The following is a 56,764-nucleotide window of genomic DNA, read 5'->3' as shown; positions in this document are numbered from 1 at the left end:
GGGGTCTCCGGGTCGGCCGCCGCGCTCGCGATGGACCCGTCGGTGTGCGGGGCTGGGCGCGGGGTCTCTGTGTCCGCCATCGCGCCCGCGACGCGCCTGACGGTGTGCGGGGCTGGGCGCAGGGGTCCCCTCCGTGTCCGCCGCCGCGCTCGTGACGGACGGCCGGGCGCGGCGGCCTCCGTGTCCGCCGCCGCGCCCCGGAAGGCCCCGGCCCCACCACCACGCCCCGGACGGACCCGCCCCGGCAGTGCGAAGCGGCGGTACCCGGTCGATCGGGTACCGCCGCTCATGGAAAGGGGTGCGGGCTACGCCGCCGTCTGCTCGCCGCCCGCCCGGGTCTCCTGCTCCGCCTCGATCCGGGCGTTCCAGTCCGGCTTCGCCGCCTGCCAGCCGTCCTCGTCGTGGCCGAGCCGCCAGTAGCCGGAGATGGAGATGTCGTCGCGGGGCACCTGGAGCTCCATCCGCAGCATGCGGCGCAGTTCCTTCACCCAGCCCGCCTCGCCGTGCACGAAGGCGTGCATCCGGCCCTCCGGGAAGGTGAGCCCCCGGACCGCCGCGACCAGGGCCTCGCCGACCGGCCGGGTGCCGCGGTGCAGCCAGACCACCTCGGCGTCGGAGTCGATCTTCTGCTCCTCCTCGGGGCCGGAGATCTCGATGAACGCCCGCACCCGCGCCCCGCCGGGCAGCGCCTCCAGCGCGGCGGCGATGGCCGGGAGGGCGCTCTCGTCACCGACCAGCAGATGCCAGTCGGCGGCCGGGTCGGGGGCGTAGGCGCCGCCGGGGCCCATGAGGCGCACGGTCTCACCGGGCTGGACCCGCAGCGCCCAGGGACCGGCGAGGCCCTCGTCGCCGTGGATCACGAAGTCCAGGGTGAGTTCGCGCAGGACCGGGTCCCAGACGCGCACGGTGTAGGTGCGGGTGACCGGCCACTGCTGGCGCGGGAAGTCCTTCCGGATGCGCTCGATGTCGAAGGGCTCGGGATAGACCACGCCCGGCGCCGGGAACAGCAGCTTCACATAGTGGTCGGTGCAGCCGCCGGCGGCGAACTCGGCCAGGCCGTCGCCGCCGAGCACCACGCGCTGCATATGAGGGGTCAGCCGCTCGGTGCGGACGACCTGCGCGGAATGCGTCTTCGGCGGCTTGCGGGCCGGACGTGCTGCCATGACAGCCTCCCTGCTGTTCCATGCTTAGGTTTACCTAAGTTAGCACTCCGTCCCGGGAGACACCCGCTGTCGTGCACGCGAATGACCATGATTTTGGATAGCGATCGGCTCTTGCACCCGGGGGGAGCAGGGCATTTACCTATCGTCGGTTTGCGGGGGCGATTCTTTCGGGCGCCGCGCGGTCGCCGGGTCCCCCGGGTCCCCCGCGTGCTCCGGGTTTCCGGGTTCCCCGACTCCTCCCGCCCCGTCCCCCTGGTCCCCCTGGTCCCCAGGTCTCAGGCGACCGCGTCCAGCGTCAGCAGCACTCGGCGCAGTGAGCCGCCCAGGTTCCAGCGGTCCGCCAGCGCGTCCAGCGCCGCCCTGTCGCGCGGGGCGCGCGGCAGCGCGGTGTCCACCTCCGGCAGCGGGACGTCGGCCGCGACCCGCACCACCTTCGGGGCGACCTCGACATAGGGCCGCGCCTCGGTCAGCCGCTTGCGCTGGGACGGCGTCAGCTTCGCCTTCGGGTCGTCCAGCGCCGCCATGATCCCGGCCAGGTCGCCGAACTCGGCGAGCAGCTTCGCCGCCGTCTTCTCCCCGATGCCGGGGACGCCCGGCAGACCGTCGCTCGGGTCGCCGCGCAGCAGCGCCAGATCCACATACCCGGGGCCGTCCACGCCGTACTTCTCGCGCAGTACCGCCTCGTCGGTGAGCTGGAGCGTGCCGACGCCCTTGATCGGGTACAGCACCCGCACCCCGCGGCCGTCGTCCACCAACTGGTACAGGTCGCGGTCGCCGGTGACGATGTCGACCGGGCCGGTGGCCCGCGCGGTGAACGTGCCGATCACGTCGTCCGCCTCGTAGCCCGCGACGCCCACCCGGGCGATGCCCAGCGCGTCGAGCACCGCCTCGATGATCGGCACCTGTGGGGACAGGGTGTCGGGCACCTCCTCCTCGTCCGGACCGCTCGCGTGCTCCTCCGCCACCCGGTGCGCCTTGTAGGAGGGGATGAGGTCGACCCGCCACTGGGGGCGCCAGTCCGCGTCCATGCAGGCCACCAGGTGGGCCGGGCGGTGGTCCCGGACCAGGCGTTCGATGAACTCCAGCAGACCGCGCACGGCGTTCACGGGGGTGCCGTCCGGGGCCTTCACGGACTCCGGGACGCCGAAGTAGGCGCGGAAGTAGAGCGAGGCGGTGTCGAGGAGCATCAGCTGTCCGGTCACCCTCCGCATCATGCCGCACGGCACTGACAGCGGCACTGACAGCGGCACTGGTCAGCGGCACTGACAGCGGCACTGGTCAGCGGCGCCGACGGCGGCACTGGTCAGCGGCGCCGACGGCGGCACGGACAGCGGCACCGGCGGCGGCGCGGGGTCGGGGCGGGGTCGGGGCGTGGTTCAGGAGTGGCCAAGGGGCTCGGATCAAGAGCCCGTCGATGTGACCCGGGACACATTTCGTTTGGCTGGAAACGGTCGGGGCAGGCGCGCCGTCGGAGTGACGCCGGTCGCGGCCCCGGCCGCGCACCGCTCAGCGCCGGTCGCGGCTTCCACCGCCCGGCGCCCGGCGTCGCTCCGTGTCCTTGCCCCCGAGACAAGAGGTTCGCGTGTCATCCAGGCTTGAGGCCGAGCACCTGTTCAAGGTGTTCGGGAGACGACCGGTCAACGCCGTACGACGGCTCCGTGAGGGAGCCGACCGGGAGGAGTTGCGCGCCGACGGCACCACGGCCGCCGTGATCGACGCCTCCTTCACCGTGGAACCCGGCGAGATCTTCGTCGTCATGGGCCTGTCCGGATCAGGGAAGTCCACCCTGCTGCGGATGCTCAACGGGCTGCTGGAGCCGACCGCGGGCACCGTCCGCTTCGACGGGCAGGACCTGACCGGGCTGGGCCCGCGCGCCCTGCGCGAGGTCCGCTCCCGCAAGATCAGCATGGTGTTCCAGCACTTCGCGCTGTTCCCGCACCGCAGTGTGCTGGAGAACGCCGCCTATGGACTGGCCGTCCAGGGCGTGGCACGGGCGGAGCGTGAGCGGCGCGCCGCCGAGGCCCTCGCCCTCACCGGCCTCGAAGGCTGGGAGAAGTCCTGGCCGGACGAGCTGTCCGGCGGGATGCAGCAGCGGGTCGGGCTGGCCCGCGCGCTGGCCACCGACGCCGATCTGCTGCTGATGGACGAGTCCTTCAGCGCCCTGGACCCGCTGATCCGCCGGGACATGCAGGACCAGTTGCTGACCCTCCAGCGCACCCTGAGGAAGACCATCGTCTTCATCACCCACGACCTCAACGAGGCGATGCGGCTCGGCGACCGGATCGCTGTGATGCGCGACGGCCGGATCGTCCAGGACGGCACCGCCGAGGACATCCTGCTGCGGCCCGCCAACGACTACGTCGCCTCCTTCATCCAGGACGTCGACCGCTCCCGGGTGCTGACCGCCGACGCCGTCATGGACACCGAGGTGCGCGGCGACGAGGCCGACTGCGGCTGCCCGACCGCCACCCCGGACACCCCCTTCCACGAACTGTGCGCGCTCAGCGCCCGGATGAGCCACGCGGTGGCCGTCCTCAAGGGCCGGGAACTGGTCGGTGTCGTACCCCGGCAGCGGCTGGTCGCCCTCGTCGGCGACGAACAGGGGCCGCCGCGGCCCTGCGACAACCCCCGGGAACGGGACGGCGGGAAGGTGACCGCTCGTGCCTAGAGTCCCCTTCGGCGACTGGGTCAACAGCGCCGTCGACTGGCTGCTGGACAATGTGGCCTGGCTGTTCGACTTCCTCAAATCCGTCTTCCTGGGCGTGTACGACGGCATCGACGCCGTCCTCCAGGCTCCCCAGCCGCTGCTGCTCGCCGGGATCTTCGCGGTGATCGCGTTCTGGCTGCGCGGCACGCTCGCCGGGGTGCTCTCCTTCGCAGGGTTCGCGTTCATCGACTCCCTGGGGCTGTGGGAGAACGCGATGATGACCCTCTCGCTGGTCCTTGTCGCCACCCTGATCGCGCTGCTGATATCCGTGCCGGTCGGCGTCTGGGCCGCCCGCTCGGACCGGGTGAGCGGGCTGGTCCGGCCGGTGCTGGACTTCATGCAGACGCTGCCCGCGATGATCTACCTCATCCCGGCGATCCTGTTCTTCGGCAGCGGCGCCCCCGCGGGCATCGTCGCCACCCTGATCTTCGCCCTCGCCCCCGGCGTCCGGATGACCGAGCTGGGCATCCGCCAGGTCGACAAGGACCTGGTCGAGGCCGCCGAGGCGTTCGGCACCAGCCGCCGGGACATCCTGCTGCGGGTCCAGTTGCCGCTGGCCCTGCCGACCGTCATGGCCGGTGTCAACCAGGTCATCATGCTGGGCCTGTCGATGGCCGCCATCGCCGGGATGGTCGGCGCCGACGGACTCGGCGCCGACGTCAACGAAGCCCTCGGCCAGCTGAACGTGGGCCTGGGCTCCGAGGCGGGCGTCGCCATCGTCATCCTCGCGATCTACCTCGACCGGATGACCGGCGCCCTCGGCACCCAGGTCTCCCCGATGGCCCGCCGGGCCGCCGCCCGCGCCCGCGCCGCGCGGACCACGCACGCCCTGAAGGTCTGGTCGTACCGCCCCCGTCCGGCCGTCGCCATGGCAGGGGTCCTGGTGCTCGCGCTCGTCGCGGGCGGCCTCGGCATCTTCGGTGGCGCCCGGGACACCACCGACACCACCGACACCGCCGACGCGCAGAACGTCGGCAAGGGCGAGAAGCTCACCGTCGGCTACATCCCCTGGGACGAGGGGGTCGCCTCCACCTTCCTGTGGAAGGAGATCCTGGAGCAGCGCGGCTACGAGGTCGAGGCCAAGCAACTGGACGCCGGACCGATGTACACCTCCCTGGCCGCCGGTGACCTCGACTTCGAGACCAACTCCTGGCTGCCGACCACCCACGAGCAGTACTGGAAGAAGTACGGCGACCGGCTGGAGGACCTCGGCCCCTGGTACGAGGAAACCTCCCTGGAGCTGACCGTCCCCAGCTATATGGAGGACATCGACTCGCTGGCCGACCTCAAGGGCCGGGCCGGTGAGTTCGGCGGGAAGATCACCGGCATCGAGGCCAGCGCCGGAGAGATGGCCCTGCTGAAGAGCAAGGTGCTCAAGGAGTACGGCCTCGAGGGCGAGTACCAGGTCGTCGACAGCTCCACCCCGGCGATGCTCGCCCAGCTCAAGCGGGCCTACGCCAAGAAGGAACCCATCGTCGTCACCCTCTGGTCGCCGCACTGGGCGTACAACGACTACGACCTGAAGAAGCTGAAGGACCCGAAGGGCGCCTGGGGCTCGGGCGACGGGGTGCACATGCTGTCCCGGCAGGGCTTCACCGAGGACCATCCGCAGGTCGCCCGGTGGCTGCGCGACTTCTCCATGACCGAGGACCAGCTCACCAGCCTGGAAGCGGAGATCAACCAGGCGGGCAAGGGCAGGCAGCAGGACGCGGTGCGGGCCTGGCTGGAGCGGAACCCCGGGGTCGTCGACCAGTGGGCGCCGGTCGCGCAGACCGGCGGGGACACCCCGGCCGAGGCCCGGCGGGCGGTGAACGTGGCCTGGTTCCCCTGGGACGAGGACATCGCCATCACCTACCTCTGGAAGAACGTCCTGGAGCGCCGCGGCTACACCCTGAACCTGAAGCAGATGGACGTCGGCCCGGTCTACACCGGACTCGCCGCCGGGGACCTCGATCTGAACTTCGACGCCTGGCTGCCGTACGCCCAGAAGAACTACTGGGACAAGCACAAGGACAGCCTCCACGACCTCGGGACCTGGTACGAGCCGACCTCGCTGGAGATCGCCGTCCCGTCCTATGTGAAGGGCGTCGACTCGCTGGCGGACCTCAAGGGCAAGGCGGATCTGTTCGACGGCCGGATCGTCGGCATCGAACCCGGCACCGGCGAGATGGACCTGCTGAAGAAGAAGGTCATGCCCGGCTACGGCCTCGAGGGCGAGTACCAGGTCGTCGACGGCTCCACCCCGGCGATGCTGGCCGAGCTGAAGCGGGCGTACGCCAAGAAGGAGCCGATCGCCGTCACCCTGTGGTCACCGCACTGGGCGTACAGCGAGTACGAGCTGACCAAGCTGAAGGACCCGCGGAAGGCGTTCGGCGAGGGCAACACCATCCGGACCATCTCCAGCGAGCGGTTCCCCGAGCGGTATCCGCGGCTCACCGAGTGGATCAAGGGCTTCCGGATGACCGAGGACGAGCTGGGCACCCTGGAGGCCGAGATCAAGAACCGGGGCCAGGGCAAGGAGGAGGAAGCCGTGGCCGCCTGGCTGGAGGAGCACCCGGACATCGTGGGCCGGATGACCCCGGGGTGACGCCCGCGCGAGCGCCGGTCACTGGTCGCTGGTGACCGATCGGCTCTCCGTGGTCCCGGCTGTCACGGCAGGAATTCAGCCAACCACGGAGAGTCGCCAAAGGGCGTCCACCGGCGTACGAATGTCCAGGAATCCGGCGCGAAGCCCGGCCCCGCGCGCCGAACCGCCCCCTCAGCGCCGTGCGCCACCCGCCGAAATGGCGTGAACCGGCGGGACGGACCTCGGACAATGTGTCGGCGACATGACGGCCGCCGGAAACGGTTTGCCGAACATGCGTAGGGTGCAGAGAACTCATCAGAGGGGAACTCGCCGGAGGACTCGTCGCAGGATGGGATGGGACCCGAGCACCCGGACCGACGCGCGAAGGAGGGAGCCGGAGCGATGGGCGATCACAAGGAACAGTCCCTGCGGGTGGGCGCGGCCGTACGGCGCCGCCGCCGGGCCCTGGATCTGACCCTCGCCGTGGTGGCCGAGCGCAGCGGTCTGTCGGTGCCCTTCCTCAGCCAGGTGGAGAACGACCGGGCGCGGCCCAGCCGCGGCTCCCTGGAGAAGGTCGCCGACGCCTTGCGCACCACTGCTGTCGAACTGCTCGCCGCCGCCGACCCCGCGTGCACGGTCGACGTGGTCCGGGCCGGGGCGGGATCGCCGACGCCGGTCCCCCGGGCGCGGTCCCTGGTCCGCGGCCACCACCAGATGCAGGCGTCCGAGTACACCGGCGACCACGAGGCGGGCCGCGAGTTCCAGCACCGTAACGACCAGTTGCTGTACGTGGCCGACGGGGCCGTCGAGATCGAGGCCGAGGGGCGGGCCTACCGGCTGGGCCGGGGCGACTCGCTGTATCTCACCGGCGGTGTCCGGCACCGGTGGCGGGCCACCGTCCCGGAGACCCGGGTCCTGGTGGTCGCCGTCGCCGAGCACATCGAGGCCGTCGAGGACCGGCCGTAGGGGCTCCCGTCGTGCGGGTCGTGTCCCTGGTGCCCTCGCTCACCGAGGCCGTCGCCGTGACCCTGCCCGGGGTCCTGGTCGGCGCCACCGACTGGTGCGCGCGTCCGGCGGACCTGACCGTGACGCGGGTCCGGGGCACCAAGAACCCCGATGTCGCACGGATCGCCGCGCTCGCCCCCGACCTGGTCGTCGCCAACGAGGAGGAGAACCGCGCCCCCGACCTCGACGCCCTGCGCGGAGCCGGGATCGAGGTCCTGGTCACGCGGGTGCGGACGGTCCCGCAGGCGTTCACCGAACTCGACCGGGTGCTCACCGCCTGCGGCGCCCGCTCCCGGCCGCGCTGGCTGGACGAGGCCGAGACCGTCTGGGCCGCGCTGCCCGCGCCGGAGCGCCGGAGCACCGCCGTGGTCCCGGTCTGGCGGCGGCCCTGGATGGTGCTGGGCCGGGACACCTTCGCCGGGGACGTCCTCGCCCGGCTCGGCGTGGACAACCTGTACGCCGACCACCCCGAGCGCTATCCGAGGATCCCGCTGCCCGCACTCCTCGCCGCCCGGCCCGACCTGGTCGCGCTGCCCGACGAGCCGTACCGCTTCACCGGCGAGGACGGCCCCGAGGCGTTCCCCGGCGTGCCCTGCGCCCTGCTCGACGGACGCCAGCTGACCTGGTACGGCCCCTCCCTCAGCGAGGCACCGCGACGGCTGGGCGCGGCGCTCGCAGCAGCGCTCCGCTGAACAGCCCCCGCGCGGTCCGTACGGTGGCGGTCAGCCAGGCCGCCACCAGCACCGCGTACAGCCCGACCGCCAGCACCTCGAAGGCGACCAGGCCGGTGTGCCGGGCCAGCGCCGCCGCGCCGGTCACACAGGTGCCCACCGGGAAGGTGAACGCCCACCATGTCAGCGTGAACCCCATCCCCAGCCGTCCCGCCCGCACCACATGGGCCGCCGCCAGGGAGAACCACAGCAGCGCGAACCCGGTCACCGGCACCCCGTACAGCACCGCGAACACCCCGAACCCGGCCGCGTACGGCTCCGGCAGGACCCCCGGGGCCGCGTCCGCGAAGTTCCCGGCGGCGGTGGTGGACTGCCCCAGCGGGCCCAGCACCAGGAACAGCGCCGGGGTCAGCGCCGGCGGCAGCGCGGCGCCGGTCAGCAGCCGGGCGAAGACCAGCGGCAGCATCAGCAGTGTCGCCAGCAGGCTCGCCCCGAACATCGCCACGCACGCCAGCAGCAGTGTCGCGCGCGGCTGGCCCGGCGGCAGATGGGGGACCAGCAGCGGGCCCAGCGCCGCCGACACCATCGGCGCCACCAGCGGCAGCAGCCACACCGGGCTGGCCTCCCGGGCCCCGGTCCGCTCCCGCACGGCCAGCAGATACGGCACGGTCACCGCCGCCGCCAGCCCGATCGCCGTACCGGCCGTGAACAGCACGGCGTCCAGCGCGACCGCCGCCGTCGTGCCGATCCAGTCCGCGCCGACCGTCAGCGCACCGCCGCCCACCGCCAGCAGGGCCATCGCGAGACAGCCGTAGAACGGGGCCATGCCCGGGTCGCGCAGATGGGCGCGGGCCTGGTCGGCGTGGTGGCGCCAGTGCAGCGCGCGGGCGGTGAGCAGGGCCAGGAGCAGCAGCAGGGACAGCGCCCACACGGCCGCGCAGACCGTACGCAGCCCGGGGACGTGGACGGGCAGCGCGGCCCCGGCGGAGGCGACGATCGCGGTGCCCATGACGGCGGCGTACCAGTTCGGTCCGAGGTGCCGGACGGCCGGGGTCCGGGGGCGGCCCGGGGTGCGGGGCGCGACAGGGGAGGGGGAGAGGACGGCGGTGACCATGGGCCCACCGTCCCGCCGGGCGGCACCGGCCACCAGAGACCCGCACCCTATGGCGGCATAAGCTGGGGTTATGAGCGGTGTGGAGGAGCGGTCCGGGCAGACGCACCGGGCGGGCGGGCTGGCCCACCGGGTGCCGGACCTCGGGGCGCTGGAGCTGCTGCTCGCGGTGGCCCGGCTCGGCAGCCTCGGCGCGGCGGCCCGGGAACTGGGCGTCAGCCAGCCCGCCGCGAGCAGCCGGCTGCGGTCCATGGAGCGCCAGCTCGGGGTGGCTCTGGTCGACCGTTCGCCGCGCGGCTCGCGGCTCACCGACGCCGGGGCGCTGGTCACCGACTGGGCGCGCCGGGTGGTGGAGGCGGCCGAGGCGTTCGACGTGGGCGCCCAGGCGCTGCGCGACCGCCGGGACTCCCGGCTGCGGGTGGCGGCGTCCATGACCATCGCCGAGTATCTGCTGCCCGGCTGGCTGCTGGCGCTGCGCTCCCAGCGGCCGGACACGGCGGTCTCGCTCCAGGCGGGCAACTCCGCGGCCGTCGCCGCCCTGCTGCTCGCCGACGAGGCCGACCTCGGGTTCGTGGAGGGGCTCACCGTCCCGGCCGGTCTCGACTCCGTGGTCATCGCCCATGACCGGCTGATCGTCGTCACCGCCCCGGGACACCCGTGGGCCCGGCGCGGCCGTCCCCTGGAGGCCGCCGAACTCGCCGCGACCCCGCTGATCCTGCGCGAACGGGGGTCCGGGACCCGGCAGGTCCTGGACAGCGCGCTCGGCGGGCTCGCCCGGCCGCTGATCGAGCTGTCCTCCACCACCGCCGTCAAGGCGGCGGCCGTCGGCGGCGCCGGGCCCTCGGTGCTCAGCGAACTCGCCGTCCGGGACGAACTCGCCCTGCGCCGCCTGGTGAGCGTGCCCGTCGAGGGCGCCGCCCTGGCCCGCGACCTGCGGGCGGTCTGGCCGACGGGACACCGCCCGGTGGGCCCGGCGAGGGACCTGCTGGCCCTGACCCGCGGTTAGCTTAGGGTGACTTGCGTACAGCAGTTCGGGGGATCGGGGGGCCGATGCGGCAGCGTAGCGATGTGTTCCAGCCACTCCAGGCGGACGATCCAGCACAGGTCGCCGGATACCGGCTGGTCGCCCGGCTCGGCGCCGGGGGCATGGGCCGGGTCTATCTGTCGCACACCCCGGGCGGACGGCCCCTCGCCCTCAAGGTGGTCCGGCCGGAACTCGCCGACGACCCCGACTTCCGGCGCCGGTTCCGCCGCGAGATCACCGCCGCCCGCCGGGTCCGCGGCGCCTACACCGCGGAACTGGTCGACGCCGACGCGGACGGCGTCCCGCCCTGGCTGGCCACCCTCTACGTCCCCGGCCCCGCCCTGTCCGAGGCGGTCCGTGACCGGGGACCGCTGTCCGTGTCCGCCGTGCTGTGGCTGACGGCCGGGATCGCCGAGGCGCTCCAGGCCATCCATGGCGCCGGGATCGTGCACCGCGACCTCAAACCGTCCAACGTGCTGCTCGCCGCCGACGGCCCGCGCGTGATCGACTTCGGTATCTCGCACGCCGCCGACGTCACCTCCCACACCGCCGCCGGGGCCACCATCGGCACACCGCAGTACATGGCCCCCGAGCAGGCCGTCGGCGGCGGCACCACGACCGCCACCGACGTCTTCGCCCTCGGCCAGACCGCCGCGTACGCCGCCCTCGGCCGACCGCTGTACGGCGACGGCCCGGCCGCCACCGTGCTCTACCGGATCGTGCACTCCCGCCCCGACCTCACCGGACTCCCCGAGGAGCTGCGCCCGCTGATCGCCCGCTGTCTCGCCGCCGACCCGGCGGAGCGGGCCACGCTCGCGGAGATCCTCGCCTGGTGCAAGGAGCGGCTGGGCGCGGACGCCCGACCGGAGGGGTGGCGGGAGAGCGTCGGACCCGAGGTGACCGTGCCGGGGGCGCCCGCGCCGGAGCCGGTCACGGAGGCACGGGACGCGCCCGCGAGGACCCTGCCGCACAGCGCCCCCCACCTCCCGCCGGTCGCCGTGACCGCCCCCGCACCGGAGCGGACCCGGATCACGCGCCGGACCTGGCTGACGCTCACCGCGGTGCTCGCGGTCCTGGTGCTGGGACTGGCCTGGACGGTACGGGACGGCTTCGGCCGGGCGGACGGCGACGGACCGTCGGCGGCGTCCCCGGCGGCGTCCTCGGCGGCGTCCTCGGGCGCCTCCCCGGCGGCGGGCGGGACGGCGGACCCGGCGGAGGGGGAGCCGCCGCCGGGGAAGGACGCCGTCCAGGGGGCGCCCACGGCGAGCCCGACGCCCAGCCCGCTGGCGTATCCGCTGATGGAGGTCGACGAGGAGCGGTCGGTGAGCCTGTCCGGGCCCTATCAGCGCGAGGACCGCCAGGGCGACCTCCGCTTCCACTGCGCGGAGATCGGCTGCGCGCTGGAGAGCGACACCAGCAGGATCGTCCAGATGGTGGGCGCCAGCGGCTCCACCCTGGACGAGTGCCGCCTGATCACGGGCGGCTCCGGTGCCCGGACCGGGAGCCATGGGCTGGCCGCCGCCGCGGCGGGCAGCGAGTTCTGCGTCCGGCACCGCGACGGGGACATCGCCCTGCTCGTCGTCCAGACGAAGTCCACCGCCCTGTGGGACACCCCGGGGATGAGCTTCCTGACCTTCGACATGACCGTCTGGCGGGACGCGGCCGAGAGCTGACCACCGGTCACCGGTCCGGCCAAAACGGTGGCGTGACCGGGGGGACGCCGGGCAGCATGCTCGGCATGATTCCGTCCGCGACCGGTGTCCGACTGCCCTGGGACGACCTTCCGCCGCACGTGCGCGCCGCCGTCGCGGACGTGCTGGGCGCCCCCGTCGTACGGGCGGAGACACAGCCCGGCGGTTTCTCGCCCGGGGTCGCCGCCCGGGTCCGTACCGCGGACGGCCGCCGCGCCTTCGTCAAGGCGGTCAGCGCCGCCCACCGGCCCGCCGCCCGGTTCCACCGCGCCGAGGCCCGCCTCACCGCCGCGCTCCCGCCCGGCGCCCCGGCACCCCGGCTGCTCGGCACGTACGACGACGGGACCTGGGTCGCCCTGATCCTGGAGGAGATAGCGGGCCGTCAGCCCGCGATCCCCTGGCGGCCCGCCGAACTGACCCGCGTCCTCGACGCCCTCACCGGCCTCGCCCGCACCCTCACCCCCGCACCGGCCGGGGCCCCGCGCGCCGCCGACGTCCTCAGCGCGGCCTACACCGGCTGGCGTGATCTGCTCGACGGCGAGGAGCCCGGCCTCGAAGGACGGCTCGACCCCTGGGTCCTGGACCGGCTGCCCGAGCTGGCCGAACTCGCCGCCCCCATCGGCCGCGCCACCGCCGGGGACACCCTCGCGCACGGCGACGTACGCGCCGACAACCTGCTGCTCACCGACGACGGCGGGGTGGTCTTCGTGGACTGGCCGCACGCGCTGCGGGCCGCCGACTGGTTCGACCTGCTGGTGATGCTGCCGTGCGTACGGGCCCAGGGCGGACCCGACCCGGAGGAGGTGTTCACCGGCCATGTCCTCGGCCGGGCCGCCGACCCCGACGCCGTCACCTGCGCGCTCGCGGGCGTCACCGGCTTCTTCCTGCGCGGTGCGCTGCGCCCGGCCCCGCCGGGCCTGCCCACCCTGCGGCCCTTCCAACGGGCCCAGGGGGAGGCGGCCCTCGCGTGGCTGAGGGGGCGGCTGGGGTAGGCGTCCGGGCGCGGGGGACGCCGTCCGCGCGTGGCTGGGGTGGGCGTCCGGGCGTGGGGGACGCCGTCTGCGCGTGGCTGGGGTAGGCGTCCGGGCGCGGGGGACGCCGTCCGCGCGTGGCTGGGGTAGGCGTCCGGGCACGGGGGGACGCCGTCCGCGCCTGGCTCAAGCGGCGGCTCCGGTAGGCGTCCCGGCGTAGAGGGACGCCCCCCTCGCGTGGCTCAGGGAGTTGCTCCGGTAGGCGTCCGGCCGCAGGGAGAGGCCGCCCGCGCCTCGCTCAGGCAGCGGCTCCGACAGCCGTCGCCCGCTCCACCAGCGCCCGCATCACCCGCAGGTCCGAGCCCATCTCCGGATGCCACTGCACCCCCAGCACCCAGCCCTCGGCGCCGGGCAGCTCCACGGCCTCGACCGTGCCGTCCGGCGTGTGCGCGGACGGCACCAGACCCGCGCCCAGCACGTCCACCGCCTGGTGGTGATGGGTGGGCACCTCGGTCCGCTCCGGGACGATCGACGCGTACCGCGTGCCCGGCACCGGCTCGACCGGGTGCGTCCCGAAGGTGCCGGGCGGCGCCGAGTGGCCGTCGAGATGCTGGACGAGCGTGCCGCCGACGGCCACGTTCAGCAGCTGCATACCCCGGCAGATCGCCAGCAGCGGCACCCCGGCGGCCAGCGCCGCCTCGATCAGCGCCAGCTCCCAGGCGTCCCGTTCCGGCGCCTCCGGCCCCGTACGGGGATCGCGGTCGGCGCCGTAGCGGGCCGGGTCGACGTCGGGGCCGCCCGCGATCACCAGACCGTCCAGCCGGGCCACCGTCGCGGCGGCATACCCGGGGTCGTCCGGGGGCAGCATCGCGGCGAGACCGCCCGCCCGCTGGATCAGCCGCGGATACCCGGCGTGCAGCAGCGCCGCCGCCACCGCCCACTCCCCCCAGCGCACCTCCGACTCCAGATAGGTGCTGACGCCGATCAACGGCCTCCAGGTCATCCGTCCTCCCACCGCCTCCGGCGTCCGCAACGGTCCGCCCGCATACCTTTACGCCGACTACGCCCCATACCTATGCCGCGACCCGCTCCCAAGGCAAGGCCGCCGTCAGGCCAGGAACCCCCGCAGCAGCGCCGCCGTGCCCGCGCAGTGCTCCCGCATGATCTCCCGCGCCGCGTCCGCGTCCGCGTCGAGCACCGCCTCGACCACCGCCGCGTGCTGCCGCTGGGAGTGCTCCAGATTGCGCACCAGCAGCGGGATGCAGTCCAGCAGCTCGTTCACGCCCGCCCGGACCGCCGCGTACCGCACGGCCAGCGACGGCGACCCGGACAGCTCCGCGAGCGTCAGATGGAACCGGGTGTCCAGCCGCCGGTACTCGGCCAGCGGCGCGTCCCGGGTGTCCGCCAGCGCCGCGCGCAGCCGGTCGGCGCCCGTGTCCGGCAGGCCGTGCGCCGCGCACAGCCCGGCCGCGCCCACCTCCAGCACCTCCCGGAAGCGCAGCACGTCCTCGATGTCCACCGCGGCGATCCGCCGCCGCAGCTCGTCCTCGCCCCCGGCGTCCGCGCGGGCCCGCACGAACGTGCCGCCGTAGCGCCCGCGCCGGGACTCGATCAGCCCCTGGTCCTGGAGCACCTTCAGGACCTCCCGCAGCGTCACCCGGCTGATCCCCAGCCGCTCCGCCAGCTCCCGCTCGGCCGGCAGCCGCCCCCCGTCCGGCACCAGTCCGAGCCGTACGACCTGGAGGATCTGCTCCAGCGCCTCCTCGAAACCGTTGCCCGCCCGCACCGGCCGCAGCACCGGCGTCAACCGGTCCGCGGCCGGGTCCGCCCGATTCACCGGCATACGGCCGTGCCCCCTTCCCAAGCAATGGTCTGCGGCCATACCTTAAGGCTTCCGACGGCTCCCAAAGCCTCAAGGAGGCCCATCCGTGGCAGAGCGCACACCCCCCCTCGGCATCGAGGAACTGCACGCCCTCGTCGCGGCGGGTGATGTCGACACCGTGGTCCTCGCCTTCCCCGACATGCAGGGACGCCTCCAGGGCAAGCGGTTCGCGGCCCGCTTCTTCCTCGACCAGGTCCTCCACCACGGCACCGAGGGCTGCAACTACCTGCTCGCCGTCGACGCCGACATGAACACCGTCGACGGCTACGCGATGTCGTCCTGGGACCGCGGCTACGGCGACTTCGCCATGTATCCCGACCTGGAGACCCTGCGCCGGGTGCCGTGGAACGAGGGCACCGCCATGGTCACCGCCGACCTCGCCTGGGCCGACGGCACCCCGGTCGCCGCCGCCCCCCGGCAGATCCTGCGCCGCCAGCTCGACCGGCTCGCCGCCCGCGGACTGACCGCCCAGGTCGGCACCGAGCTGGAGTTCATCGTCTTCAAGGACACCTACGAGGCCGCCTGGGACGCCGACTACCGCGGACTCACCCCGGCCAACCAGTACAACATCGACTACTCCGTGCTCGGCACCGGCCGGATCGAACCCCTGCTGCGCCGCATCCGCAACGAGATGGCCGCCGCCGGACTCACCGTCGAGTCCGCCAAGGGCGAGTGCAACCCCGGCCAGCACGAGATCGCGTTCCGCTACGACGACGCCCTCGTCACCTGCGACCAGCACACGGTCTACAAGACCGGCGCCAAGGAGATCGCCGCCCAGGAGGGCGTCTCCCTCACCTTCATGGCCAAGTTCAACGAGCGTGAGGGCAACTCCTGCCACATCCATCTCTCCCTCACCGACCCCACCGGCGCCAATGTGATGCCCGGCGGCCCCGCCGACCCCGACGGCATGTCCGAGACCATGCGGTACTTCCTCGCCGGACAGCTCGCCGCCCTGCGCGAGTTCGCCCTGCTGTACGCGCCGAACATCAACTCGTACAAGCGCTTCCAGCCCGGCTCCTTCGCGCCCACCGCCGTCGCCTGGGGCCACGACAACCGGACCTGCGCGCTGCGGGTCGTCGGCCACGGCGGCTCCACCCGCTTCGAGAACCGGCTCCCCGGCGGGGACGTCAACCCCTATCTCGCCGTCGCCGGGATGGTCGCCGCCGGACTGCACGGCATCGAGCAGCGCCTCGAACTCCCCGACGGCTGCCCCGGCAACGCCTACACCGCCGACTACGCCCACGTCCCCACCACCCTGCGCGAGGCCGCCGCCCTGTGGGAGGACAGCGACCTCGCCCGGACCGCCTTCGGCGACGAGGTCGTCGCCCACTACCGCAACATGGCCCGCGTCGAACTCGACGCCTTCGACGCCGCCGTCACCGACTGGGAGCGCCGCCGCTCCTTCGAACGCATGTGAGGCCCCCGCAGTGACCCCCGCACCCCCGCCCAGCACCCCCCACACCCTCGACCCCGACACCCTCGGCCCCGACACCCTCCAGGTCCTCGACCCCGCCACCGAGCGCGTCCTCGCGACCGTCCCCGCCGCCACCGCCGCCGACGTCCACACCGCCGTCGTACGGGCCACCCGCGCCCAGGCCCGCTGGGCGGCGCTCGCCCCCGGCGACCGGGCCCGGCTGCTGCGCCGGTTCGCCGCCGCCGTCGACGCCCGGACCGAGGAACTCGCCCTGCTGGAGGTCCACGAGGCCGGACACGTCATCGGCAACGCCCGCTGGGAGGCGGGCAACGTCCGCGATCTGCTCGACTACGCGGCCGGCGGCGTGGAACGCCTGACCGGCCGCCAGATCCCGGTCGCCGGCGGCCTGGACATCACCCTCCTCGAACCCCTCGGCGTGGTCGGTGTCATCGCCCCCTGGAACTTCCCCCTGCCGATCGCCGCCTGGGGCACCGCCCCCGCCCTCGCCGCGGGCAACGCCGTCATCCTCAAACCCGCCGAGACCACCCCCCTCACCGCGCTGCGGCTCGCCGAGATCGCCCTGGAGGCGGGCCTGCCCGAACACCTCCTCCAGGTGCTGCCCGGCCGCGGCCCGGTCGCCGGGAACGCCCTGGTCGAACACCCCGGCGTCGCCAAGATCGTGTTCACCGGCTCCGCCGCCGTCGGCCGCCAGGTCCTCGCCAAGGGCGCCGCCCTGCTCAAACGCGTCACCCTCGAACTCGGCGGCAAGAGCCCCAACATCGTCTTCGCCGACGCCGACCTGGAGGCCGCCGCCGCGGCCACCCCCATGTCCTTCCTCGACAACTCCGGCCAGGACTGCTGCGCCCGCACCCGCATCCTCGTCCAGCGCCCGGTGTACGACCGCTTCCTCGACCTGCTCACCCCCGCGATCGAGTCCGTCGTCGTCGGCGACCCGGCCGACCCCGGCACCGACATGGGCCCGCTGATCTCCCGCGCCCAGCTCGACCGGGTCCGCTCCTACGTCGGCCCCAACCTGCCCGGCATCCGCGGCAAGGCCCCCGAGGGCCCCGGCTTCTGGTTCCCGCCCACCGTCCTGACCGGCGTCGACCCGACCGCCCGGGTCGCCGTCGAGGAGGTCTTCGGCCCCGTCGCCGTCGTCCTGCCCTTCGACGACGAGGCCGACGCGATCCGGCTCGCCAACGCCACCGAGTACGGCCTGTCCGGCTCGATCTGGACCCGGGACGTGGGCCGCGCCCTGCGCGTCTCCCAGGCCGTCCGCGCCGGGAACCTGTCCGTCAACTCGCACTCCAGCGTCCGCTACTGGACCCCCTTCGGCGGCTTCAAGCAGTCGGGGCTCGGCCGCGAACTCGGCCCGGACGCCCTCACCGCCTTCACCGAGACCAAGAACGTCTTCATCAGCGACAGCCGCACCAGCACGGAGGGCCCCGCACAGTGACCGAAGAGACCATCTGCCGCCGCCTCGTCGGCCGCACGGCCGTGATCACCGGAGCCGGCAGCGGCATCGGCCTCGCCACCGCCCGCCGCCTCGCCGCCGAAGGCGCCCATGTCGTCTGCGCCGACATCGACGAGACCAGCGGCAAGGCCGCCGCCGAAGCGGTCGGCGGCCTCTTCGTCCAGGTCGACGTCACCGACGCCGACCAGGTCGAGGCCCTGTTCCGGACCGCGTACGACACCTACGGCAGCGTCGACATCGCCTTCAACAACGCCGGGATCTCCCCGCCCGACGACGACTCCATCCTGGACACCGGCCTGGACGCCTGGAAGCGGGTCCAGGAGGTCAACCTCACCTCCGTCTACCTGTGCTGCAAGGCCGCCCTGCCCTACATGCGGCGCCAGGGCCGCGGCTCCATCATCAACACCGCCTCCTTCGTGGCCCGGATGGGCGCGGCGACCTCCCAGATCTCCTACACCGCCTCCAAGGGCGGCGTCCTCGCCATGTCCCGTGAACTCGGCGTCCAGTTCGCCCGCGAGGGCATCCGGGTCAACGCCCTGTGCCCCGGCCCGGTCAACACCCCCCTGCTCCAGGAGCTGTTCGCCAAGGACCCCGAGCGGGCCGCGCGCCGCCTGGTGCACATCCCGGTCGGCCGGTTCGCCGAGGCCGACGAGATCGCCGCCGCCGTCGCCTTCCTGGCCAGCGACGACTCCTCGTTCGTCAACGCCACCGACTTCCTGGTGGACGGCGGGATCTCCGGGGCGTACGTCACACCGCTGTAGCCGTCCTGCCGCGCGGCCGACGGCCGTCCTACAGTGCCGGGGTGAGCATCGAGCCGCCGCCCGGCTGGTACCGCGACCCGTCGGCCCCGCACCTCGAACGGTGGTGGGACGGCACGGCCTGGACCGACCACTGGCGCGCCGCGCCCCCCGAGGCGATACCCGGCCACACGCCCCCCGGCGGCCACGGCCCCGCCGACTCCGCACGGGCCAGGGCCATCGCGATGACCGTGGCGGGCGCGGTCCTGGTCACCGCCGTCGTCACCGGCGCGATCCTCCTGCTCGACGGCGCCCCCGACCCGACCGGCCCCCAGGCCCGCCCCGCGCCCACGGCGCCCCTCAGCGTCGAGCCGCCCTCCACCCCCACCGGGGACCCGGACGTCGTCGTCGACCACCTCAACGGGCTCACCTTCCCGGTCCTGGACGGCTGGGAGCCCGCCGACGACGCCCTGCCCGAGAACTCCGTGCTGCGCACCGGCTCCACCTACGACTGCCCCGGCCAGGGCGTCCTGTGCCGCCACGGCTGGGTGTTCTCCCAGACGGTCACCGAGAACGACGAGACCTCCCCGGAGGCGCTCGCCCGCGCCGACATCGGCGCGGCGGCCGACGCCGCCTACGACCGCGACGAACTCGACCGCCGCCCCTACGGCGGCATCGAGTCCCACACCGAGATCGCCGCCGGACCGGTCACGGTCGCCGGCCGCGCCGGGTACTACGTGCGCTGGCGGGTACGGACCGCCCTCGGCCCCGGCGGCTACGTCCAGTCCCTCGCCTTCCCGTCGAGCACCGGCACCCGCGCCCCGGTCCTCGTCCGGTACGTCGTCGACGCGGGCGCGGACGCGCCGCCGCTCGGCGACCTGGACCGGATCACCGAGGGCATCCGCCCGCTCGGCGCCCCGGCCCCGGACTGACCCCGGCCCCGGATCAGAGGAACGTGAGGCCCTCGCCCCGGTACGTCGGCACGGTCGCCGTCACCCGGTCGCCCGACAGCAGGTGCAGCGCGTCGAACCGCTCGCACACCTCACCCGCCTTGGCGTGCCGGAACCACACCCGGTCGCCGATCAGCAGATCGTCCGCCGGGGAGCCCAGCAGCGGGGTCTGCACCTCGCCGGGCCCCTCCTGGGCGTCGTAGCGCAGCCCCGGCGGCAGATACGGCACCGGGAGCCGGTCCCGCCCGGCCACGCCCGACGCCGGATAGCCGCCACCGAGGACGGTCACCACACCGACCCCGGGGCGGCGCACCACGGGCAGCGCGAACAGCGCGGCGGGACGCCCGCTGAACGAGGTGTAGTTGTCGAACAGATGCGGCACATACAGCCCCGACCCGGCCGCGATCTCCGTGACCGCGTCCTCCGCCGCCGTGTACTGGACGCTGCCGGTGCCACCGCCGTTGACGAACTCCAGGTCCGGCACCACCGCGCGGACCGCGCGCACCACCGCGGCCCGCCGCTCGGCCAGCTCCCGGCGGGCGGTCGCCTGCATCAGCCGTACCGCGCGCGAGCGCACCGGCCGCCCGGCGACGGCGTCGCCGACCCCGGCCACATGGCCCTCGTACCCCATGATGCCGACGACCTTGAAGCCCGGCCGCCGGGTCACCGCGCGGGCCAGGTCGGCGACTTGGGCGGGGGAGTGCAGCGGGGAGCGCAGGGCGCCGATCCGGACCCGGCCGCCGAGCAGCCTGAGCGAGGTGTCCAACTCCAGGCAGACCCGCACCACTTCCCGACCGCCGTCACGCGCCGCGTCGATCAGATCGAGCTGCGCGGTGTCGTCCACCATCACGGTGACGGCCGCCGCCAGCTTCGGGTCACCCGCCAGCTCGGCGTACCCCGCCCGGTCCGCCGACGGGTACGCCAGCAGCACGTCCTCGAACCCGGAACGGGCCAGCCACAGCGACTCGGCGAGGGTGAACGACATGATCCCCGCGAACCCGTCCCGGGCCAGCACCCGTTCGAGCAGCGCCCGGCAGCGCACGGACTTGCTGGCCACCCGGACCGGTTTCCCGCCCGCCCGGCGCAGGACGTCACCCGCGTTGGCGTCGAAGGCGTCCAGGTCCACCATCGCGAACGGGGCGTCCAGATGTGCGGTGGCCCGGTCGTAGCGGGCCCGGTCGGCGGCGCGTGCGGTCATGACCGAAGCCTGCCAGACGCGATTACCCGAGGGTAGGGGGACGTTCCGGGCAGATGCCCCGGGGTCGCGGACTGGTTCCCGTTCGAGCCGGATCAGCCCGTAGAGTGACGCGCACGCACGGGGTACGCGCCCGCCCGGGGATGCCGTCCCCGTCGTACGGGTATGCGTGCCCGCGGAGGACCGTACGGGCACGCGCGTACGACCCCGGCCCGGACGCACACCGTCCGCGCACGTGGGAGCGGGCCCAGGGACACCAGGAAACGGGGGGTGCATGAGCACGGAGGCGCAACGCCCGCCGCTCCCCCCACGCCCCTCCGTCCCCCCGCACCCCACCCGTCCGCCGACCGCCGCCGCGCCCCCCGACCCGGACCCCGCGGATTCGAACACCCCGACCCCCCGGACCCCTTCCCTCTGGGAACGCCCGTCCCGCCCCACCCCACCGACACTGGAACCGGCCACACCGGAAGCGGACGCCCAGGACACCCCGGACATCCAGGACGCCCCGGAAGCCGAGCCCGCCCCGATCGGTTCGGCCACCTCGGTCGCCACCTCCGCCACCTCCTCCGCTACGTCCGCCTCGGACGACGACTCGGAGCCCGGCACCGCCCCCTCCCCGGCACCGGCCCCGCCCCCACCCCCCGCCTCCGCCCGCTTCCCGGACACCGCCCCCACCGCCGGACGCCCCCCGCGCCGCCCCCACATCCCGCCCGAGACCCCCGGCGAACGCACCCGCCGCCTCCGCCCCGTCCCGGCACCCGACGGCCACCACCCCGCGTCCCACCCCCCGTTCCACCCCGCGCCCCACCGCCCGTACCCGCCGACCGTCCCCCCGCCGCGCCCCGCCCAGCCCCCCGGGCCCGACCCCGCCCGCTCCTGGAGCGCGCTGGGCGGGGACCGGCCGATGGTCAGCTTCGGCCGCCCCGAGGGCTACGACGCCGACGCCCGCCCCCGCCCGCTGGGCCGCAGGCTGCGGGGCCGCACCCTCGCCGCCGCGTCCTGCGTGGTGCTCGGCCTCGGACTGATCGGCGGCGCGCTCACCGGCAGTTGGCTGGCCGAGGACTCGGCGGCGGCCCGCGAACGGGACGCCTACGCGACCGCCGGGGACATGTGGCACAGCGTCCCCGTCGACCGGCTCTTCCCGCCCGCCGTCGACGGCAAGGGCGCCGGCCCCGGCGGCGCCGACCGCACCTGGACCCGGGTCGCCGTCGCCCCGGACGGCGGCTGCGCCGACGCCTTCGACCCGCTGCTGCGGGGCGCCCTCGCCCCCGTCGGCTGCGCACGTCTGCTGCGCGCCACCTACACCGACGCCACCCAGAGCTTCGTCACCACCGTCGGCCTCCTCTTCACCGGCGCCGACGCCACGGCGATGCGCGCACTGGCCCAGCGGTTCGAGGACGAGGGCCTGGCGCGCCGCGACGACCTCATGCCCCGCCCGTACGCCGCCAAGGACACCGTCGCCGCCGGGTTCGGCGACGCCCAGCGCGCCTCCTGGACCGTGCACGTCCTCACCGACGCCCCGGTGGTCGTCTACTCCGTCAGCGGCTGGACCGACGACCGCGCGGTCGACACCCCGCAGCCCGCCGCCGACGCGGTGCGCGCCGACGCCGCCACCGACCCCGCCCAGGCGGGCCTCGGCCATGAGGCCAAGGGTCTCGCCGACCGGATCGAACGCGCCCTGCGCAAGACCGCCACCTCCCCCACGGAGCAGCCGTCATGACCCGCCGTACGACCGGCCGGGCCGCCCTGACCGCCGTCCTCACCGCCGTCACGGTCACCCTGGTGCCGCCCACCGCCGCGCACGCCGACAGCATCCGCGCCCAGCAGTGGGCCCTGGAGGCCATGCACACCGAGGAGGCGTGGCGCACCACCAAGGGCGAGGGCATCACCGTCGCCGTCCTGGACACCGGCGTCGACGCCGACCACCCCGACCTGGCCGGCAACGTCCTGCCCGGCAAGGACATGGTCGGCTTCGGCGCCGAGCGGGGCGACCGCGCCTGGGCCCGGCACGGCACCGCGATGGCCGGGATCATCGCCGGACACGGCCATGGCTACGAGGGCGAGGACGGCGTCCTCGGGATCGCGCCCGCCGCCAAGATCCTCCCGGTCCGGGTCATCCTGGAGGACGGCGACACCTCCCGCGCCGAGGCCCGCAAGACCCGCGGCAACGCGCTCGCCGAGGGCATCCGCTGGGCCGCCGACCAGGGCGCCGACGTCATCAACCTGTCCCTCGGCGACGACTCGGCCTCCGCCCACCCCGAACCCGCCGAGGACGAGGCCGTGCAGTACGCCCTGACGAAGGGCTCGGTCGTCGTCGCCTCGGCCGGGAACGGCGGCGAGAAGGGCGACCACATCTCCTACCCGGCCGCCTACCCCGGCGTGATAGCGGCGACCGCCGTCGACAAGTACGGCACCCGCGCCTCCTTCTCCACGCGCCGCTGGTACGCCACGGTCAGCGCGCCCGGCGTCGACGTGGTCATCGCCGACCCCGACGGCAAGTACTACGAGGGCTGGGGCACCAGTGCCGCCGCCGCGTTCGTGTCCGGCGCGGTCGCCCTGGTCGAGGCCGCCCACCCGGGCCTCACCCCGGCCCAGATCAAGAAGCTGCTGGAGGACACCGCCCGCAACGCCCCCGTCGACGGCCGGGACGACTCGCGCGGCTTCGGCTTCGTCGACCCGGCGGCGGCGATCACCGAGGCCGCCGCGCTCACCCCGGGCGACCTCACGGCGGCGGCCTACGGCGCGGAGTACTTCGGCCCCGGGCCCGACCGCCCCGACGACTCCTCCACCACCGGCGGCTGGGCGACCCCGCTGGCCGTCGGCACGGGCACGGCCCTGCTGGCGGCGGCGGTCGTCATCTGGCGCCGCGGCCGGGAGTACGACACCTTCTGAGTCCTACCTGAGTCCTACCTGAGTCCTACGCGGGCGTGCCCGCGAACACCGACACCGCGGCCCGTGCCGCCTTCTCCACCACCGAGATCCCCGCCTGCTGCGACACGTTCCCGTCCGACAGCACGGCCACCAGGTACTCCCGCCCGTCCACGGTCACCCGCCCCACGCTGTTGATGTCCCACAGCCCGGTCGCGGACCGCGGCAGCCAGCCGTTCTTCAGCGCCCAGGCGTCCCCGTCGGCCACCGCCGACACCCCCCAGTGCTGCCCCGCCGCTATCCCCTCCATCAGCCCGCGCACATACGCCCGCGCGTCCGCGCCGAGCAGCGAGCCGCTCCCGAACACCTGCTCCAGCAGCACCAGCTGATCGGCCGCCGTCGTCTGGGTCAGCCCCCACGATTCACCGCCGCGCGTGTCCGTCAGCCCGAACCGCGCGTTGCCCGCGTCCAGCGCCGCCGCGCCCCCGATGGTGTCCCACAGCGCCGAGGCGGACGCGTTGTCGCTCCACTTGATCATCGCCGTCGCGTACGCCTTCTCCGCCGCCGTCAGCTCCCGCCCCGCGTCCTGCGCCTGGAGCAGCAGCACCGCCAGGATGTCCACCTTCACGATGCTCGCGGTGTCGAACCCGGTGCCGTCGCCGTAGACCGCGCGGTCGCCGCCCGCCATGTCCAGCACCGCCACCGAGACCCGGGCCTTCCCCCCGACCGGCACCCCGGCCATCGCGGTGGCCAGCAGCGCGTCATGGTCGACCGCGGGCTTCGACACCACCGCCTCCACCGTCCCCTTGCTCGCCGCCGGGATCGACGGGGTCGTGGCCGAGAATACGGGCCGGGCGGCGGGGGCGGGGTCGGCCAGCGCGTGCGCCATGCCCGCCGCCGTACCGGCCGCCACCACGGCCGTGGCGAGAGCGGCGCCGAGCACGGCAAGTCGGTCTCGTCGGGATTTCATGCCGCGATGCTGCGGGCGGCGACTGTGCGGCCTGTGAAGCCCGGGTGAAAGTATTCTCAGCGTTTCGTGAGATTTCCCTGAGACCGCACACCGGGCGGGCCGCCCCGACGCCCCCGCCCCGCGCCTCCCGCACCGCCGGGAATAGGGTCGGGGCGTGGCGAACAAGAACATTCCCGACCCCGGCTTCTCCGACGACGACGGCTCCGCCGACCCCCGGCTGAGCGCGGCGCTCGCGGCCTGGGCGGGGGACCGGACCGCCGTCGCCCCGGTGCTGTCCGCCCTCAAGGGCGCGCGGCTGCTGGTCCCTGTAGTCGCCGTGCTTGGGGAGGTCGAGGAGGACGAGAACGGGCTGCGCCGGGAGAAGACCAGCGACATGGCCGTGCCGACCCTCAAGGCCGGTGGCCGGACCGCGCTGCCCGCCTTCACCTCCACCGCGTCGCTGGCCCGCTGGGACCCGGCGGCCCGCCCCGTCGCCGTACCGCTGCACCAGGCGCTTCAGGCGGCGGCGCACGAGAAGGCGGACACGGTGGTGCTGGATCTGGCCGGGCCGGTGCCCTTCGAGCTGACCGGACGGGCGCTGCTGGCCCTCGCGGAGGGCCGGACCAGTGTCGACCCGCTCGCCGACCCGGCCGTCACGGACGCGGTCCGGGCCGCGGTCGCCGCCGAGCCGGACGTCGTCCGGGCCTACCTCGGTCCCGGCACGGCCGACGGGACGCTGGCCCTGGTGCTCGACCCCGCCGCCGACCCCGCCGAGACGGCACGGGCCGTCGCCGGACGGCTGGCGGCGGACGACACACTGAGGGCCCGCCTGGTGCGCGGTCTCGACCTGGCACTGCTGCCGGCCGGGACGCCGTCACCGGGCGAGCCCCTGTATGTACGGGAGGGCGTGGGTCAGCCGTAGACCGGGCCCGTGTACTTCTCGCCCGGACCCTGGCCCGGCGCGTCCTGCACCACGGACGCCTCGCGGAAGGCGAGCTGGAGCGACTTCAGCCCGTCGCGCAGCGGGGCCGCGTGGAAGGAGCTGATCTCGGTGGCGCTGCCGTCCATCAGACCCGCCAGGGCGTGGATCAGCTTGCGGGCCTCGTCCAGGTCCTTGTGCTTGTCGCCCTCCTCCGTGAGGCCGAGCTTCACGGCGGCGGCGCTCATCAGATTGACCGCGACGGTCACGATCACCTCGACCGCCGGGACCTCGGCGATGTCCCGGGTCATCTCTTCGAAGTCGGGCGTGTCTTCACTCATGGCGTTCACCTTAGGGGCACCGCGGGACACCGCCCCAGTGGGTCTCGGTTCGCCGTGGCTCCGGGGAACTGCTAACCTTGTGTGACGACCGGCCGGACACGTATGCCTAGCGGCTCACGAGCCCGGCCCACAAGTGGAGGCTTCGAACTCCCACCTGACCGCCCTCACGGGCGGCGGGTCACCGGTCAGACGGTCTCGCCCCTCCGGCGGCGGCCCGTCCGAAAGTACGCCCCGCGATCCCTCGCGACGGTGTTCCGGTAGTTCGAGGAGCCCCGCCTGTGATCGTCCGGGGCATTTTTTGTGCTTCGGCGCGGTTAGGTCTACGCAAAGAGACGTACGCGGCCGTCCGCCAGATGGCCGGGTGGTGCTATCCGAGGAGGACCAATCAGCGCCGAGCCCCGCATCAACGACCGGATTCGCGTTCCCGAGGTGCGACTTGTCGGTCCCAGTGGCGAGCAGGTGGGTATCGTCCCGCTGGCCAAGGCACTGGAGCTTGCCCAGGAGTACGACCTCGACCTCGTCGAGGTGGCGGCGAACGCCCGTCCGCCGGTCTGCAAGCTCATGGACTACGGGAAGTTCAAGTACGAGTCGGCCATGAAGGCCCGTGAGGCGCGCAAGAACCAGGCGCACACGGTCATCAAGGAGATGAAGCTCCGGCCGAAGATCGACCCGCACGACTATGACACCAAGAAGGGTCACGTCGTCCGGTTCCTCAAGCAGGGCGACAAGGTCAAGATCACGATCATGTTCCGTGGTCGCGAGCAGTCCCGCCCCGAGCTGGGCTACCGACTGCTCCAGCGGCTCGCGGAGGATGTCCAGGACCTCGGTTTCGTGGAGTCGAACCCGAAGCAGGACGGCCGAAACATGATCATGGTCCTCGGTCCGCACAAGAAGAAGACCGAGGCGATGGCCGAGGCCCGCCAGGCCCAGGAGGCCCGCAAGGCGTCCGCCAAGGCGAACCCCGGTCGCTCGCAGAACCCCGCCGACGCGGACGCTCCCGCCGATGTGGAAGCCCCCGCCGACGCGGAGGCCCTCGCGGAGGAGCACGCCGAGGCGTGAACCCCGGGACGGCCCGTCCCAGGACAGACCGAAAGACAGAACGACGTTCCACCGTGCCCGGTTTCCGTGACCGGGCACCGGAACGCCACGACGAGGAGATAACGGCGCTATGCCGAAGAACAAGACGCACAGCGGTGCCAGCAAGCGCTTCAAGATCACCGGCTCCGGCAAGGTGCTCCGTGAGCGCGCCGGCAAGCGCCACCTGCTGGAGCACAAGTCGTCCCGCGTGACGCGCCGCCTCACCGGCAACGCCGAGATGGCCCCGGGCGACGCCAAGAAGATCAAGAAGCTTCTCGGCAAGTGAGCGCCGGGCGCCGACGGTCCAGTCACCGTCGTCCGCGCCTGACCTCCGACCGGGACCCAATCGTTTCCGGGCCGTGTGAGTCCCACCGCGGCCCCGCTACAAGGAGTTAACAAGTGGCACGCGTCAAGCGGGCAGTCAACGCCCACAAGAAGCGCCGGGCGATCCTGGAGCAGGCTTCCGGCTACCGCGGACAGCGCTCGCGCCTGTACCGCAAGGCCAAGGAGCAGGTCACCCACTCGCTGGTCTACAACTACAACGACCGCAAGAAGCGCAAGGGTGACTTCCGCCAGCTGTGGATTCAGCGGATCAACGCCGCTGCCCGCGCCAACGGCATCACGTACAACCGCTTCATCCAGGGCCTGAAGGCCGCCAACGTCGAGGTCGACCGCAAGATCCTCGCCGAGCTGGCCGTCAACGACGCCAACGCGTTCGCCGCGCTGGTCGAGGTCGCGCAGAAGGCTCTGCCGGCGGATGTGAACGCGCCCAAGGCCGCGTGAGCGCTGCGCTGGCTTGAGCCGGCGTGACTTCTGGACCCGCAGGTTGTGATGCCTGCGGGTCCCTTTGTTTCCGTGGTGGTGGATCGTCGTCGGGTGCGGGTGGGGTGTGGCTGGTCGCGCAGTTCCTCCCCCAGAGGGGGTACCCCCAGCGCCCCTGGGGGGACTGGGGTGCCGTCCGCTCTCAGCGGGCGTGCCCTGTGGCCCTGAACAGCAGGGCGTCGCCGCCTGCCCGCATCACTAGACCGGCCCGACCCCGTCGCAGGACCGACCCCTGTCACACCACCGACCCGACGTGAAGGTGAATCACCGTATGGCTGCCGGCGCTCCCGAACTCATCTCCTCCCGGTCTCCTCGGGTCAGTGCTGCTCGGCGGTTGGGGAGGCGGAACTTTCGGGGGAAGGAGCGGCTGTTTCTCGCCGAGGGGCCGCAGGCCGTGCGGGAGGCGGGGGCGCAGCCCGACACGCTGGTCGAGCTGTTCGTGACCGTCGAGGCGGCCGAGCGGTACGCGGACATCGTGGGGGCGGCGCGGGACGGCGGGGCGCGGGTGCATCTGGCGTCCGAGGAGGTCGTCGCGGACATCTCCACCACCGTGACGCCTCAGGGGCTGGTGGGGGTGTGCCGGTTCATCGACACGCCGTTCGCAGAGATCCTGCGCGGACGGCCCCGGCTGGTCGCCGTCCTGGCGCATGTGCGCGACCCCGGGAACGCCGGGACCGTGCTGCGCTGCGCGGACGCGGCCGGGGCCGAGGCGGTGGTGCTGACCGACGCGTCGGTGGACCTTTACAACCCCAAGGCGGTCCGCGCCTCGGTCGGGTCGCTGTTCCATCTGCCGGTCGCCGTCGGCGTACCGGTCGAGGAGGCCGTCGTCGGGCTGCGCGGGGCCGGGGTGCGGGTGCTCGCCGCGGACGGCGCCGGGGACCGTGATCTGGACGACGAGCTGGACAAGGGCACCATGGGCGGGCCCACCGCCTGGGTGTTCGGGAACGAGGCGTGGGGGCTGCCCGAGGAGACCCGCGCGCTCGCCGACGCCGTCGTCCGCGTCCCCATCCACGGACGGGCCGAGAGCTTGAACCTGGCGACCGCCGCCGCCGTATGTCTCTACGCGTCCGCCCGTGCACAGCGCGCCGCCGCAGGCTGCCGCACCGTAACCGGGACCTAGTAGGGTGACCAGCTCGGGGGCCTCCTGCGCTGTCTGAGAGGTGGGGTACGGGGATGAGTGTCGCTGCGAGCAGCGTGCCGGGAGCGTCTCAGGTGCGGCGGCCCGCCGCGCCCCGGCCGTCCGCACGGCCCGCGGACCTCGGCATCGACCCGGACGAGCTGCCCGACGGCCTGGTCGTCGCCGACGAGCACGGCCGGGTCGTCTGCTTCAACCGCGCCGCCGAGCGCATCACCGCAGTCCCCGCCGGGGCCGCCCTCGGGCAGCCGCTGGAGAAGGCGCTGCCGCTGGAGGACCTGGAGGGCCGCCGCTGGTGGCAGCTCACCGACCCCTACGGCGGACTCGCCATCCGCAACCGCCAGCCGGAGCGCAACCTGCTGCTGCCGGGCGGTCGCGAGGTACTGGTCTCCGCCCGCTATGTACGCGACGAGCCCACCGGGCCCGTGCGGCGGCTGGTGGTGTCGCTGCGGGACACCGAGGCGCGCCGCCGCACCGAGCGCAGCCACGCCGAACTGATAGCGACCGTCGCGCACGAGCTGCGCTCCCCGCTGACCTCCGTGAAGGGGTTCACGGCGACCCTGCTGGCGAAGTGGGAACGGTTCACCGACGACCAGAAGCGGCTGATGCTGGAGACCGTCGACGCCGACGCCGACCGGGTCACCCGGCTGATCGCCGAGCTGCTGGACATCTCCCGGATCGACTCCGGGCGCCTGGAGCTGCGCCGCCAGCCCGTCGACATGGGCGCCGCCGTCTCCCGGCACATCCAGGCGTACGTGGCCGCCGGACAGTCCGCCGAGCGGTTCCTGCTGCGGGTCGGGCAGCCGCTGCCGTCGCTGTGGGCCGACCCCGACAAGGTCGACCAGGTGCTCAGCAACCTCATCGAAAATGCGGTGCGGCACGGCGAGGGAACCGTCACCATCGATGTCACGCCCGCCGCGTCCCCCCGGGAGGGGGAGGATACCGGCACATCGGTCACCGTGAGCGACGAGGGCACCGGCATCCCGGAGGAGTCCATGAACCGCGTCTTCACCCGCTTCTGGCGGGGCAGCAAGCGCGGCGGCACCGGGCTCGGGCTCTACATCGTCAAGGGCATCGTGGAGGCCCACGGCGGCACCATCACGGTCGGCCGCGCCCCCGGCGGCGGCGCGGAGTTCCGATTTACGTTGCCCGTGGCGGCTCCGGCGTATCTCGCCTGACGGCCACGGGCGCATCCGTCCCTCCCCACCCCGTTAGACTCGGCCTTTGGCACGTTTGTGTCCTCGCCCGGCCGTGCGACTCGCTCACGAGTCGGTGACGGGGCCCTCAGCCAGCGAATCGGAAGCACGGGAAGAGATGTCGGCACCCAATAAGTCGTACGACCCGGTCGAGGTCGAGGCGTTGAAACCGGAAGAGATCGAGCGTATGCGGGACGAGGCGCTCGCCGCCTTCGCCGCCGCCGGTTCGCTCGACGCGCTCCAGGAGGCCAAGGTCGCCCACACCGGCGGCACCTCCCCGCTGGCGCTCGCCAACCGGGAGATCGGCGCCCTGCCGCCGCACGCCAAGGCGGACGCCGGCAAGCGCGTCGGCCAGGCCCGCGGCGCCGTGAACAAGGCGCTGGCCGCCCGCCAGGCCGAACTGGAGGCGGAGCGGGACACCCGGGTGCTGGTCGAGGAGGCGGTGGACGTCACGCTGCCCCACGACCGGGTCGCGGCCGGTGCCCGGCATCCGCTGACCACGCTCTCCGAGCGCATCGAGGACGTCTTCGTGGCCATGGGCTACGAGGTCGCCGAGGGCCCCGAGGCCGAGGCCGAGTGGTTCAACTTCGACGCCCTGAACATCGGCCCCGACCATCCCGCGCGCGGCGAGGCCGACACCTTCTTCGTCCGCGGCGAGGACGGCGGCACCGAGTCCGGTGTCGTCCTGCGCACCCACACCTCCCCGGTGCAGATCCGTTCCCTCATGGACCGCGAGCCGCCGGTGTACGTGATCTGCCCCGGCCGTGTGTACCGCACCGACGAGCTGGACGCCACGCACACCCCGGTCTTCCACCAGGTCGAGCTGCTCGCCATCGACGAGGGCCTGACCATGGCCGACCTCAAGGGGACCCTGGACCACATGGTCCAGTCGCTGTTCGGCGCGGACATGAAGACCCGGCTGCGGCCGAACTTCTTCCCGTTCACCGAGCCGTCCGCCGAGATGGACATGGTGTGCTACGTCTGCCGTGGCGCGTCCGTCGGCAACCCCGACCGCCCCTGCCGCACCTGCTCCTCCGAGGGCTGGATCGAGCTGGGCGGCTGCGGGATGGTCAACCCCCGGGTGCTCACCGCCTGTGGGGTCGACCCGGAGAAGTACAGCGGATTCGCCTTCGGGTTCGGCATCGAGCGGATGCTGATGTTCCGCCACAACGTCGAAGACATGCGAGACATGGTCGAAGGTGACGTCCGGTTCACCCGGCCCTTCGGGATGGAGATCTGATGCGGGTCCCGCTTTCCTGGCTGCGGGAGTACGTCGACCTGCCGGCCACCGAGACCGGTCGTGACGTCCAGGCCAAGCTGATCTCGGCGGGCCTCGAGGTCGAGACGGTCGTGCAGCTCGGCGACGGGCTCAAGGGCCCGCTGGTCGTCGGACACGTCCTCACCATCGAGGAGCTGGAGGGCTTCAAGAAGCCGATCCGCTTCTGCACGGTCGATGTCGGTACCGCCAACGGCACGGGGGCGCCGCAGGAGATCGTCTGCGGTGCGCGGAACTTCGCCGTCGGCGACAAGGTCGTCGTCGTGCTCCCGGGGGCCGTCCTGCCGGGCGGCTTCGCGATCAGCGCCCGTAAGACCTACGGCAAGACCTCGCACGGCATGATCTGCTCCAGCGACGAGCTGGGCATGGGCGACGACGGCAGCAAGGGCATCATCGTGCTGCCGCCCGAGACCGAGGTCGGCAAGGACGCCATCGAGCTGCTGGAACTGGTCGACGAGGTGCTGGACATCGCCGTCACCGCCAACCGCGGCGACTGTCTGTCCCTCCGCGGTGTCGCCCGCGAGACCGCCATCGCCTACGGTCTGCCGCTGAGCGACCCGGCCCTGCTCGACGTCCCCGCGCCCAACGCGTTCGGCTACCCGGTCGAGGTCGCCGAGCCGCTCGGCTGCGACCGCTTCACCGCCCGTACGGTCACCGGGCTGCACCCCGAGGCGCGCTCCCCGCTCTGGCTCCAGCGGCGGCTCCAGAAGGTCGGTATGCGCCCGATCTCGCTGGCCGTCGACGTCACCAACTACGTGATGATGGAGCTGGGCCAGCCGCTGCACGCCTACGACCGCTCGCTGGTGCAGGGCACCATCGGGGTCCGCCGGGCCGCCGAGGGCGAGAAGATCGTCACCCTCGACGGGGTCGAGCGGACCCTGCACGCCGAGGACCTGGTCATCACCGACGACCGCGGTCCCATCGGCCTCGCGGGCGTCATGGGCGGCGCCGACACCGAGATCGCCGACCACGACGACACCGCGGGCGCCACCAGCGACGTGGTGATCGAGGCGGCGCACTTCGACGCCGTGTCCATCGCCCGCACCGCCCGCCGCCACAAACTGTCCTCCGAGGCGTCCCGGCGCTTCGAGCGGGGCGTCGACCCGCAGGCCGCGTCCGCCGCCGCCCAGCGCACGGTGGACCTGCTGGTCCTGCTCGCGGGCGGCACCGCCGAGGCCGGGGTCACCGAGGTCACCACCCCGTCCGCGCCGCACACCATCGCCATGCCCGCCGACCACCCCGACAAGGTCGCCGGTGTCGGCTACGGCCGGGAGACCGTCGTCCGCCGCCTCCAGCAGGTCGGCTGCGATGTCTACGGGCAGGACGAGCTGATCGTCACCGTGCCGTCCTGGCGGCCCGACCTGCTGGAGCGCAACGACCTCGCCGAGGAGGTCATCCGGCTGGAGGGCTACGAGAACCTGCCCTCCACGCTGCCCAGGCCCAACCCCGGGCGCGGACTCACCGACCGGCAGCGGCTGCACCGCAGGGTCGGCCGCGCGCTGGCCGGCGCCGGCTATGTCGAGGCGCTGAACTACCCCTTCCTGGGCGTGGCCGTCTTCGACCAGCTCGCCCTGGCCGCCGACGACCCGGCCCGCCGGGTGGTCACCCTGGTCAACCCGCTCAACGACGAGGAGCCCGCGCTGCGCACGACGCTGCTGCCGGGGCTGCTCGGCGCGCTGCGCCGCAACGACGGGCGGGGCTCGCACGACCTGGCGCTGTTCGAGACGGGGCTCGTCTTCCTGCCGCGTGCCGAGCGGATCGCCGCCGCCGCGCTGCCGGTGGACCGGCGGCCGACGGACGAGCAGCTCGCCGCGCTGGACTCCGCGCTGCCCGAGCAGCCCCGCCATGTCGCGGTCGTCCTCGCGGGCGCCCGCGAGGCGGCGGGCTGGTGGGGCCGGGGCCGTCCGGCCGACTGGGCCGACGCGGTGGAGGCGGCGCGGGTCGTCGCCCGGGAGGCCGGTGCCTCGCTCGTCGTCCGCAAGGGGCAGTACGGGCCCTGGCACCCCGGGCGGTGCGCGGAACTGGCGGTCGTGGTGGACGGTGCCGAGCGGGTCGTGGGCCACGCCGGTGAGCTGCACCCCCGGGTGGTGAAGGCGTTCGGGCTGCCGGAGCGGACCTGTGCGATGGAGCTGGACCTGGACGCGGTCGCCGCGGCGGGTGACGGGGTGCTGCGCGCTCCCCGGATCTCCTCGTTCCCGGTCGCCACGCAGGATGTGGCGCTGGTGGTGGACGCGGAGGTCGCCCATGCGGAGGTGGAGGCCGCGTTGCGTCAGGGCGCGGGTCAGCTTCTTGAGGGGATCCGGCTGTTCGATGTGTATGTGAACGACGAGCAGCTCGGGGCCGGGAAGAAGTCGCTGGCGTATGCGCTGCGGTTCCGGGCGCTGGATCGGACCTTGACGGTGGATGAGGCGTCTCGGGCTCGTGATGCGGCTGTTGCTCTCGCGGGGGAGTTGGTGGGGGCCGTTCTTCGGGGCTGAGGGCGCCTGAGGGGTGGGGCGTCGGGGGTTGTGTGGCGGCTGCGGGTCTGTTGTGGCTGGTCGCGCAGTTCCTCCCCCAGAGGGGGTACCCCCAGCGCCCCAAAAGGCGGGCGTTGCCCCCCCGCCTTAACTGAGAAGTCCCCCCGGATTCGGTCACCTCACTCGATGGGGTGAGAGAAAAAGGTCATCCGGGTTTTTCGGGGCAGAGGGCGACAGAATCGGACCGGCCTTTCGGGGCCGGTCCGTGCTGCTGTCAGGGCCTATCTGGGGGGCCGTCGGCATGATGCGTTTCGGTGGAGGGACGGTGCGGCGCGGGCTCGCGCTGGGGCTGCCGGCGGCCTGGGGCGCGGTGGCGATCACCTACAAGCTGGTCTGCCCGCTCGCCACGCAGACGGGGCTGAGCGCGCGGATCGTCACCAGCGCGCTGTTCTTCGCCGTCGGGACCTGCCTCGTCCTCCATGTGCGCCGGGCGCTGCTCACCGAGCTGAAGCAGGTCCGCAAGGTCGCCGGGGCCGCGCAGGAGGCGCTGATCGGGCCGCTGCCGCCCAAGGTCGACGGGCTCGGTGTCGCCGCCGCCCAACTGTCCGCCGAGCGGGGCGCGGTCCTCGGCGGGGACCTCTACGACGTGCTCGCCACCGAGCACGGGGTGCGGGTGGTGATGGGGGACGTGCGCGGGCATGGGCTCGCCGCCATCGGGACCGTCGCCGCCGTGCTGGGCAGCTTCCGTGAGGCCGGGCACGACGAGCGGGACCTCGCGGGGGTGCTGCGCAGGCTGGAGCGGGCGCTCGCCCGGCATCTGCGCCAGCGGTCCGGTCCCGACGGGCCGGGAGGCGAGGAGTTTGTCACCCTGCTGTTGCTGGAGATCGGCCGGGACGGGGACGTACGGGCGCTCAACTGCGGGCATCCCTGGCCGTATCTGCTGCGTGACGGTGAGGTGGTGGCGCCGCCGGCCGCCGAACCGCTGCCGCCGCTCGGGCCGTTCCCGCTGCCGGCCGAGCTGAGTGCCGTACCGGTCGGGCTGTTGTTGCCCGGGGACGGGCTGTTTCTGCATACGGACGGGGTCGAGGACGCGCGGGACGCGCAGGGGCGGTTCTTCGCGCTCACGGAGGCGCTGCGGGACGTCGTGCGGGACGGGCCGACGGCGCCCGAGGCGGTGCTGGGGGCGGTCTACACACGGCTGCTGCGGCATTGCGGGGGACGTCCGGCCGACGATGTGGCGATGCTGGTGCTGCGCAACGACCGCTGTGCGGCGCTGCCGCTGTCCGGTGAACCGGTCGGTCACCGGGCGCACCACGCCCCGTGACGCCGAGGCCGCGAAGCGCCGGACGGTCCGTGGTGCGCCTGGTCCCTCCTTCCGCTCACCGGTGTGTCCCTCGTCGGCGCGGCGGCGCCGTCCGCCCCGCCACGGAGTGTCGGGCAGACGGCCGGGCGGACGGCGCGGAGGAGGGCCGCCGCACTGTACGAGGGGGAGCCGGCGGCCCAGCCGGCCTCTTGACGAGGCATCTCAGTCAACCGTTTGAACACGCTGAGCGACAGTGCGCACACGCCCCGGAATCGGGCAGCCGGTTCACACCCCGTGTGAACCGGTGCGCACTACGCTGTCCGCACCTAGCTTCGGGGGGCCCTGAATGCAGCCCAACACCTTGCTCGACGCGATCCTGGACGAGGCCGGGATGTCGCACGCCGGGCTGGCCGCGCAGGTCAATCAGGCGGGGCGGGCCAGAGGTCTGGCGCTGCGCTACGAGCACACCGCCGTGGCCCGCTGGCTCAAGGGGCAGCGCCCCCGGGGCCAGGTGCCCGATCTGATCTGCGAGGTGCTCGGGGCGCGGCTGCGCCGGACGGTCGCCCTGGACGACGTCGGCCTCGGCGTGCCCGGCCTGCCCCTCTCCCCGCACGCCGCTTCGCTGTCCGGGTTCGTGGAGCGGGCGACCGCGCTGTGGCGCTCCGACCAGCTCCGGCGCCCCCATCTGCGGGACGCTCCCGCGGTCACCGGGACGCCCGCGGTGATGCCGGTGTGGGAGTGGGAGAACCCGCCCGAGGACACCGATGTCTCACGCGGCGGACGGCACCAGGTCACGGCGGGCGACCTGGACATGCTGCGGGCCGCCCGTACGCACTACGAGCAGATGTACCGCAAGGCCGGGGGCCTGGCGACCCGCACCCGGATCGTCGGGTTCCTCAACGCCGAGGCGGCGCCGCTGCTGCGCGGCAGCTACACCGACGCCACCGGCCGCCAGCTCCACCGGGCGACCGGCGGGCTGGTGGCCATCGCCGGGATCTGCGCCTACGACGCGGACGCGCACGGGATCGCCCAGCGCTACTTCCACCAGGCGCTGCGGCTGGCCAAGGCGAGCGGGGACCGGGGGTTCGGCGCCTATGTGATCGCGCTGCTGGTCAACCAGGTGCTGTTCATGCGGGAGTACCGGCAGGCGGTGGCGTTCGCGGAGGCGGCGCTGCGGGCGGCCGGGCAGCACATCACCCCGGCCCTCGCCTCCGATCTGTACGCGATGCAGGCCAAGGCGTACGCCCATCTCGGCGACAGCGGCGGGGCGCTGTCCTGCATCCGGCGGGCCGAGCGGGCCGCCGAACGCATCCAGCCGCCGTACGAACCCGATGAGACCGGGTATGTCCAGCCGGGTCTGGTCAATGTCCAGGTGGCGGAGGCGCTGCTGAGTCTCGGGGACGTGGCGGCGGCGGCGGAGCACGCGGCGGCGGCCGTGGACAACCCGGCGCACGATCGCGGGCGGGTGCACCGGCTCGCCATGCTCAGCACCGTCGAACTGCGCCAGGGCAACGCCGAGAAGGCGGTGGTGACGGCGGTACGGATGGCCGAACAGGCGCGTGGCATGGAGTCCCGGCGGCTGCGGGACCGGTTGCGCGCGGTGCACGGGCAACTGGTGCGCAGCGGCGCCGCCGGGACCGCCGAGGCGGCCGAACTCATCGACGGGGCGCTGCGCGTGCCCCTGTAGGGCGCGGGCGGCACGCCGATGGCCCGGCGGCCGGAAGGATGCCTTCCGGCCGCCGCGGCCTGTTCCCACGCGCCGGTCGCGGCCCCCCGCGCCGCTCCCTCTGCGCCTGCTGCCGGAACGCCGCTGCTGCGATATTGCCCCTTAATCGCTGAAAGGTGGCAGAACCGTGCAGTGGACGAAACAGAACGAGCAAACTGTTTATGAAAACCGCTGGTTCAGCGTCAATCTCGCTGATGTCGAGCTGCCGGACGGCCGGCATCTCGATCACTTCCTGATCCGGCTGCGGCCCGTCGCCGTGGCCACGGTCGTCAACGAGGCCGATGAGGTGCTGCTGTTGTGGCGCCACCGCTTCATCACGGACAGCTGGGGGTGGGAACTGGCCGCGGGGGTCGTCGAGGACGGCGAGGACATCGTGGCCGCCGCCGCCCGGGAACTGGAGGAGGAGACGGGCTGGCGGCCGGGGCCGCTGCGCCATCTGATGAGCGTGGAGCCGTCCAACGGGCTCACCGACGCCGTCCACCACGTCTACTGGACCGACGAGGGCGAGTACACCGGGCCCCCGGTGGACGCCTTCGAGTCGGACCGCCGGGAGTGGGTGCCCCTCAAGGTGGTGCCCGATCTGGTCGCCCGGGGCGAGGTGCCGGCCGCGAACATGGCGGCGGCACTGCTGCTCCTGCACCATCTGCGGCTCGGGCAGGATCTAGTGCCGTAGCCCCGCCCGGCCCCGCCCCCGCTCCGGTGCTGTAGCCCCGCCCGGCCCCGCCCCCCCCGTTCCGGTGCCGGACCGCGGCCCTGGGGACCCGGCACCGGAGGACGGCCCCGTTCAGCCGTAGCTGTAGAAGCCCGAGCCCGACTTGCGGCCCAGGCGGCCCGCGTCGACCATCCGCTGGAGCAGCGGGGGAGCGGCGTACAGCGGCTCCTTGAACTCCTCGTACATGGAGAACGCCACCGAGGCCACGGTGTCCAGGCCGATCAGGTCGGACAGCTTCAGCGGGCCCATCGGGTGGGCGCAGCCCAGCTCCATGCCGTTGTCGATGTCCTCGCGGCTGGCGATCCCGGACTCGAACATCCGGATCGCGGAGAGCAGATACGGGATCAGCAGCGCGTTCACCACGAACCCGGAGCGGTCCTGGGCGCGGATCGCGTGCTTGCCGAGCACCTTCTCGGCGAACAGCTGCGCCCGGCCGAGGGTGCCCTCGGAGGTGGTCAGCGCCGGGATCAGCTCGACCAGGCGCTGGACCGGCGCCGGGTTGAAGAAGTGGATGCCGATCACCTGGTCGGGGCGGGAGGTGGCCACCGCGAGCCGGACCAGCGGGATGGACGAGGTGTTGGACGCGAGGATGGCGTCCGGACGGGTCACCACCTGGTCGAGCACCTGGAAGATCTCCGTCTTGACCTGCTCGTTCTCGACCACCGCCTCGATCACCAGATCGCGGTCGGCGAACTCGCCCAGATCGGTGGTGAAGGACAGCCGGGCCAGCGTGGCGTCCCGCTCCGCCTCGCTGATCTTGCCCCGCTCGGCGGCCTTCACCAGCGAGTTGGTCAGCCGGGTGCGGCCGATCTCCAGGGCCTCGCCGGTGGTCTCGGCCACCCGGACGTCCAGGCCCGCCCGTGCGCACACCTCGGCGATGCCCGCGCCCATCTGGCCGCAGCCGACCACTCCGACCCGCTCGATGTCGGTCACATCGTCCCCTTCGCTGATCCGCGCCGTCCGCAGGGGGCCGACGGTTTCGGCACCCTGCTCCGTTCGTGCACGTTACCGGTACGTAGTGATGGTCGGGCGCCGGGGTGCGGGCATCCTGGGGCGCGTGGGCGGTCGGCGATCGTGCCGGGACCGCACGGTGAGCAACGGTGAGGAAGAGGTGGGAGCCATGGGACGGCTGTCCCGACGGACGTTCGCGCTGGCCGCGCTGTCGGCCCTGGTGACGGCGGGGGAGGCGCAGGCCGTGCCGGGCAGCCGGGGGGACGGCGCGGACACCGGGGGCGTGGGGCGGATGCGGGGTGTGTGGCTGGCCACCGTCGTCAACCGCGACTGGCCCTCGCGGACCGGGCTGACCGCCGCCCAGCAGCGCTCCGAACTCCTCACGCATCTCGACCGGGCGGTCACGGCGGGGCTGAACACCCTGATCTTCCAGGTGCGGCCGTGCGCGGACGCGCTGTGGCCGTCGCCGCACGAGCCGTGGTCGCAGTATCTGACCGGCACCCAGGGCAAGGACCCCGGCTGGGACCCGCTGGGCACGGCGGTGACCGAGGCGCACGCCCGCGGTCTCGAGCTGCACGCCTGGTGCAATCCGCTGCGGGTGGCCATGCACACCGACCCGGCCCGGCTCACCGCCACCCACCCGGTCCGCCGCAACCCCGGCTGGGCCGTGCCCTACGGCGGCAAGCTGTACTACAACCCGGGGCTGCCCGAGGTCCGGGCGTTCGTCCAGGAGGCGATGCTCGACGCGGTGGCGCGCTACCCGGTCGACGCCCTCCACTGGGACGACTACTTCTACCCGTACCCGGTCGCCGGGCAGGTCTTCGACGACGACGACGCCTACGACGCCCACGGCGGGTCCTTCGACACCCGGGGCGACTGGCGGCGGGACAACATCAACCGGCTGGTGCGGGACATGGCCGCCGGGGTCCGGCGCACCCGGCCGGGCACCGAGTTCGGGATCAGCCCGTTCGGCGTGTGGCGCAACGCGGGCACCGACCCGCTCGGCTCGGACACCCGCGCCATGCAGTCCTACGACGACATCTACGCCGACACCCGGCGCTGGGTGCGGGAGAACTGGATCGACTACCTCTGTCCGCAGCTGTACTGGCACATCGGCAACTCCGCCGCCGACTACGCGAAGCTGGTGCCGTGGTGGGCCGAGGTCGCCAAGGGCACGGGCACCCGGCTGTACATCGGGGAGGCGCTGTACCGGGCGGGCGACCCGGCGCAGGCGGCGGCCTGGCAGGACCCCGCCGAGCTGTCCCGGCATCTGACGTTCGCCGCGAAGTACGGCGAGGCGCGCGGGCATGTGTTCTTCGGCGCGAAGGACGTGGCCGCGGACCCGGTGGGCGCGATGAAGCGGGTCACCGCCGACCACTACGGGCAGCCGGCGGTGACCCCGAGGTGAGGCAGGGGTGAGGTCGCCGTGAGGGCGGGGGGAAGGGTCCGGTCGCGGTTCAGTGGCCGGGGGTCATCTCCCGGTGCCGGATCTCCGTGTCGGGACCCGGGGAGCAGACGCCCTCGTGGCCGTCCTCGAAACGGACCCGGTAGGGCGGCTGGCCGCCCTCTCCCAGTACCTCGACGATCTCGCCGACCTTGTCGATCTGGCCGACCACCCTGCCGTGCTGGACAAGCTGGTCGCCCGTGGTTGCACGCATACCTGGGCCTCCTCACGCCGGGCGGGAACCGTCGCTCAGCCGCGCGCCCGCTGGGTGACCGCGATGCAGATCAGCACCGCCGCGGCCGTCAGCGGGGCCGCCGGCGTCAGACGCTCGCCGAGCAGCAGTACCGACCACACCAGTGTGAGCAGCGGCTGGGCGAGCTGCAACTGACTGGCCTTGGGGATGCCGATCAGCGCCATGCCCCGGTACCAGACCACCATCCCGAGGAACTGCGAACCCGCCGCCACCCACAGCAGCCCGGAGACGCTGTGCCAGGTGAGCTGGACCGGCTCCTGGGCGAGCGCGAACACGGCCGCCGGTACGGCGAGCGGGAGGCAGAGCACCAGCGCCCAGCCGATCACCTGCCAGCCCGGCATCTCCCGGGCCAGCCGTCCGCCCTCCGCGTACCCGGCCGCGCACACCAGCAGCGCCGCGAACAGATACAGATCGGCGGTGCCCAGCGCGCCGCCGCTCTGCTGGAGGGTGAAGGCGATCACCGCCGCCGCGCCGGTCAGCGCCGCCGCCCAGAAGGTGCGCGAGGGACGGTGGCCCAGCCGCAGCGCCGACACCACGGCGGTGGTCAGCGGCAGCAGCCCCACCACCACCGCCGCGTGCGAGGTGCTGGAGGTCTCCAGGGCCAGGGTGCTCAGCAGCGGGAACCCCACCACGACCCCGCCCGCCACGACCAGCAGCCCCGGCCAGTGCGCCCGGCCGGGCAGCGGCACCCGCAGGGCCAGCAGACACACCCCGGCGATCAGCGCCGCCAGGACACCGCGCACGGCGGTCAGCGACCACGCCCCGAACCCCTCGAGACCCCAGGCGGTGGCCGGGAAGGTGAGGGAGAAGGCGACGACCCCCAGGGCGGCCAGGAGCGTGCCGCGTGTCGCGGGGACCGGGCCGCTCACCGCTACCGGCGTTGAGGCGATAGCGCTATCCTGTGCTCTCATGAAGCAGAGTAGCAGTGTCGAGGAACTCGCCGCCCAGCTGCGCAACGAGCTGAACCGCTACTCTCCGGGTGGAAAGCTCCCATCGAGCCGGGCGCTGGTCGAGCGGTTCCGGGTGAGCCCGGTGACCGTCTCCCGCGCGCTCGCCCAGCTCGCCGCCGAGGGCCTGGTGGTGACCCGGCCCGGCGCCGGTGCCTTCCGCGCCCGGCCGCGCACCCCGCTCACCCGGACCGGCGACACCTCCTGGCAGGAGGTCGCACTCAGCGCCGACGGCGCCGCCGACCTCGTCCCGCGCACGGTCGACGCGTCCGGGGTCACCATCTGCCTCGCCGCGCCACCGCCCGGGGTGATCGAGTTCAACGGCGGCTATCCGCACCCCTCGCTCCAGCCGGAGAAGGCCATGGCCGCCGCGCTCTCCCGGGCCGGGCGGCGCCCCGGCGCCTGGGGCAGGCCCCCGCTGGACGGACTGCCCGAACTGCGCGAGTGGTTCGCGCGCGGCATCGGCGACACCGTCACCGCCGCCGACGTACTGATCTCCGCGGGCGGCCAGTCCGCGCTGACCACCGCGCTGCGCGCGCTCGCCCCGCCCGGCGCCCCCGTCCTCGTCGAATCGCCCACCTACCCCGGGATGCTCGCCATCGCCCGCGCCGCCGGACTGCGCCCGGTCCCGGTGCCGGTCGACGCCGACGGCGTACGTCCCGCGCTCCTCGCCGACGCCTTCCGCGCCACCGGCGCCCGGGTGTTCGTCTGCCAGCCCCTGTTCCAGAACCCCACCGGGGCGGTGCTCTCCGCCGACCGCCGCCCCGACGTGCTGCGCATCGCCCGCGAGGCCGGTGCCTTCGTGGTGGAGGACGACTTCGTCCGGCGGCTGGCGCACGACGACGCCGGGCCGCTGCCGCGACCGCTGGCCGCCGACGACCCCGACGGAGTCGTCGTCCATGTCTCCTCGCTCACCAAGGCGACCTCGCCCAGTCTCCGGGTGGGCGCCCTCGCCGCGCGCGGGCCCGTCCTGGAACGGCTGCGGGCCATCCAGGTCGTCGACACCTTCTTCGTGCCCCGGCCCCTCCAGGAAGCCGCGCTGGAACTCGTCGGCTCGCCCGCCTGGGCCCGCCATCTGCGCCGCCTCTCCGGCGAACTGCGCGCCCGCCGCGCCGCCATGACCGCCGGACTCGCGCTGCGGCTGCCCGGACTCGCCCTGCCGCACATCCCCGTGGGCGGCTACCACCTGTGGCTGCGGCTGCCCGAGGGCGCCGACGAGACCCGGCTGCACACCGCCGCCCTGCGCGCGGGCGTCGCCTTCACCCCCGGCCGCCCCTACTTCAGCGCCGAACCGCCCGCCGCCCACCTCCGGCTGAGCTTCGCCGCGGTCGCCGGGACCGAGGAGATCGCCGAGGGACTGCGCAGACTGCGCACCGCCTGCGACGAGGTGTTCGGCGGTCCGGGGGCCGCCGAAACCGTTCGACAGGCCCCGGCCGGGCTGTGATGATCCGCGGCATGAACGACACCGCCCCCGCCCTCGCCGCCGGGTACGAGTTCTCCGCCGACCCCGCCAGGATCGACACCGCGCTGGGCTTCCGCCCGCTGGAACGGCCGGAATGGTGGATGGCGCTGGAGTCGGGGTGTGAGCGCGGGGCCATGGCCGGGGGGACTTGGGGAGGTAGGGGCGGTATGGCCCGGGGGAGTGACCCGGGGAGGTGGGGGTGGTGCGGCCTGGGGAGTGTTCCGAGGGGCGGGGGCGGACCGGTCCAGGGCGTGACCCGGTGGGCGGGGCGGACGGCCCGGGTGTGACCCGATGGGCGGGGTGGTGCGGCCCAGGCTGTGAACCGGTGGGCCGGGGTGGTGCCGCCGCCGGGGGTGACCCGAGGGGCGAGGGCGGTGCGGCCCAGGCGTGGAGTCCCGGACCGGCCCGGTGATTCGCGGTAAATGCCCGGCTGATTCTTACCTCCCGGTAAACCCTTGCGCACCGACGGTATCTCCTCGGCAATCCCCTCTTGACCTGGGCACACTCCAGGCACACCATCCCCGCATGGCCATTCGGGTCACCTTCGTCGCCGCCGCCCGCAGCTCACCGCTGCTCGCCGAGACCTTCGAGGACGACCGGCCGCTGGACCAGGCCGGCTGGGTCGAGGTGCAGCGCCTCGCCCATGAACTGGTGCCGCTCGCCGCCGCCGAGCTGCGCTACTGCTCGCCGACCCCGCGCAGCCGGGCCACCGGCGACGCCCTCGGCTACGCCCCGCTCGTCCAGCCCGCCCTGCGGGACTGCGACATGGGCCGCTGGCGCGGACTGACCCTCGGCGAGGCCATGGCCCGGGAACCGGGGGCGGTGGACGCCTGGCTGTCCGACCCGCGCGGCACCCCGCACGGCGGCGAGTCCATGATCTCCTTCATCACCCGGGTCGGCGGCTGGCTGGACACCCGGCCGGTGGACGACGGCGGTCATATCGTCGCCGTCGCCGAGCCCTCGGTGATCCGCGCGGCCCTGGTCTACGCCCTGAAGGCGCCCCCGGCGAGCTACTGGAACATCGACGTACGGCCGCTGTCGACCACGACGGTCACCGGTCGCTCGGGCCGCTGGAACCTGCGCTTCGACGGGGCTCCCGAGCCACCCTGGTACGGCTGACCGGCTACACCCGGCTATACCCGGCCGTACTCGGTGACCAGCAGCAGGTCCTTCGCCGGGCCGCCCACCCGCCACACCGTGCGCCAGTGGTCGGCGTCGGTGACGGTGAACTCGCCCCGGTACAGATCGGCCGAGCAGGGATAGTCGGCGGTGTGCCGTCCGGACGTCAGGTCGAGGCCGTGGAAGGGGCGGCCGTCCGCGAACCGCACCTCGGCCGTGCCCGGCCAGGACCCCGGCCGGAACAGCAGCGTCCGCTCCGCGGGCCGGGCCACGCCCCGCCAGACGAACGTGCCGGTCTCCCGGTGCACCAGGCCGCCGCCGTCCCCGTCCGGCGTGAAGTCGGTCGCCCCGGTGAACCGTCCCTCGTCCCCGCTCCCGAGGTCCCGTACCAGCCGCTCGACCCGCCAGCGGCCGGCCAGGAACGCCAGCACGTCCGGCACCGCCCAGTACCCGTCCATGCCCGCCCTCAGCAGACGGTCCCCGGCGCGGCGGCCGTGGCCCGCAGCAGGTCCCGCACCAGCGTGTAGTCGATCGCCGCGGGGCGGCTGAAGCGCAGACAGCCCTTGCCCATGTCCTGTCCGGCGAGCCGGTCCGCGAAGGCGTCCCGCACATCGGGCCGCAGCAGATACAGCGAGATGTACCGCCGCTGCCCCGCGAAGGCGATCTCCGCGGTGCCGTCGCGCTGGTAGACGGGCATCCCGTACGCCATCGCCTCGGTGAACCCGGTCAGCTCGGCGCGGCACAGCTCTCGCAGCCGGGTCAGCGCCTCCCGCTGTCCGTCCCGCGCTTCGGCGAGATACGCCTCGACCGTCCGTGCGTCGCTCTGCACCATGGGGGGAGCGTACGCCCGCGCTCAGCGGGCGGGGACGGCGCCGGTCTCGCGTTCGGCCGCGTCCAGCCAGTCCAGGTACCAGCGGGCGAAGGTCAGCGGGGCGCCGGTGGCGTCGAGCAGCGGGGCGAGGTCCTGGTCGTCGGCCCGGTCGTCGGACCACATGGTGCCCCGGTGCACCCCGGAGACCACCAGCCACTGGCGCAGGGCGCAGCCGAGATGGCAGAGCACCAGCGCGCCGACCGTGCGCTCCGGGGTGAGCAGCACCGCGGCCCAGCGCTCCTCCCAGTCCTCCATGGCGGTGTCGAAGGCGTCCTCGGCGAAGGCGCCGTCGACCAGGAAGTCCTCCTCCTCGGGCCGGGCGGCGAAGAGCCGCTCCAGCAGCTCGGGGGCGGGCCCCCGCTCCGGGAACGGCTCGGCGAGCCGCCCGGGGTCGGCGAGGTCGGCGCCGTCCCCGTCCCAGGCCCAGCCGCTCGCCTCCCGCTCCTCCCGCCGGACCGGGAACACCCCGTACGACGGTCCGGCGCCGCCCGCGCCGACATGCCGCAGAAAGCCCCGGTAGTCCTCGGGCAGCCGTACGCCGAGCGCCGACTCCAGGCCGGTCAGCTCCGCCTCGCTCAGCGCCGGGTCCAGCTCCCAGCCGTGCCCCGGCGCCCCGAACACCCGCTCGCTCCCGGGCCGGTCACGCAGCGCCTCGACCCGCTCCCGGACCCCCGCCCACATCTCTTCGCTCATGCCGGGAAACTAGCGGGCGGCACTGACAGCGCGGGTCGGGGGACGGGGCGGAGTGGGCCGGGGTCCGGCTGGACAGTAATCGGGGGCGGGTGGGACATGATCGCGGCCATTGCATAAACGTGCAGCCGCACGTATAGTCATGCCATCTAGGAGGAGGGTTCCATGACGGTACGTGCGGCGGTGGCCGGGGCGAGCGGGTACGCGGGCGGCGAGCTGCTGCGGCTGCTCCTGGCCCATCCCGAGGTCGAGATAGGCGCCCTGACCGCCCACTCCAACGCCGGTCAGCCGCTCGGCGCGGTCCAGCCGCACCTGGCGCCGCTCGCCGACCGGGTGCTCGCCGAGACCTCGCCCGAGGCGCTCGCCGGGCATGACGTGGTGTTCCTCGCGCTGCCGCACGGCCAGTCCGCCGCCGTCGCCGAGCAGCTCGGGCCCGAGGTCCTGGTGATCGACATGGGCGCCGACTTCCGGCTCGCCGACGCCACCGACTGGGAGACGTTCTACGGCTCCGCGCACGCCGGGACCTGGCCCTACGGGCTCCCCGAACTGCCGGGCGCCCGCGCCGCGCTGGAGGGGTCCAAGCGCATCGCGGTGCCCGGTTGCTACCCCACGGCCGTCTCGCTCGCCCTGTTCCCGGCGTACGCGGCGGGACTGGCCGAGGCGGAGGCCGTGATCGTCGCCGCCTCCGGCACCTCCGGGGCGGGCAAGGCGCCCAAGGCGCATCTGCTGGGCTCCGAGGTGATGGGCTCCATGACGCCGTACGGCGTGGGCGGCGGCCACCGGCACACCCCCGAGATGATCCAGAACCTCAGCGCGGTCGCCGGGGAGCGGGTCGCCGTCTCCTTCACACCGACCCTCGCCCCGATGCCCCGCGGCATCCTCGCCACCTGCAATGTGAAGGCGCGGGAGGGGGTGACGGGGGAGACCCTGCGGGACGCCTACGCGAAGGCGTTCGCCGACGAGCCGTTCGTCCGGCTGCTGCCCGCCGGGCAGTGGCCCGCCACCGCGTCCGTACAGGGTTCCAACGCCGTTCAGGTGCAGGTCGCGTACGACGCGGCCGTCGGACGCATCATCGCGATCAGCGCCATCGACAACCTGACCAAGGGCACCGCGGGAGGTGCCCTCCAGAGCATGAACCTCGCCCTGGGGTTCGCGGAGACCACGGGGCTTTCCACGACCGGAGTCGCACCGTGAGCGGCGTACGCGCCGCCGCCGGGCCGCAGACGACGACGAAACCCGCACCCGCGCGCCGCACGGGCGCGGAAGCGAACGAGGAGACGCAGTGAGTGTCACGGCAGCACAAGGGTTCACGGCGGCCGGGATCGCCGCCGGGATCAAGGCGAACGGCAACCCGGACCTGGCCCTCGTGGTCAACACCGGGCCCCGCCGCACCGCCGCGGGCGTCTTCACCTCCAACCGCGTCAAGGCCGCCCCGGTGCTGTGGTCGGAGCAGGTCCTCAAGGGCGGCCAGGTCTCCGCGGTGATCCTCAACTCGGGCGGCGCCAACGCCTGCACCGGCCCGAAGGGCTTCCAAGACACCCACGCCACCGCCGAGAGGACCGCCGAGGTGCTGGGGCACAACGCGGCCGAGGTCGCCGTCTGCTCCACCGGCCTGATCGGCGTCCTGCTCCCCATGGACAAGCTGCTGCCCGGCGTCGAGACCGCCGCCGCGCAGCTCTCCGGGCACGGCGGGGAGAAGGCGGCCATCGCCATCAAGACCACCGACACCGTGCACAAGACGGCCGTCGTGACCAAGGACGGCTGGACCGTCGGCGGCATGGCCAAGGGCGCCGGGATGCTCGCGCCCGGCCTCGCCACCATGCTGGTCGTGCTCACCACCGACGCCGACCTCGACGCCGACGTGCTCGACGGGGCGCTGCGCGCGGCCACCCGGACCACCTTCGACCGGGTCGACTCCGACGGCTGCATGTCCACCAACGACACCGTGCTGCTGCTGGCGTCCGGCGCCTCCGGGGCCGTCCCGGACCGCGCCGAGTTCGCCGAGGCGGTCCGGGCGGTCTGCGACGACCTCGGGCAGCAGCTCATCCGGGACGCCGAGGGCGCCAGCAAGGACATCCGGATCGAGGTCGTCCACGCGGCCAGCGAGGACGACGCCGTCGAGGTCGGCCGCTCCATCGCCCGCAACAACCTCCTCAAGTGCGCCCTGCACGGCGAGGACCCCAACTGGGGCCGGGTGCTCTCCGCCATCGGCACCACCTCCGCCGCCTTCGAGCCGGACCGGCTGAGCGTGGCCATCAACGGCGTGTGGGTGTGCCGCGACGGCGGGGTCGGCGAGGACCGCGACCAGGTCGACATGCGCTTCCGCGAGGTGCACATCGTCGCCGACCTGGCGGCCGGCTCCGACACCGCCACCATCTGGACCAACGACCTCACCGCCGACTACGTCCACGAGAACAGCGCGTACTCGTCATGACCGGCACCCGCAAGCACACCGCGCTGCCCAAGGCGCAGATCCTCATCGAGGCGCTGCCCTGGCTGACCCGCCACCACGGCAAGACCGTCGTCATCAAGTTCGGCGGCAACGCCATGGTGGACGAGGAACTCAAAGCCGCCTTCGCCCAGGACGTCGTCTTCCTGCGGCACGCCGGGCTCAAGCCGGTCGTGGTGCACGGCGGCGGCCCCCAGATCAGCGCCGCCCTCGACCGGCACGGCATCGTCAGCGAGTTCAAGGCCGGCCTCCGGGTCACCACCGAGGAGGCCATGGACGTCGTACGGATGGTGCTGGCCGGGCAGGTGCAGCGGGAGCTGGTCGGGCTGCTCAACCAGCATGGGCCGCTCGCCGTCGGGCTCACCGGCGAGGACGCCCGCACCATGACCGCCACCAAGCACCGGCCCCGGGTCGACGGCGAACTCGTCGACATCGGGCGGGTCGGCGAGATCACCGGGATCGACACCGGCGCGATCGAGGCGCTGCTCGCCGACGGCCGGATCCCGGTGATCTCCTCCATCGCCCGCAGCGCGGACGACGGGCATGTCTACAACGTCAACGCGGACACGGCGGCGGCGGCGCTCGCCGCGGCACTGGGCGCCGAGACCCTCATGGTCCTCACCGACGTCGAGGGGCTCTACGAGGACTGGCCGCACAGCGACGAGGTGATCAGCAGGCTCACCGCGAGCCAGCTGGAGAAGCTGCTGCCGGAGCTGTCCGCCGGGATGGTGCCGAAGATGCAGGGCTGTCTGCACGCCGTCCGGGGCGGTGTCACCACCGCCCGGGTCATCGACGGCCGGGTCCAGCACTCGATCCTGCTGGAGATCTTCACGGATGAAGGCATCGGCACGATGGTCGTGCCCGACGAGCCGCGGGGGGACACCGAATGAGCACCGACGAGACGACCGCCAACGACGCCCTCACCGGGCGCTGGCAGGGCGCGCTCATGAACAACTACGGCACGCCCCGGCTGCCCCTGGTGCGCGGTGAGGGAGCCCGGCTGTGGGACGCCGACGGCACCGAGTACACCGACTTCGTCGGCGGGATCGCGGTCAACGCGCTCGGCCACGCCCACCCCGCCGTCGTGGCCGCGGTGACCCGGCAGATCGCGTCCCTGGGCCATGTCTCCAACCTTTTCGTCGCCGAACCGCCGGTCGCGCTCGCCGAACGGCTGCTCCAGCTCTTCGGCCGGAGCGGCAAGGTGTTCTTCTGCAACTCCGGTGCCGAAGCCAACGAGGGCGCCTTCAAGATCGGGCGGCTGACCGGGCGCGGCCACATGGTCGCCACCGAGGGCGGCTTCCACGGCCGCACCATGGGCGCCCTCGCGCTCACCGGCCAGCCCGGCAAGCAGGAGCCGTTCCGGCCGCTGCCCGGTGACATCACCCATGTGCCGTACGGCGACGCGCAGGCGCTGGCCGCCGCGGTCACCGAGGACACCGCGTTCGTCATCATCGAGCCGATCCAGGGCGAGAACGGGGTCGTCGTCCCGCCGCCCGGCTATCTCAAGGCGGCCCGCGCGATCACCGCCGCGACCGGCAGCCTGCTGGTGCTGGACGAGGTGCAGACCGGGGTCGGGCGCACCGGGCACTGGTTCGCCTACCAGGCCCACGAAGGCGTCCTGCCGGATGTCGTCACCCTCGCCAAGGGGCTCGGCGGCGGGCTCCCGCTGGGCGCCACGGTCGCCTTCGGCCGGGCCGCGGAGCTGCTCCAGCCCGGCCAGCACGGGACGACGTTCGGCGGGAACCCCGTGGCGTGCGCCGCCGGGCTCGCCGTCCTCGACACCGTCGCGGACGACGGGCTGCTGGCCAACGTCAAGCGGCAGAGCGAGGCTCTGCGGGACGGGATCGAGAGGCTCGGACATCCGCTGGTCGCGCATGTCCGGGGTGCGGGGCTGCTGCTGGGTATCGTGCTCACACAGCCGCTCGCACCGCGGGTGCAGCAGGCGGCCCAGGACGCCGGCTTCCTGGTCAACGCGCCCGCCCCCGACGTCGTACGGCTGATGCCGCCGCTGAATCTCGGCGACGACCAGGTGGCGGCGCTGCTCCGGGCACTGCCGGGTGTGCTCGACGCGGCGGGCGGGGACGGACGATCCGGCGAATGAACCGGGGATTGAGACGACGATGAGTCAGGCGCAGGACCATGAGCAGACGCCGGAAGGCGGGGCCGGGCCCGCGGTGCCGCAGACGCGGACCGCGCGGCACCGGCGGATCGTGGACATCCTCAACCGGCAGCCGGTGCGGTCGCAGAGCCAGTTGGCGAAGCTGCTCGCGGACGATGGGCTGAGTGTCACCCAGGCCACGTTGTCGCGGGACCTCGACGAGCTGAACGCGGTGAAGATCCGGGACAACGAGGGTGATCTGATCTACGCGGTGCCCAGTGAGGGCGGGTTCCGTACGCCGCGGGCGCCGCTCGGGGAGTCGGCGAAGGAGGAGCGGATGCGGCGGCTCTCCGCGGAGCTGCTGATCTCCGCGGAGGCTTCGGCGAATCTGGTGGTGCTGCGGACTCCTCCGGGGGCGGCGCAGTTTCTGGCGTCGGCGATCGATCAGGCCGAGCTGCATGACATTCTCGGGACGATCGCCGGGGACGACACGGTGCTGTTGATCAGTCGGCGGGGGGATGGGGGGCAGGCGTTGGCGGATCATCTGCTGCGGTTGGCTCAGAACGGGGGGTGACGTTACGGGGGGTGGTGGTCGGGTGCGGGTCGGTTGTGGTTGGTCGCGCAGTTCCTCCCCCAGAGGGGGTACCCCCAGCGCCCCTGAAAAGCACGGGCGCTGCCCCTGCCCGCGTGCATGGTTCGGGTCACTTTTGCCTGCGTGCGCGGTTCCCCGCGCCCCTGAAAGGCCCCCGTGTCCCTGAAAGGTCCCTCAGCCCAGGCGGGCTGCCAAGCCGCCCGTGCAGCGGACCTCGTCGCCCGCTGTGATCAGGAGGGCCTCCACGCCCGGGAGGGACTCCAGCCAGGCCAGGCCCTCTCGGGAGCCCATCGCGAACGCCGCCGTGGCCCAGCAGTCCGCCCAGGTCAGCCGGGGGCCCACCACCGTCACCGCCACCAGGTCCGTCACCGCGGAGCGGCCCGTGCGCGGGTCCACGATGTGCGCGCCCCGCTCCGCCGTGCCCGAGGTCGCCACCGCCAGCTCCGCCAGACCGGAGGAGGAGATCACCGCCGCGAGGCCCCCGGGGCGCACCGGGTCCGCGATGCCCACCCGCCAGGGGCGGTCCGCCGCCGGTGCCCCCAGCACCTGCACATCGCCACCGCCGTTCACACTCACCCCCACCACCCCCGGCACCGCCGCCAGCCGCAGCGCCGCCCGCTCCACCGACCAGCCCTTCACGATCCCGGTCGGATCGACCCGGCCCCGGTAGCGGGTGCTGAACCAGCCCTCGCTCACCCGTTCCGCCTCCGCGCCGAGCCCCAGCACCTCCGCCATCTCCGGCGCGCACTGCCCGACCGTCAGCTCCCCGGCCGCCAGCCGGGACACCTGGCTGTCCTCGCGGTACGTGCTGAACACCGCGTCGGCCTCGTGCAGCCCCGCGACCACCTCCCGCACGGCCGCCCGCACCTCGCCCGGCTCACCGCCCCGGACGTCCAGCGAGAACACGGTGCCCATCACCTCCTCCGCGTGCCGGAGCGTGGCGGGGGCGGGCGCGGGATCGGTCACCGGCTCAGCCACCGGCCTGGTCCAGCGCCGATTGCAGCGACTGCTGGTACCCGGTGCTGGTGTAGGTCGCGCCGGACACCGTGTCGATCCGCGCGCTGCCCGCGGCCACCGCCGCCGCGTTCAGCTTCGGTACCGCGTCCGTGGTGACCTGGGTGCTCCGGCCGCCGCTCGGCGCCTGCACGGTCTCCGCCTCGACGATCTTCCCGCCGCTGACCGTGATCCGTACCTGTACCGGGCCGTACTGCGTCTCGGCCGCCTCACCCGTCAGCACCTGACGCTCGGCCGGGGCGTCCGGGGCGGCCGGTGGTGTCGCAGGGGTAGAGGTCTTCAGCTGGTCCAGGGCCGATTGCAGGGACTGCTTGTATCCCGCGCTGGTGTAGGTCGCGCCGGACACCGTGTCGATCTGCGCGCTGCCCGTCTCCACCGCCGCCGCGTTCAGCTTGGGCACGGCGTTCCCGGTGACCTGCGTGCTCTGGCCGCCGCTCGGTGCCTGGACCGCCTCGGCCGCGGTGATCTTCCCACCGGTGACCGTGATCCGGACCTGTACCGGGCCGTACTGGGTCTGCGCGACGGTGCCGGTGACCGCGCCGCCGCCCGCGGGCTGGGCACCGCCCTGGGCGGACTGCTGCCCGCCGGCCGGCGGCTGGGCGCCCACCGCGGCGGCGCCGGGGTCGGAGCCCGGCTTCATCGACAGCAGCAGCACGATGCCGGACACGGTGGCCGCGGTGGCGAGCACGGCACGCCGGACGGGATGGCTCTTCTTCATGGTCTGCCGGTCTCCTGATGCTCGCTCACATCGCGAACGACTCGAAGTGGATGCGGCGGGCCGGAACGCCCGCGCCGCGCAGTGCCTCGTACACCGTCTGGGCGAAGCCGGGCGGCCCGCACAGGAACACGTCGTGGCGGTCGATGTCGGGGATCTTGCGGCGCAGGGTGTCCGCGGAGATGTCCGGGCGGGCCCCGTCGGGGCTGTTCACCGCGTACATCAGCCGGGCGCCCCGCTCGTCCGCGATGGCGGACAGCTCGTCCCACAGGGCCAGGTCCTGGGTGCTGGTGGCCCGGTAGAGCAGGGTGATGTCACCGGAGGCGCCGGGCAGGGTCTCGAACAGCGCCCGCATCGGGGTGATCCCGACGCCGCCCGCCACCAGCAGCACCTTGCCCCGGCTGCGCCGCGACGCGGTCAGCGCTCCGTAGGGGCCCTCCGCCCACACCCGGGTGCCGGGGCGCAGCTCGCGCAGCCCGCCGCTGTGGTCGCCGATCGCCTTCACGGTGATCCGCAGCATGTCCGGGCGCGGCGCCGCCGACAGGGAGTACGGATGGGAGCTGAAGCGCATGCCCGGCGCCAGGAACCGCCAGCGGAAGAACTGCCCCGCCTCCGCGCCCATCCGGTGCAGCTTGCGCCCGCCGATCAGCACCGACACGATCCCCGGTGTCTCCTCGACGACCGCCTCGACCCGCATCCGGTGCCGCAGGTTCAGCCGGACCGGAGTGATGATCCGGAACCACAGCACCAGCGCGGTGACCACCCCGTACAGCCCGTACCAGAACGTCTTCGCGACCGGCTCCACGGCGAAGTCGTTGCCGGTGGAGATCTGGTGCCAGAACGTCAGGAACACCGCCGCGTACGTCGTCAGATGCACGTGGTACCAGGTGTCGTACGGCATCCGGCGGCGCACCGGGCCGATCGAGACCAGGCCGATCAGTACCAGCAGGGCGGTGCCGATGGCGGCCTTGCCCATGTCGGGGAGCTGGTTGATGGAGTCGGTGGTCTGGCGGACGATGTCGGCGAGGCCGAGACCGGCCTGGCGGGCGTATCCCCACATGATCAGGAAGACATGGGCGAGGACCAGGCAGAGGGTGTAGCGGCCGGTCATGGCGTGCCAGCGGGCGACCCGGTCCGAGCCGACCCGCCGTTCCAACGCGGGCACGCGGGCCATCTGAAGCACCACCAGCGCCATCAGATAGCCCGCGAGCAGTCCGGTGATACGGCCCGCGTTGATGATCCGTCCCGTGTCGTCGCCGATGGAGGGGGTGTTGTGCCACCACAGCCAGAGCACGGCGGCGGCGCCCGCCCACACCACGATCAGCAGGGGCACGGCCGGGGAGCGGCGCGGGCGGATGCGGCGCATGGTCTGCCGCCGGGCGGCACGGCCGCCTGCGAGCGTGCTGGTCACGGTTCCTCCGGGGACGGGGGCGACGGATGTGTCGAAGTCCCTTGGCCCAGAGATACGTGCCGGGTCCGCCGTGCGTTCAGCCCGCCGGACGGGTCGCGAAAGCGCTGCTCAGTAGCGGGTCACGGCGGTCGCCCCGCCCTCGGTGCCGATCGCGATGTGCGGACGGGCCGACGGCCGCGCCCAGGCGAGGATCGTCCGCATGGCGTCGGCGGGGACGGAGACACAGCCCGCCGTCGGACCGCTGCCGTTGACATGCAGGAAGATCCCGGCGCCGCGCCCGCGCACCGGGGCGCGGTAGTTGAAGCCGACGACGAGCGCGTGCGCGTACTGCGTGCCGTACGTGATCATGTGTTCGGCCTGGTCGGCCCGGCAGTCGGCGGCGCGCGGCTCGCTCCAGCGGTTGTAGTCCTTCGAGGCGTTGTCCTGGCACCACCAGGACTCCGCCCGCACCGGCCGGAAGGCGTACGTCGTCCCGGGCGGCGCGGGCTGGATGCCGAACGCGTACGGCAGGTCGTACAGGCCGGTGGGGGTGGTGTTCGTGCCCTGTTTCCGGGTGGCGCCGTCGACCAGCCCGTTCGCGCCGAACCGGGCGGGTGTGGAGCCGGACTCCACCCACTGTCCGCCCTCGCCTCGGTCCCACCAGGTGACCGTGCCGGTGGTCGAGCCGGTGTCCGGGGCCACGGCGGTGATCAGCTGGTCGCCGCCCCCGGTGTCGGCCATCCGGCCGGGCAGCGGCCCGGGTCCGGCGGGCGCGGCGCCCAGCAGGGCGGCGGAGGCGATCAGGGCGAGGGCGGCGGCGAGAACGGGGCGCATGTGGCCGACGCTAGGGGCGGGGCGGGGGCGCGGCAGCGCGGGTGGCCCGTTCGGGGGGACGGGTCGGGGGCCGGTCGCTACACCGGGGTCGGCGGGAGCGGCAGCGGCAGTCCCGGCAGCCCGTCCAGGGAGCTGGCCACATGGTCCTTCTTGTGGAAGTACGCGTCGAGCGAGGTGTCGTCCTCCCGGGCGAACCGCCGCCCGTGCAGCTCGCGGTCCTCGTCGTACGTCATCAGCGGGACGGCGTAGCCGCAGGTGTCGCGGATCAGTTCGGCGGTGACGACGATGATCGCGCGCAGCCCGTGGCGGGTGGAGTCGATGGCGGGGAAGCGGGCGAGCAGGCCAGGGAAGCGCGGGTCGTCGCGGAAGACCGGCTCGCCCCGGCCGTGCACCCGCACGATGTTCGGTGGTCCCTGGAAGGCGCACCACATCAGGGTGATCCGGCCGTTCTCCCGCAGATGGGCGATGGTCTCGGCGTTCGACCCGGCGAAGTCCAGATACGCCACGGTCGATCCGTCGAGCACGGCGAAGGAGCCTTTGAGGCCCTTGGGGGAGAGGTTGACCGTCCCCTCGTCGGACAGCGGGGCGGTCGCGGTGAAGAAGAGCGGCTGCTCTTCGATGAACGTACGGAGTCTGCCGTCTATGCGCTCATATGTCTTTCCCACGCCTAAAGGTTATTCCGCCTAACGATTCCTGGGCAATGGGAAATAGTGGGGGGTGGGACCGGAAAGTGGGGGAGGGAGTGAGACCGGAACGTGGGGGGAGACCGGAAATTGACTGATCATGCAGAGGTCTGCATAATCATGCAGGACGGTGACGTACGGCGTGAGGAGCAGCGCAAGTGAGCAGCAACAGCGGTGACGTTCGGCTCTGGGGCGGCCGTTTCGCCGACGGTCCCGCCGAGGCCCTGGCGAAGCTGTCCGCGTCCGTCCACTTCGACTGGCGGCTCGCCCCCTACGACATCGCCGGTTCCCGCGCCCACGCGCGCGTCCTCCACACGGCCGGGCTGCTCACCGAGGACGAGCTGACCCGGATGCTCGCCGGGCTCGACCGGCTGGAGGCGGATGTCGCCGACGGCTCCTTCACCGGCACCATCGCCGACGAGGACGTCCACACCGCGCTGGAGCGGGGGCTGCTGGAGCGGCTCGGGCCCGACCTCGGCGGCAAGCTGCGCGCCGGGCGGTCCCGCAACGACCAGGTGGCGACCCTCTTCCGGATGTATCTGCGCGACCACGCCCGGACCGTCGGCGGTCTGATCGCCGACCTCCAGGACGCCCTGGTCAGCCTCGCCGACGCCCACCCCGACGTGGCCATGCCCGGCCGCACCCATCTCCAGCACGCCCAGCCGGTGCTGTTCGCCCACCATGTCCTCGCCCATGTCCAGGCCCTGTCCCGGGACGCCGAGCGGCTGCGCCAGTGGGACGAGCGCACCGCCGTCTCGCCGTACGGCTCCGGCGCGCTCGCGGGCAGCAGCCTCGGCCTCGACCCGGAGGCGGTGGCGAAGGAGCTGGGCTTCGAGCACGGTTCCGCGGCCAACTCCATCGACGGCACGGCGTCCCGGGACTTCGTCGCCGAGTTCGCCTTCATCACCGCGATGATCGGGGTGAACCTCTCCCGGATCGCCGAGGAGGTCATCATCTGGAACACGAAGGAGTTCTCCTTCGTCACCCTGCACGACGCCTTCTCCACCGGCTCCTCGATCATGCCGCAGAAGAAGAACCCGGACATCGCGGAGCTGGCGCGCGGCAAGTCGGGCCGTCTGATCGGCAACCTCACCGGCCTTATGGCGACCCTCAAGGCCCTCCCGCTCGCCTACAACCGCGACCTCCAGGAGGACAAGGAGCCGGTCTTCGACTCGATCGACCAACTGGAGATCCTGCTGCCCGCCTTCACCGGCATGATGGCCACCCTCACCGTCCACCGCGAGCGGCTGGAGGAACTGGCCCCGGCCGGGTTCTCGCTGGCCACCGACATCGCCGAGTGGCTGGTCAAGCAGGGCGTCCCGTTCCGCGTCGCCCACGAGGTGGCGGGCGAGTGCGTGAAGGCGGCGGAGGCCGAGGGCAAGGAACTGGCCGACCTCACCGACGACCAGTTCGCCAAGATCTCCACCCACCTCACCCCCGAGGTCCGCACGGTCCTGAACGTCCCCGGCGCCCTGGCATCCCGCAACGCCCGAGGCGGCACGGCGCCCAGCGCGGTGGCCATCCAACTGGCGGAGGTGAAGGCGGACCTGGGGGTCCAGCGTGCGTGGGCGTCCGCCAAGGAACGAGGCTGAGGGCCGCTGTCGACGCCGGGGGGCGTCACGCCCTCGGGGGCGCGGCTCGACGCCGGGGGGCGTCACGCCCTCAGGGGCGCTGGGGGTACCCCCTCTGGGGGAGGAACTGCGCGACCAGCCACAACGAACCCGCACCCGCCCGACAACCCCCACCCCTCCCCCCGTAGGCGCCGAAGCCCCACCCCACCGCATCCCGGGTTACGTTGACCCCGTCACCGAACCGAACACGCGACGCCGATCGACGGAGCCCGCGATGCCCTTCGCCCGCCTGTCCACCGCCACCACCCCCACCGCGCACATCGGCCTCGGCCTCGCCGCG

General features: G+C 73.5%; 54 protein-coding genes (1 of these 54 running past the window's edge). 35 read left to right on the top strand and 19 right to left on the bottom strand.

What is annotated here, in order from left to right; all coding sequences use genetic code 11:
* Positions 1-305: 305 nt before the first annotated feature.
* Both AB0D49_RS10500 and AB0D49_RS10495 read right to left on the bottom strand, forming a co-directional pair.
* Positions 306-1,163, bottom strand: a complete 858-nt coding sequence (locus tag AB0D49_RS10500; protein ID WP_362754010.1) for a siderophore-interacting protein — start codon at positions 1,161-1,163, stop codon at positions 306-308.
* A gap of 275 nt (positions 1,164-1,438) precedes the next feature.
* Entirely contained in the window at positions 1,439-2,374 is a 936-nt protein-coding gene (locus AB0D49_RS10495) for a 5'-3' exonuclease (RefSeq protein ID WP_362754006.1), read from the bottom strand.
* Positions 2,375-2,745: 371 nt separating this feature from the next.
* Here AB0D49_RS10495 and AB0D49_RS10490 point away from each other — a divergent pair, with 371 nt between their 5' ends.
* From AB0D49_RS10490 to AB0D49_RS10475, 4 genes are all read left to right on the top strand, one after another.
* Positions 2,746-3,831, top strand: a complete 1,086-nt coding sequence (locus AB0D49_RS10490) for a betaine/proline/choline family ABC transporter ATP-binding protein (protein WP_362754003.1) — start codon at positions 2,746-2,748, stop codon at positions 3,829-3,831.
* On the top strand, positions 3,824-6,457 hold the full coding sequence (locus tag AB0D49_RS10485; protein ID WP_362754000.1) for an ABC transporter permease/substrate binding protein: 2,634 nt from the start codon (positions 3,824-3,826) through the stop codon (positions 6,455-6,457). The genes AB0D49_RS10490 and AB0D49_RS10485 overlap by 8 nt, the downstream gene beginning before the upstream one ends.
* A 381-nt stretch (positions 6,458-6,838) precedes the next feature.
* Positions 6,839-7,402 carry an XRE family transcriptional regulator gene (locus AB0D49_RS10480; protein WP_362753997.1) on the top strand — a complete coding sequence of 188 codons (564 nt, stop codon included), beginning with the start codon at positions 6,839-6,841 and terminating at the stop codon, positions 7,400-7,402.
* An 11-nt stretch (positions 7,403-7,413) separates the two neighbouring features.
* Positions 7,414-8,133 (top strand): helical backbone metal receptor, encoded by a 720-nt coding sequence (locus AB0D49_RS10475; protein WP_362753994.1) that lies wholly within the window; start codon positions 7,414-7,416, stop codon positions 8,131-8,133.
* On the opposite strand, the gene AB0D49_RS10470 is transcribed toward AB0D49_RS10475, so the two are convergent.
* Positions 8,081-9,226, bottom strand: coding sequence for a TDT family transporter (locus AB0D49_RS10470; protein ID WP_362753991.1), 1,146 nt, complete (start codon positions 9,224-9,226; stop codon positions 8,081-8,083). The genes AB0D49_RS10475 and AB0D49_RS10470 overlap by 53 nt on opposite strands.
* Before the next feature lie 70 nt (positions 9,227-9,296).
* Between AB0D49_RS10470 and AB0D49_RS10465 the strand changes: the two genes are divergently transcribed.
* From AB0D49_RS10465 to AB0D49_RS10455, 3 genes are all read left to right on the top strand, one after another.
* Entirely contained in the window at positions 9,297-10,229 is a 933-nt protein-coding gene (locus AB0D49_RS10465; RefSeq protein WP_362753988.1) for a LysR family transcriptional regulator, read from the top strand.
* Between the two features lie 44 nt (positions 10,230-10,273).
* A complete protein-coding gene (locus AB0D49_RS10460; protein WP_362753985.1) occupies positions 10,274-11,920 on the top strand; it encodes a serine/threonine-protein kinase in 1,647 nt (548 codons plus the stop codon).
* Between the two features lie 65 nt (positions 11,921-11,985).
* Entirely contained in the window at positions 11,986-12,930 is a 945-nt protein-coding gene (locus AB0D49_RS10455) for a phosphotransferase (RefSeq protein WP_362753982.1), read from the top strand.
* Between the two features lie 277 nt (positions 12,931-13,207).
* On the opposite strand, the gene AB0D49_RS10450 is transcribed toward AB0D49_RS10455, so the two are convergent.
* The gene (locus tag AB0D49_RS10450) at positions 13,208-13,912 is read right to left on the bottom strand and encodes a gamma-glutamyl-gamma-aminobutyrate hydrolase family protein (protein ID WP_362753979.1); all 705 of its coding nucleotides are present in this window, start codon (positions 13,910-13,912) and stop codon (positions 13,208-13,210) included.
* Between the two features lie 105 nt (positions 13,913-14,017).
* Positions 14,018-14,752, bottom strand: coding sequence for an FCD domain-containing protein (locus AB0D49_RS10445; protein WP_362753976.1), 735 nt, complete (start codon positions 14,750-14,752; stop codon positions 14,018-14,020).
* Between the two features lie 85 nt (positions 14,753-14,837).
* Here AB0D49_RS10445 and AB0D49_RS10440 point away from each other — a divergent pair, with 85 nt between their 5' ends.
* Genes AB0D49_RS10440 through AB0D49_RS10425 form a run of 4 tightly spaced genes read left to right on the top strand, consistent with a single transcriptional unit; the run spans position 14,838 to position 19,348 of the window.
* Positions 14,838-16,208: a glutamine synthetase family protein gene (locus tag AB0D49_RS10440; protein WP_362753973.1), complete on the top strand. Its 1,371-nt coding sequence runs from the start codon at positions 14,838-14,840 to the stop codon at positions 16,206-16,208.
* Between the two features lie 10 nt (positions 16,209-16,218).
* Positions 16,219-17,661, top strand: a complete 1,443-nt coding sequence (locus AB0D49_RS10435) for an aldehyde dehydrogenase family protein (RefSeq protein WP_362753971.1) — start codon at positions 16,219-16,221, stop codon at positions 17,659-17,661.
* On the top strand, positions 17,658-18,440 hold the full coding sequence (locus AB0D49_RS10430; RefSeq protein ID WP_362753967.1) for a 3-oxoacyl-ACP reductase: 783 nt from the start codon (positions 17,658-17,660) through the stop codon (positions 18,438-18,440). Before AB0D49_RS10435 ends, AB0D49_RS10430 begins: the two co-directional genes overlap by 4 nt.
* A gap of 47 nt (positions 18,441-18,487) precedes the next feature.
* Positions 18,488-19,348 carry a DUF2510 domain-containing protein gene (locus AB0D49_RS10425; RefSeq protein WP_362754582.1) on the top strand — a complete coding sequence of 287 codons (861 nt, stop codon included), beginning with the start codon at positions 18,488-18,490 and terminating at the stop codon, positions 19,346-19,348.
* Positions 19,349-19,361: 13 nt separating this feature from the next.
* On the opposite strand, the gene AB0D49_RS10420 is transcribed toward AB0D49_RS10425, so the two are convergent.
* A complete protein-coding gene (locus tag AB0D49_RS10420; RefSeq protein WP_362753965.1) occupies positions 19,362-20,564 on the bottom strand; it encodes an amino acid deaminase/aldolase in 1,203 nt (400 codons plus the stop codon).
* Between the two features lie 271 nt (positions 20,565-20,835).
* Between AB0D49_RS10420 and AB0D49_RS10415 the strand changes: the two genes are divergently transcribed.
* On the top strand, positions 20,836-22,281 hold the full coding sequence (locus tag AB0D49_RS10415) for a hypothetical protein (protein ID WP_362753962.1): 1,446 nt from the start codon (positions 20,836-20,838) through the stop codon (positions 22,279-22,281).
* On the top strand, positions 22,278-23,453 hold the full coding sequence (gene mycP / locus AB0D49_RS10410) for a type VII secretion-associated serine protease mycosin (protein WP_362753959.1): 1,176 nt from the start codon (positions 22,278-22,280) through the stop codon (positions 23,451-23,453). The genes AB0D49_RS10415 and mycP overlap by 4 nt, the downstream gene beginning before the upstream one ends.
* A 25-nt stretch (positions 23,454-23,478) precedes the next feature.
* Here mycP and AB0D49_RS10405 read toward each other — a convergent pair whose 3' ends face one another.
* Positions 23,479-24,399, bottom strand: a complete 921-nt coding sequence (locus tag AB0D49_RS10405) for a serine hydrolase (protein ID WP_362753956.1) — start codon at positions 24,397-24,399, stop codon at positions 23,479-23,481.
* A gap of 154 nt (positions 24,400-24,553) precedes the next feature.
* On the opposite strand from AB0D49_RS10405, the gene AB0D49_RS10400 reads away from it, so the two are divergent.
* The gene (locus tag AB0D49_RS10400; protein WP_362753953.1) at positions 24,554-25,300 is read left to right on the top strand and encodes an SseB family protein; all 747 of its coding nucleotides are present in this window, start codon (positions 24,554-24,556) and stop codon (positions 25,298-25,300) included.
* Here the strand turns inward: AB0D49_RS10400 and AB0D49_RS10395 are convergent.
* On the bottom strand, positions 25,291-25,638 hold the full coding sequence (locus AB0D49_RS10395) for a DUF1844 domain-containing protein (RefSeq protein WP_362753951.1): 348 nt from the start codon (positions 25,636-25,638) through the stop codon (positions 25,291-25,293). The genes AB0D49_RS10400 and AB0D49_RS10395 overlap by 10 nt on opposite strands.
* 384 nt (positions 25,639-26,022) lie before the next feature.
* Here AB0D49_RS10395 and infC point away from each other — a divergent pair, with 384 nt between their 5' ends.
* From infC to AB0D49_RS10345, 10 genes are all read left to right on the top strand, one after another.
* The gene (gene infC / locus AB0D49_RS10390) at positions 26,023-26,697 is read left to right on the top strand and encodes a translation initiation factor IF-3 (RefSeq protein ID WP_362754579.1); all 675 of its coding nucleotides are present in this window, start codon (positions 26,023-26,025) and stop codon (positions 26,695-26,697) included.
* A 109-nt stretch (positions 26,698-26,806) separates the two neighbouring features.
* Positions 26,807-27,001, top strand: coding sequence for a 50S ribosomal protein L35 (rpmI, locus tag AB0D49_RS10385; RefSeq protein WP_030418114.1), 195 nt, complete (start codon positions 26,807-26,809; stop codon positions 26,999-27,001).
* Between the two features lie 113 nt (positions 27,002-27,114).
* A complete protein-coding gene (gene rplT, locus AB0D49_RS10380; protein WP_030744620.1) occupies positions 27,115-27,498 on the top strand; it encodes a 50S ribosomal protein L20 in 384 nt (127 codons plus the stop codon).
* Between the two features lie 310 nt (positions 27,499-27,808).
* A complete protein-coding gene (locus AB0D49_RS10375; protein ID WP_362753947.1) occupies positions 27,809-28,657 on the top strand; it encodes an RNA methyltransferase in 849 nt (282 codons plus the stop codon).
* A gap of 53 nt (positions 28,658-28,710) precedes the next feature.
* Positions 28,711-29,850: an ATP-binding protein gene (locus AB0D49_RS10370; RefSeq protein WP_362753944.1), complete on the top strand. Its 1,140-nt coding sequence runs from the start codon at positions 28,711-28,713 to the stop codon at positions 29,848-29,850.
* A 136-nt stretch (positions 29,851-29,986) separates the two neighbouring features.
* Positions 29,987-31,108, top strand: a complete 1,122-nt coding sequence (gene pheS / locus AB0D49_RS10365; RefSeq protein ID WP_362753940.1) for a phenylalanine--tRNA ligase subunit alpha — start codon at positions 29,987-29,989, stop codon at positions 31,106-31,108.
* A complete protein-coding gene (gene pheT, locus AB0D49_RS10360) occupies positions 31,108-33,621 on the top strand; it encodes a phenylalanine--tRNA ligase subunit beta (RefSeq protein ID WP_362753937.1) in 2,514 nt (837 codons plus the stop codon). Before pheS ends, pheT begins: the two co-directional genes overlap by 1 nt.
* A gap of 304 nt (positions 33,622-33,925) precedes the next feature.
* Complete coding sequence (locus tag AB0D49_RS10355; protein WP_362753934.1) at positions 33,926-34,924, top strand: PP2C family protein-serine/threonine phosphatase; 999 nt, start codon at positions 33,926-33,928, stop codon at positions 34,922-34,924.
* Between the two features lie 325 nt (positions 34,925-35,249).
* Complete coding sequence (locus tag AB0D49_RS10350; protein WP_362753931.1) at positions 35,250-36,590, top strand: transcriptional regulator; 1,341 nt, start codon at positions 35,250-35,252, stop codon at positions 36,588-36,590.
* A gap of 166 nt (positions 36,591-36,756) precedes the next feature.
* A complete protein-coding gene (locus tag AB0D49_RS10345) occupies positions 36,757-37,302 on the top strand; it encodes an NUDIX domain-containing protein (protein ID WP_362753928.1) in 546 nt (181 codons plus the stop codon).
* Between the two features lie 111 nt (positions 37,303-37,413).
* Here the strand turns inward: AB0D49_RS10345 and AB0D49_RS10340 are convergent, their stop codons facing one another.
* The gene (locus AB0D49_RS10340; protein WP_362753925.1) at positions 37,414-38,274 is read right to left on the bottom strand and encodes a 3-hydroxybutyryl-CoA dehydrogenase; all 861 of its coding nucleotides are present in this window, start codon (positions 38,272-38,274) and stop codon (positions 37,414-37,416) included.
* A gap of 187 nt (positions 38,275-38,461) precedes the next feature.
* Here AB0D49_RS10340 and AB0D49_RS10335 point away from each other — a divergent pair, with 187 nt between their 5' ends.
* Positions 38,462-39,700, top strand: coding sequence for a family 10 glycosylhydrolase (locus tag AB0D49_RS10335; RefSeq protein WP_362753922.1), 1,239 nt, complete (start codon positions 38,462-38,464; stop codon positions 39,698-39,700).
* A 49-nt stretch (positions 39,701-39,749) separates the two neighbouring features.
* Here AB0D49_RS10335 and AB0D49_RS10330 read toward each other — a convergent pair whose 3' ends face one another.
* Both AB0D49_RS10330 and AB0D49_RS10325 read right to left on the bottom strand, forming a co-directional pair.
* Positions 39,750-39,950 (bottom strand): DUF1918 domain-containing protein, encoded by a 201-nt coding sequence (locus tag AB0D49_RS10330; RefSeq protein ID WP_362753918.1) that lies wholly within the window; start codon positions 39,948-39,950, stop codon positions 39,750-39,752.
* Positions 39,951-39,985: 35 nt separating this feature from the next.
* Positions 39,986-40,900 (bottom strand): DMT family transporter, encoded by a 915-nt coding sequence (locus AB0D49_RS10325; protein ID WP_362753915.1) that lies wholly within the window; start codon positions 40,898-40,900, stop codon positions 39,986-39,988.
* Here AB0D49_RS10325 and AB0D49_RS10320 point away from each other — a divergent pair.
* From AB0D49_RS10320 to AB0D49_RS10310, 3 genes are all read left to right on the top strand, one after another.
* Positions 40,899-42,380, top strand: coding sequence for a PLP-dependent aminotransferase family protein (locus tag AB0D49_RS10320; RefSeq protein ID WP_362753912.1), 1,482 nt, complete (start codon positions 40,899-40,901; stop codon positions 42,378-42,380). The genes AB0D49_RS10325 and AB0D49_RS10320 overlap by 2 nt on opposite strands.
* A gap of 11 nt (positions 42,381-42,391) precedes the next feature.
* On the top strand, positions 42,392-42,685 hold the full coding sequence (locus AB0D49_RS10315) for a hypothetical protein (protein ID WP_362753909.1): 294 nt from the start codon (positions 42,392-42,394) through the stop codon (positions 42,683-42,685).
* A 238-nt stretch (positions 42,686-42,923) separates the two neighbouring features.
* The gene (locus tag AB0D49_RS10310) at positions 42,924-43,517 is read left to right on the top strand and encodes a histidine phosphatase family protein (RefSeq protein WP_362753906.1); all 594 of its coding nucleotides are present in this window, start codon (positions 42,924-42,926) and stop codon (positions 43,515-43,517) included.
* Between the two features lie 14 nt (positions 43,518-43,531).
* On the opposite strand, the gene AB0D49_RS10305 is transcribed toward AB0D49_RS10310, so the two are convergent.
* Genes AB0D49_RS10305 through AB0D49_RS10295 form a run of 3 tightly spaced genes read right to left on the bottom strand, consistent with a single transcriptional unit; the run spans position 43,532 to position 45,081 of the window.
* Positions 43,532-43,975, bottom strand: a complete 444-nt coding sequence (locus AB0D49_RS10305) for a DUF6314 family protein (RefSeq protein ID WP_362753902.1) — start codon at positions 43,973-43,975, stop codon at positions 43,532-43,534.
* 8 nt (positions 43,976-43,983) lie between these two features.
* Positions 43,984-44,349 (bottom strand): DUF1801 domain-containing protein, encoded by a 366-nt coding sequence (locus AB0D49_RS10300; RefSeq protein ID WP_362753898.1) that lies wholly within the window; start codon positions 44,347-44,349, stop codon positions 43,984-43,986.
* Positions 44,350-44,370: 21 nt separating this feature from the next.
* Positions 44,371-45,081 carry an SMI1/KNR4 family protein gene (locus tag AB0D49_RS10295; protein WP_362753895.1) on the bottom strand — a complete coding sequence of 237 codons (711 nt, stop codon included), beginning with the start codon at positions 45,079-45,081 and terminating at the stop codon, positions 44,371-44,373.
* 162 nt (positions 45,082-45,243) lie between these two features.
* Here AB0D49_RS10295 and argC point away from each other — a divergent pair, with 162 nt between their 5' ends.
* The 5 genes from argC to AB0D49_RS10270 all read left to right on the top strand — a co-directional run bounded on the left by argC (position 45,244) and on the right by AB0D49_RS10270 (position 50,199).
* Entirely contained in the window at positions 45,244-46,272 is a 1,029-nt protein-coding gene (gene argC / locus AB0D49_RS10290) for an N-acetyl-gamma-glutamyl-phosphate reductase (protein WP_362753892.1), read from the top strand.
* Positions 46,273-46,360: 88 nt separating this feature from the next.
* A complete protein-coding gene (argJ, locus tag AB0D49_RS10285) occupies positions 46,361-47,512 on the top strand; it encodes a bifunctional glutamate N-acetyltransferase/amino-acid acetyltransferase ArgJ (protein WP_362753889.1) in 1,152 nt (383 codons plus the stop codon).
* Positions 47,509-48,417: an acetylglutamate kinase gene (gene argB, locus AB0D49_RS10280; protein WP_362753885.1), complete on the top strand. Its 909-nt coding sequence runs from the start codon at positions 47,509-47,511 to the stop codon at positions 48,415-48,417. The genes argJ and argB overlap by 4 nt, the downstream gene beginning before the upstream one ends.
* A complete protein-coding gene (locus AB0D49_RS10275) occupies positions 48,414-49,628 on the top strand; it encodes an acetylornithine transaminase (protein ID WP_362753882.1) in 1,215 nt (404 codons plus the stop codon). The genes argB and AB0D49_RS10275 overlap by 4 nt, the downstream gene beginning before the upstream one ends.
* Before the next feature lie 19 nt (positions 49,629-49,647).
* The gene (locus tag AB0D49_RS10270; protein ID WP_362753879.1) at positions 49,648-50,199 is read left to right on the top strand and encodes an arginine repressor; all 552 of its coding nucleotides are present in this window, start codon (positions 49,648-49,650) and stop codon (positions 50,197-50,199) included.
* 192 nt (positions 50,200-50,391) lie between these two features.
* On the opposite strand, the gene AB0D49_RS10265 is transcribed toward AB0D49_RS10270, so the two are convergent.
* The 5 genes from AB0D49_RS10265 to AB0D49_RS10245 form a co-directional block, all read right to left on the bottom strand.
* Positions 50,392-51,195 carry an FAD:protein FMN transferase gene (locus tag AB0D49_RS10265; protein ID WP_362753876.1) on the bottom strand — a complete coding sequence of 268 codons (804 nt, stop codon included), beginning with the start codon at positions 51,193-51,195 and terminating at the stop codon, positions 50,392-50,394.
* Positions 51,188-51,949, bottom strand: a complete 762-nt coding sequence (locus tag AB0D49_RS10260; RefSeq protein WP_362753872.1) for an FMN-binding protein — start codon at positions 51,947-51,949, stop codon at positions 51,188-51,190. Before AB0D49_RS10260 ends, AB0D49_RS10265 begins: the two co-directional genes overlap by 8 nt.
* Positions 51,950-51,974: 25 nt before the next feature.
* Positions 51,975-53,357 carry a ferredoxin reductase family protein gene (locus AB0D49_RS10255; RefSeq protein WP_362753868.1) on the bottom strand — a complete coding sequence of 461 codons (1,383 nt, stop codon included), beginning with the start codon at positions 53,355-53,357 and terminating at the stop codon, positions 51,975-51,977.
* A gap of 108 nt (positions 53,358-53,465) precedes the next feature.
* The gene (locus AB0D49_RS10250) at positions 53,466-54,170 is read right to left on the bottom strand and encodes a L,D-transpeptidase family protein (RefSeq protein ID WP_362753865.1); all 705 of its coding nucleotides are present in this window, start codon (positions 54,168-54,170) and stop codon (positions 53,466-53,468) included.
* Positions 54,171-54,247: 77 nt separating this feature from the next.
* Positions 54,248-54,835: a pyridoxamine 5'-phosphate oxidase family protein gene (locus AB0D49_RS10245; protein WP_362753862.1), complete on the bottom strand. Its 588-nt coding sequence runs from the start codon at positions 54,833-54,835 to the stop codon at positions 54,248-54,250.
* A gap of 176 nt (positions 54,836-55,011) precedes the next feature.
* Between AB0D49_RS10245 and argH the strand changes: the two genes are divergently transcribed.
* On the top strand, positions 55,012-56,445 hold the full coding sequence (gene argH / locus AB0D49_RS10240; protein WP_362753859.1) for an argininosuccinate lyase: 1,434 nt from the start codon (positions 55,012-55,014) through the stop codon (positions 56,443-56,445).
* 253 nt (positions 56,446-56,698) lie between these two features.
* Positions 56,699-56,764 carry the 5' portion of an aldo/keto reductase gene (locus tag AB0D49_RS10235; protein WP_362753856.1) on the top strand. The gene runs 906 nt beyond the window's last position, so 66 of the gene's 972 nt are visible here — the first part of the coding sequence; the start codon lies at positions 56,699-56,701; its stop codon lies beyond the right edge, outside the window.

Source organism: Streptomyces sp. NPDC048290 (genome assembly GCF_040652095.1).
Classification (GTDB): domain Bacteria; phylum Actinomycetota; class Actinomycetes; order Streptomycetales; family Streptomycetaceae; genus Streptomyces.
Note: the sequence above shows the minus strand (reverse complement) of the source record. Positions and strands in the feature narration are given on the sequence as shown.

Coding starts and splice junctions, on each gene's coding strand:
- argB (WP_362753885.1), top strand. CDS start 47,509: ATGACCGGCACCCGCAAGCACACCGCGCTGCCCAAGGCGCAGATCCTC.
- pheS (WP_362753940.1), top strand. CDS start 29,987: ATGTCGGCACCCAATAAGTCGTACGACCCGGTCGAGGTCGAGGCGTTG.
- AB0D49_RS10320 (WP_362753912.1), top strand. CDS start 40,899: ATGAAGCAGAGTAGCAGTGTCGAGGAACTCGCCGCCCAGCTGCGCAAC.
- AB0D49_RS10375 (WP_362753947.1), top strand. CDS start 27,809: ATGGCTGCCGGCGCTCCCGAACTCATCTCCTCCCGGTCTCCTCGGGTC.
- AB0D49_RS10450 (WP_362753979.1), bottom strand. CDS start 13,912: ATGACCTGGAGGCCGTTGATCGGCGTCAGCACCTATCTGGAGTCGGAG.
- AB0D49_RS10370 (WP_362753944.1), top strand. CDS start 28,711: ATGAGTGTCGCTGCGAGCAGCGTGCCGGGAGCGTCTCAGGTGCGGCGG.
- pheT (WP_362753937.1), top strand. CDS start 31,108: ATGCGGGTCCCGCTTTCCTGGCTGCGGGAGTACGTCGACCTGCCGGCC.
- AB0D49_RS10470 (WP_362753991.1), bottom strand. CDS start 9,226: ATGGTCACCGCCGTCCTCTCCCCCTCCCCTGTCGCGCCCCGCACCCCG.
- AB0D49_RS10420 (WP_362753965.1), bottom strand. CDS start 20,564: ATGACCGCACGCGCCGCCGACCGGGCCCGCTACGACCGGGCCACCGCA.
- AB0D49_RS10415 (WP_362753962.1), top strand. CDS start 20,836: ATGAGCACGGAGGCGCAACGCCCGCCGCTCCCCCCACGCCCCTCCGTC.
- AB0D49_RS10305 (WP_362753902.1), bottom strand. CDS start 43,975: ATGGACGGGTACTGGGCGGTGCCGGACGTGCTGGCGTTCCTGGCCGGC.
- AB0D49_RS10500 (WP_362754010.1), bottom strand. CDS start 1,163: ATGGCAGCACGTCCGGCCCGCAAGCCGCCGAAGACGCATTCCGCGCAG.
- AB0D49_RS10350 (WP_362753931.1), top strand. CDS start 35,250: ATGCAGCCCAACACCTTGCTCGACGCGATCCTGGACGAGGCCGGGATG.
- AB0D49_RS10270 (WP_362753879.1), top strand. CDS start 49,648: ATGAGTCAGGCGCAGGACCATGAGCAGACGCCGGAAGGCGGGGCCGGG.
- AB0D49_RS10295 (WP_362753895.1), bottom strand. CDS start 45,081: ATGAGCGAAGAGATGTGGGCGGGGGTCCGGGAGCGGGTCGAGGCGCTG.
- AB0D49_RS10310 (WP_362753906.1), top strand. CDS start 42,924: ATGGCCATTCGGGTCACCTTCGTCGCCGCCGCCCGCAGCTCACCGCTG.
- AB0D49_RS10325 (WP_362753915.1), bottom strand. CDS start 40,900: ATGAGAGCACAGGATAGCGCTATCGCCTCAACGCCGGTAGCGGTGAGC.
- AB0D49_RS10480 (WP_362753997.1), top strand. CDS start 6,839: ATGGGCGATCACAAGGAACAGTCCCTGCGGGTGGGCGCGGCCGTACGG.
- rpmI (WP_030418114.1), top strand. CDS start 26,807: ATGCCGAAGAACAAGACGCACAGCGGTGCCAGCAAGCGCTTCAAGATC.
- AB0D49_RS10465 (WP_362753988.1), top strand. CDS start 9,297: ATGAGCGGTGTGGAGGAGCGGTCCGGGCAGACGCACCGGGCGGGCGGG.
- AB0D49_RS10460 (WP_362753985.1), top strand. CDS start 10,274: ATGCGGCAGCGTAGCGATGTGTTCCAGCCACTCCAGGCGGACGATCCA.
- AB0D49_RS10455 (WP_362753982.1), top strand. CDS start 11,986: ATGATTCCGTCCGCGACCGGTGTCCGACTGCCCTGGGACGACCTTCCG.
- AB0D49_RS10335 (WP_362753922.1), top strand. CDS start 38,462: ATGGGACGGCTGTCCCGACGGACGTTCGCGCTGGCCGCGCTGTCGGCC.
- argC (WP_362753892.1), top strand. CDS start 45,244: ATGACGGTACGTGCGGCGGTGGCCGGGGCGAGCGGGTACGCGGGCGGC.
- mycP (WP_362753959.1), top strand. CDS start 22,278: ATGACCCGCCGTACGACCGGCCGGGCCGCCCTGACCGCCGTCCTCACC.
- AB0D49_RS10495 (WP_362754006.1), bottom strand. CDS start 2,374: ATGCGGAGGGTGACCGGACAGCTGATGCTCCTCGACACCGCCTCGCTC.
- AB0D49_RS10300 (WP_362753898.1), bottom strand. CDS start 44,349: ATGGTGCAGAGCGACGCACGGACGGTCGAGGCGTATCTCGCCGAAGCG.
- AB0D49_RS10405 (WP_362753956.1), bottom strand. CDS start 24,399: ATGAAATCCCGACGAGACCGACTTGCCGTGCTCGGCGCCGCTCTCGCC.
- AB0D49_RS10250 (WP_362753865.1), bottom strand. CDS start 54,170: ATGCGCCCCGTTCTCGCCGCCGCCCTCGCCCTGATCGCCTCCGCCGCC.
- AB0D49_RS10445 (WP_362753976.1), bottom strand. CDS start 14,752: ATGCCGGTGAATCGGGCGGACCCGGCCGCGGACCGGTTGACGCCGGTG.
- AB0D49_RS10315 (WP_362753909.1), top strand. CDS start 42,392: ATGAACGACACCGCCCCCGCCCTCGCCGCCGGGTACGAGTTCTCCGCC.
- AB0D49_RS10260 (WP_362753872.1), bottom strand. CDS start 51,949: ATGAAGAAGAGCCATCCCGTCCGGCGTGCCGTGCTCGCCACCGCGGCC.
- AB0D49_RS10330 (WP_362753918.1), bottom strand. CDS start 39,950: ATGCGTGCAACCACGGGCGACCAGCTTGTCCAGCACGGCAGGGTGGTC.
- AB0D49_RS10395 (WP_362753951.1), bottom strand. CDS start 25,638: ATGAGTGAAGACACGCCCGACTTCGAAGAGATGACCCGGGACATCGCC.
- AB0D49_RS10275 (WP_362753882.1), top strand. CDS start 48,414: ATGAGCACCGACGAGACGACCGCCAACGACGCCCTCACCGGGCGCTGG.